This window comes from Flavobacterium branchiophilum FL-15 (assembly GCF_000253275.1).
GTDB classification, from domain to species: domain Bacteria; phylum Bacteroidota; class Bacteroidia; order Flavobacteriales; family Flavobacteriaceae; genus Flavobacterium; species Flavobacterium branchiophilum.
Window position 1 is genome coordinate 288,358 of the sequence record NC_016001.1, and the last position, 57,671, is coordinate 346,028.

Genomic DNA, 57,671 nt, shown 5'->3' on the forward strand with positions numbered 1-57,671 from the left:
GTGGATTTGATTGTATCGTTAAATGATTTGAAAAAATTAGAAAAAGATACCGTTTTACAAAAATTTAAGTTGGTCTCTTTAATCGATCAAAATCAAACAGGCAATGCAACATATTTACAAAAAATAAAATATGAACTGTTCCATCAACTGCCTTTTTACGAAGGTTTGCTATACAACAAAAAAACATCGAGCATCCGATCTGCAGTTTATTTAGACAAGAAAATTGTCAATACGGCAGCCCGAAAAACCTTCATTATGGAACAATTAGTTCCAAGAATCACTCGTTTTGAACAAACCACAGGTGTCGATTTGAAAGTGTCGGGAATGCCTTATATCCGAACCATCAATGCCGAAAATATGAAAGGCGAAATTGGCCTTTTTATTGGAGCGGCCCTTTTGATTACGGCTGCAATTTTTTTCTTTTTCTTTAGATCTTTTCGGGCTACATTACTTTCTACTTGCATTTTGCTCATTGGTGTTGTGTGGTCTTTTGGTACATTGGGGCTTTTTCATTACCGCATTACCATACTTACGGCCATCATCCCACCACTGATTATTGTAATCGGTATTACAAATTGCATTTTCCTTATCAACAAATACCAACAAGAAATAAAAAGTCATGGCATCAAACAAAAAGCTTTGATTCGTGTAATTGCCACCATTGGTGTTTCTACTTTAATGACCAACTTGACAACTGCCATAGGTTTTGCTACCTTTATGATTACCGGCAACGATTTGTTATTTGAGTTTGGATTGGTAACCGCCATCAACGTCATGACTGTGTATTTGCTTACGTTTTTTGTCGTGCCAATTGTTTATAGCCTCATGCCTTTGCCAAAAGAAAAACACCTCTTGCATTTAGATAAAAATTATTTGAATGCGTTGCTACAATGGGTAGAACACCTCGTTCGATACAAACGAAAAAATATCTATATAGCCTATATCGTTTTATTACTCTTTAGTGTTATTGGCATTTTTCAAATGAAAGTTTCGGGTAGCCTTATTGGCGAAATGCCAAAAAGTGCCTCCTTTTTTAAAGATATTTTATTCTACGAAAAAGAGTTTAGCGGTGTAATGCCCCTTGAAATTATGATAGATACCAAAAAGAAAAAAGGGGTAATGAAACTTGGAGTTATCAAAAAAATGGAACAACTCCAACAAACTATCGACAGTATGCCCGAACTTTCAAAGCCTGTTTCTGTTGTCAATTTAGTAAAATATGCCAAGCAAGCATATTACAACGGCAATCCCGCCTTTTATGATTTGCCCACTTCGCAGGAGCAAACTTTCATATTGGCTTATGCCAAAAGTGCTACCAAAAATTCCAAACAAAATTTAATGAAATCTTACGTGGACAGCACAGGCCGATACACTCATATTACAACATTTATGAAGGATATTGGTACAGACGAAATGGCCCTTATTGAAAAAAAATTACGTCAAAAAACCGATTTGCTTTTTCCAAAAGACCGTTTCGAGGTTACCTTTACCGGCAAAGCGTTGGTTTTTCAAAAAGGAACTTCCTATTTGATAGACAATTTGATAGAATCCTTGTTGTTTGCTATTATTGTTATCGCCATTTTAATGGCATATTTGTTCCGCTCTTTCAAAATGGTTATGGCATCCATTATTACAAATGTGTTGCCGCTATGCATCACCTCTGGCCTAATGGGCTATTTTGGCATACCCCTCAAGCCTTCAACCATTTTGGTTTTTAGCATCGCTTTTGGTATTTCTGTGGACAATGCCATACAGTTTATGGCAAAATACCGCCACGATTTGATTCAAAACAATGGCAAAATCAAAAAATCCGTTTTCAGTGCCTTGCAAGAAACAGGCGTCAGCACTTTTTACACCTCGGTAGTGCTTATATTTGGTTTTGCTATTTTTACTTTATCCAGTTTTAGCGGCACCATTGCACTTGGTGGTTTAATATCAGGTACTTTGCTATTTGCCATGTTTGCCAATCTGTTTGTATTACCTGCTTTAGTTCTTTCTTTTGAAAAAAAACGAATCAAAACCGAAATTTCTACAATCGATTAGTCCATTGGCCAATTCGCATAATCAAAAAAAGGCTGTTCAAATTTGTTGAACAGCCTTTTTAATACCAAATCTATTTGATGTAATGATGTCTATGTAGCTCATCCAGCTTTCCGTTTCAAGTCCTCGGTTCAAAAGGGTTTTTTGTACACCACAAAAGGAGCTTCCGCTGGTCGCTCTTTTGTGGCTACAAAAAATCCCTTTTGAACCTCCGGGCTCATATCTTTGCATCTGATAATAATTTACAAAAAAATTGTATTTTTGAAAATTAAAAATTGATAATAGATAACAAAACAAAGTTGCATAATTGTTTGCGGGCTAAATACATTTAATGATATTCATGTGAAAGGAAAATCCACTTTGTTTTTATTACAAAATAACCACAATTAGTACTTAAGCACTATACTATTTAGTTTAGATGTTGTATAAAAAATGAGCAAAGGTAAATGTAATATTTTGTTATCCTAAAAAGAAATAATTATGAGCATTAAGTATTCAGTAGGATTGGATGTTGCAAGTAAAAAAATTGATATTTGCATGTCTGTAATTGATTGTAATCAAAAGGTAACTGTAGTAGCAAGTACTTCATTTCCAAATACTTTGAAAGGATTTCAGAGCATGGACGAATGGATTGTCAAAAAGAAAAAGTTGCAAGAAATTCCCTTGGTTATGTGCATGGAGGCTACAGGTGTTTATCACGAAAATTGTGCCCTTTATTTTTCAGAAAAAAAATATGCCGTTTCTATTATTTTGCCAAATAAGGCAAAGCATTACTTAATTTCTTTGGGATTAAAATCAAAAAACGACAGCATTGATGCCAAAGGATTGTCAAAAATGGGAGCAGAACAATGTTTGGAACTTTGGCAACCCATGGGTAAGTTGTATTATGAATTGCGACAATACACAAGACAGTATCAAAATTTACAAGATCAAAAAACAGTCATTAACAATCAACTCCATGCTTTAGAAAACAGCATGTATATGAGTGAAATGATGATAAACCAACAAAAGGCAATCATTGAATTGATCGAAGAACAGCTTAAGGAGCTTGAAAAATTAATGAAAAATTTGATTAATTCAGACCAGGTTCTAAAACAAAAAGTGGACAACATTTGCAAAATAAAAGGGATTGCATTGCTTAGTGTATCAACCATTATAGCTGAGACAAATGGCTTTGAATTGTTCAAAAATTACAAGCAATTAGTGTCGTATGCTGGATTTGATGTTGTAGAAAGGGAGTCTGGAACAAGTGTTGGTAAGACAAAAATTTCTAAAAAAGGAAATAGTCGTATTCGTAGGGCTTTGTTTATGCCAGCATTTCTAGCTATAAAATATAAAGAGAAACCATTGGTGGATTTATATGAAAGGACATTTGCAAAACATGGCATAAAGATGAAAAGCTATGTAGCAGTTCAAAAAAAACTATTGGTTTTAATATATCATATTTGGAAGAAAAACGAACTTTATAATCCTGATTATAAAAAAGATAGCCCCGAAATGAATTCCGAGGCTATACAAGATAACAGCTTAAAAAGCGGTTTCTCTGAGTTGCAAAATTATGAAAAAAAAGAAGATAATGAAACAAAAGATAAAAAAAAAGAAAAAATACATAGCCATTGTGAAGTTGCGTAACAACGCTGATGGAACAGCAAAATGTCTAAAATACAGGTTCGATGATTTAATAAAATTCACACTATTTTTAGACACAAATTGGTCAGAGTGGAAGTGGTTTAATTTATATTCAAATAAAGAAGAAAACAAAGGAATGCAGATTGGCAATTATACAAAAAATAACAAACCGACAACAAGAAATGTCTAATTCTTTTTTAAACTTTTATAAAAAAAAACTGCCCAATTAATAAATTAAAGGGGCAGTAAAATGAATTTCATTTTTGCATGGCAAAAGTACAAAAAAATAGAAAGTATGACCTGAAATGATTCAATTAATGACATTCATTTTTGCACCATCCATCAAAAAAACAATATTAAAAACGAATTAAATGAAAATAAAAAAAAGTCAATTTTTTATGAAAATTATGGAAAAAAAATTTGGATTTTAAGATAGTACCTTTCCACTTCAATCTGGGCTAAAAGACTTCGGTTTCAATTATACCAAATATATTTTATATGTATATTTGGTAATACCTTTTTTTTACAATATGATTCTTTTTCCATTGGAAGAAACCTATTGCTGTTTTTTAAACCAGCTTTAAATTTTTATAAAATTAACTCAAAACTGCCCCTTGATTTCTAAAAACCAATTGGCTGTCAAACGCATCCAACAAAATGATACTGTCCGTTTTGATTTGTCCTGCCAATATTTCTTTAGATAATTGGTTCAGTACTTCCCTTTGAATCACTCTTTTTACAGGTCTTGCTCCAAATTGTGGATCATATCCTTTTTGAGACAAATACTGAATGGCTTCGGGTGTAGCGTCCATAGTGATGCCTTGTTGTGCTAGCATTTTAGTAACCGATTTCAATTGTAAACCTACGATTTGTGCAATATTAGCATTTGTTAATGGGGTAAACATCACAATTTCGTCAATTCGATTGATGAATTCAGGTCGCACCGTTTGTTTCAATAAACCTAAAACCTCCACTTTGGCAGCTTCTGTAGCCGCTTCAACACTGCCTTTCAAGTTTTCAAAAGTATCTTGAATAATTTGGCTACCCATATTCGAGGTCATGATGATAATCGTGTTTTTGAAGTCGGCCAAGCGGCCTTTGTTATCCGTCAAACGGCCTTCGTCTAGCACCTGCAACAAGATATTAAAGGTATCTGGATGGGCTTTTTCAATTTCGTCCAACAAAATCACAGAGTAGGGTTTTCTTCGCACCGCCTCGGTCAATTGCCCACCTTCGTCATAGCCCACATAGCCTGGAGGAGCACCCACCAAACGACTCACCGAATGACGTTCTTGGTATTCGCTCATGTCAATTCGGGTCATGGCATTTTCATCGTCAAACAAATATTCAGCTAGGGCTTTCGCCAATTCGGTTTTACCCACTCCAGTTGTTCCTAAGAAAAGGAAGGTACCCACAGGTTTTTTCATGTCTTGCAAACCCGCACGACTTCTACGAACGGCATCACTTACGGCTTCAATGGCTTCTTCTTGTCCCACCACACGTTTGTGTAATTCGTCTTCCAATTTCAAGAGTTTTTCTCTTTCTCCTTGGAGCATTTTGGTTACTGGAATTCCAGTCCATTTAGCCACAACTTCGGCAATATCTTCTCGGGTAACAACTTCTTTAATCAAAGATGTTCCTGCTTGATTTTCTTGTATTTGTTTCACCAAAACATCCAAACGTTCTTGAGCTTCTTTGATTTTTCCATACCGAATTTCAGCTACTTTTCCGTAATCTCCATCCCGTTCTGCACGCTCGGCTTCGTATTTGAAATCTTCAATTTCGGTTTTCACGGCTTGAATGTTGTCCACCACATCTTTTTCCGATTTCCATTTGGCATAAATCTCGTTGCGGTCTTCTTTCAAGTTCGCCAATTCCATGCCCAAAACTTTCAACTTGCTTTCGTCTTTCTCCCGTTTGATAGCTTCAATTTCAATTTCCAATTGCATGATTTTTCGATCCAAAACGTCTAATTCTTCGGGTTTTGAATTGATTTCCATTCGCAATTTTGAAGCCGCTTCGTCCATTAAATCGATGGCTTTATCAGGTAAAAAACGATTGGTAATATAACGCTGCGACAATTCAACCGCTGCAATAATGGCCTCGTCTTTGATTTGTACCTTGTGGTGCGTTTCGTATTTTTCTTTAATGCCACGCAAGATAGAAATAGCACTTTCGGTATCGGGTTCTTCGACTAGTACTTTTTGGAAACGTCTTTCAAGGGCTTTGTCTTTTTCAAAATATTTTTGGTATTCGTCCAAAGTGGTTGCTCCAATGGCACGCAACTCGCCACGTGCCAAAGCAGGTTTCAAAATATTAGCCGCATCCATCGCCCCTTCGCCACCGCCAGCACCCACTAAAGTGTGGATTTCGTCAATGAAAAGGACAATGTCGCCTTCGGCAGCAGTTACTTCTTTCACTACCGATTTCAAACGTTCTTCAAATTCGCCTTTGTATTTGGCACCCGCAATCAAAGCGCCCATATCAAGGGAGAAGATAATTTTGTCTTTTAGGTTTTCGGGTACATCACCATCTACAATTCGGTGTGCTAAACCTTCGGCAATGGCGGTTTTACCCACACCAGGTTCACCCACCAACATGGGGTTGTTTTTGGTTCTACGGGTTAGAATTTGCAACACACGACGAATTTCCTCGTCACGACCAATAACAGGGTCTAATTTGCCGCTTCGGGCTAAATCGTTGAGGTTTTTGGCGTATTTGTTTAAGGCGTTATAAGTTTCTTCGGCAGAGGCAGAGGTTACTCTTTCGCCTTTTCTCATTTCCTCAATTGTCGATTTTAGACTTTTTTCGGTAACGCCTTGGTCTTTTAAAATTTGGGCTACTTTAGTTTTCGACCCAAAAATAGCGAGTACCAAATGTTCTACCGAAACAAATTCGTCGTTCATTTTTCCAGCCAAAATTTCGGCCTCGTTCAGAGTCGAATTAGCGGTTCTGGATAGCATGATTTCGCCACCGGAAACTTTTGGAAAACTTTGAATGGTACTTTCCAAGATTTGTTTGAAAAGCGGCACATTCACATTCAATTTTTTTAATAAAAAAGGCGTTACATTTTCATCCACTTCTAAAAGTGCTTTGAAAATATGCTCATTTTCTATTTGTTGTTGCCCCACACTTTGCACAATTTGTTGCGAAAGTTGGATGGCTTCCTGCGATTTGGTTGTAAATTTATTAATGTTCATTTTGTTTAATGTTTTATAATTGGGGTTCAATTAATCGTAACAAAATATACTCCAAAACTCATTTAATGACAAAATGGCATAATTTGTTAGCTAATTTATATTAAATTAAGACAAAAAGACGGTTAACTTCAATTAGTAAATGCAACTTTTTGGAATTGAAAATATATAAATATTATGAATTCGGTTAAAAAAGCAAAAGAAGCCCATTTTTTTCGATACACCAGTACTCCGAAGAGATTCATCTGTAAAACTTTGTAACGGACTCCCGACCTCGCAGTAATAAAAAAACCAAAAAGCCATCACTCTAAAAAAGTTATGGTTTTAAGAAAATATATTTTTCAAACTGTGTCAGCATTCAAACGCTAAGAGGGTTATACCCAATATATTTATAAAATAGTCCAAAGATGCGTAGTTGATTTTTAAAAAAAAAATTTCAAAAAAAATCGTTGTATAGCTGGGCTACGGAACTGTTTTTTTGAATAATTTTAGCAAAAAAGAACCAGTAGATTGGACAATTTTATATGTATATTTGGTATAAAATGCCAGGTATCGACAAAATGGCTTTGGAAGTTACAAAATTTGGTAATCAAACTTATCTAACAGGAACGATGGTATATACTAAGAAAAATTTCAATTTCGACATGATGAATGCCATGATGATGAGAAGCATGAACGCCAAATTATTAAACGGCATTTTAGCTGGCCACAAATTGTATATGGAAAAAGGCACAATTGTAAATAAAAAACACCGTTGGATACATAAAAATCATGATTATTGAATAATCGAAAATCAAAATGATGTCAAACAAAACATTTTTAATTGTAAATGCAGTGCCTAATACTGTACAAGTCAAGTTTTCAGGTCTATTTATCACAAATAATCGAGTTTTTTAAACAATTTGGAGCGAGCAAAATGCAGCGTTTCAAAAAAATAGACCAAGGCCACATAACCGCAATAGTATCTTTGAATTTCCAGATTTGGAATCCATACATAGGATGACTGCTAGTGAGGCTTTTAACCACTTAATGGATTAAGAAAAAAAGTCTGTTTTCAAGAAGTAGATTTGATGATTTGCGAAACTTGAAAATAGCGGTTAATAGTAAAATTTTTATTTAAAATATTGATTTTAATATTGCTTCAAGCTCTTTATTAATAAGTTCATAAAAAAAGTAAATTGGAATGTTGTTTGTTTATTTATACCTTTGCACTTTAATTTTATAAATGGTATGTTATTCAATCGACAATAAATTATTTTATAACATAAAATTTAATTTTAAACTTCAAGAAAAAGTTAAAAATGAAAAAACAAAGTTTACTATTATCTATTTTCCTATTTTTGGCAGCGGGTGCATTTGCACAAGTAGGAGTTGGAACAACCAATCCGCAAGGTGTTTTTAATGTTGATGGGGCCAAAGACAACGCAACAACTGGAAATCCAACAACAGCACAGCAGCAAAATGATTTTATCATTACCTCTGCCGGTTCAGTCGGTATTGGTACTTTATCTCCGTTGAACAAATTAGTCGTAATGGGGGTAGATGCACAACCCTCCGCATTAAGTGTTAATCAAACCAATGCCATTTTTAGAATTGATGGAGGTACCAATCATTCGCTAGACATGGGTACAATGTCAGTTACACCTTATGGGGCTTATATCCAAAACCAAAACAAAACTGCCACAACTACTTTACCATTATCACTAAATCCAAAAGGAGGAAATGTAGGGATTGGCACTTTAACACCCGCAAAATTATTGCATGTTCAAGATACTGGGACATCGTTAATTGCCTCATCGGGCAATAATGGTATTTTAATATCAGGAGCTACTACTGGCGGGGCTAGAATTATATTGGAGGATTTGAATGCAGGATCAGATTTAAAATCATCAGCTATTATCAATTTGAATGGCAAAACCATTTTTGGAGCATCTTTAATTGATGATGGTTCAACATTTGTAAATGCAGTAGGAATAACAATTTTACATAATAATGGCAATGTAGGCATAGGTGTTGGTACTCCTTTAGAAAAACTAGAAGTTAATGGTAATTTAAGATTTAACGGGACGCTCATTGCTAATGGTACCTCTGGAACTGATGGACAAATGTTGGTATCTAAAGGTTCGAGCACAGCACCACAATGGACTACTATGACAACAGCCAATTCACAAAACATTTACACTGGAAATGGTAGCATAACTAATAATAGAGATATTACTGTAAATGATAAAAACATCAGCTTTATTGCAACCACGGGTAATTTTATTTTTAATCCAAGCTCAACAGGTAAAATGGGCATCAAAACAGCATCGCCTGTTGGGCTACTTTCAAATACAGCAACAAATATACTATCATCGGGTACCTTAGCACAGGCACCAAACCAAGCACTAGCTTGGGCTACTTCATCAGGAGCTAGTTCAGCTTGGGCAGCGGCTGTGTATAATGCAGCTACCTCAAATGGTGGTGGATTGTTAGTCAAGTCGGCTACCATTACAGACAGCCCTGTTTTTGAGGTGGCTACTGGAAATGCATCAGACAAAGACAACGCTGGAGTGTCTGGAGCTACTAGATTATTTTCGGTTTCTGGAACAGGCAACGCTAGAGTAACTAATAATTTGGAAGTAGATACCAATACCTTTTTTGTTGATGCCGCTAACAATTATGTAGGTATTGGAACAGCTAGCCCCGCTAAAACACTTGATGTAAAAACAGCCCTTGAGTGGGGAGGCATACAAGTTACCAATACTGGAGCAGTAACCACAGGAGCAGCACAATTAGTACTAAAAGGCAGCAGATCATGGGCTTGGCAAAGTAATAGTGCTGGAAATGGTAATGGAAATGGTTTCTTGCAATTGGTAGATAATGATGCTTCAAATGCTGTTCGATTGAGTATTACCGATACAGGAAATTTTGGAGTAGGAATCATAACACCAACTAATAAAATGACGGTAAAAGGGACTAACAACCAACCGTCGGCACAAAATGTGGATGCTACCAATGCTACTTTTCGAATCGATGGCAATTCAAACCATGCTTTAGATTTTGGAACCTTTAGTTCCTCTCCATTTGGTTCCTATATTCAATCACAAAATAAATCTGGAACAACAGGTTTGCCTCTAGCATTGAACCCAACAGACGGAAATGTAGGTGTTGGAACAGCCAATCCAATATCGAAACTAGATGTCCAATCAGCTGTAAAAGAAGTTGCAAGATTTACAAGTAGTCAAACATTAACAAATTTTGGAAGTATAGCAATAGGTAACAGCTCAGGAGCTTGGACAAAGTTAGCTGCAGGTTCTGGAGCATTTGCCATTAGAAATTACAGCACAGATGCCACTGTGTTGTATGCAGATTTAATTTCAGGAAATATGGGTATTGGAACAACTAGTCCGTCGGCTAAATTACATGTAAATGGCGATATGAATATTTCTAATGTTCCAGATGTTTTAGGAACAGATGTGTCAAATAAATTGGTGATAACAAGTAGTGGCGAAGTTAAAAAAGAACCTAATAAGAATGTAACCGTTACAGCAACTTTTTCAGCAGGATCTACATCAAGTTTGATTACAATTCCAACACAATTTAATGCAAGCTATGAAGTTATTATTACTACGGGTAATGGATGTGGTTACAGTATTGTGTCTAAATTTTTATTAACAGGCTCAACACCAAATAATACTTGGGCATTGAGGCATAATGTAAGCGTTGTAGGTAATAATGTTCCTGCTGACTATACTGTAACTCAAAATTCTAAGGCTAATATTGCTATGACAGTAGCTACTGCGGGCTGTCAGGACGGCGGTGATACAACGCAATTTAATTATACCATAGACGTTAATAATAATGGTGAACTGTCCGTAACAAATAATGGTAACGTGGACAGACAATATGGAATAAAAATAAATCAACTATAATGATATAGTTAATTAAAAGAAAAATAATTTCAAGCAAAACCTAATATTAATGATGTTGATATTAGGTTTTTTTGTTTTAATAAATCTAAAAACAATTAAATTTTCTATTCAATTTCAATAGATCAACAGCATCCCTCAATACAAATATGATCATATCATAATAGATTTGGTATTACTCTCAAAAAATAGCATTTTCAAAAAATGAACCCAATTTTGGTTTTTGATATTTATAAAAAATATTGTATTTTTACACAAAAAACAAATTCTTTTTTTGAAATGACTTTTACCTATCCAAAATCTGAGCGATTGAAAAGCAAAAATACGATTGATTTATTGTTTTCAAACGGAAAATCTGTTTCAAAATACCCTTTGAGGTTGGTTTTTGTACCTACACAAAATCAAGACAACCAACCAATTATAATGGGAGTTTCGGTATCCAAAAGGTATTTTAAAAAAGCGGTCGATCGCAATTATTTCAAACGAATGCTTCGAGAAACCTATCGAAAAAACAAATCCATTTTGACGGCAAGCTGTTCCAAACATTACAGCATGATGTTGTTTTATCAAACCAAAGACCGCTATACCTATTCGGAAATAGAAATAAAAACCCAGCAACTTTTTGAAAAATTTATTCAAAATTTAAACGAACATACGGACATAGCACATACCATTTAATTAAAAGAAAACAAAAATGACTATTCAAAAAAAATACATATTGCCAATTATAGCATCGGGCTTGTTTTTTATTGGTACTGCTTTTAAGGATAATTTTTTTGAAATTGCCAAGCAAATAGAAATATTTACGGAGTTGTATAAAACCCTTCATTTGAATTATGTAGATGACGTAAATCCTGCCGAATTGATGGATAAGTCTATCAAAAATATGCTTTCGGATTTGGATCCATATACTAATTTTTATAATGAACAAGATGTGATAAAGGCTAGAATTTCGCAGGCAGGAGCTTATACGTCCATTGGTGCAATTACTGAAAGAAGTGATGGGAAACTACTTGTAAAAGAAGTTTTTAAAAACTATCCTTCGGATAAAGCGGGTATAAAACCTGGCGATGTCATTGTCCAAATTGGTGATGTTAATGTATCGGAATTTAAAAACGATGTTTCGCAATTATTGCAAGGTTCTAAAAATACCAAATTGCAAATCAAATACTTACGGCAAGGCATTATCCAAAGTACCAGCATTACGTTGGACGAAATACCTATCAAGGCGGTACCTTATTATACGACAATGAATCAAAAAATTGGATACATTGTTTTGTCGGCTTTTAACGAAAAAACGACGCTCGAAACCAAGCATGCTCTTGAGGAATTGAAAAAAAAGGGTGTCGAAAAAATTATTTTAGACCTTCGAGGCAATCCTGGCGGGTTGTTGAACGAAGCTGTAAATATTTGCAATTTATTTGTTCCAAAAAACGAAATTATTGTTACTACAAAATCCAAAATAGAACAGTATAATACCGTTTACAAAACTGATAAAGAGCCAATAGACACCGAAATTCCATTGGCAATATTGGTAGATGGCAAAAGTGCTTCGGCCTCCGAAATTGTATCGGGAGCATTGCAAGATTTGGATAGAGCTGTAGTAATAGGCTGCCGAAGTTTTGGCAAAGGATTGGTTCAGCGCTATTTTGAAACGCCTTATGGCACCCAATGCAAAATTACAATTTCCAGATATTATACCCCTTCCGGACGGTGTATTCAGGCATTGGATTATTTGCACAAGGACGAAAATGGAAAAGCCATTAGAACAGAGGCCAAAAATTATACAGCTTTCAAAACCAAAAAAGGGAGAGCCGTTTATGACGGTGGAGGCATTTTGCCCGATATTGAGTTGTCTGAATCAAAAAGAAGTACCATTGGCGAATTATTATTAAAAAACAATGGTGTTTTTGATTTTGCAACCCAATATTATTATCAACATCAAAATATTGGAAATGCCATGCCCGAAATTACATCAAAAGATTTTGACGATTTTAAACAATTTTTAAAAAAATCGAATTTTAATTTTGATACAGAAAGCGAAAAGGCATTGAAAAAAACCCTTGAAGCGGCTCAAAAAGAGCACATTGAAACAGCCATCAAGCCCGCATACCAACAGCTGTATCAAGCGATTCAAAAAAGTCAGGAACAATTATTAGAAGACAACAAAGAGGAAATAAAAAAGTTATTGCAGGACGAAATTATAAAACGCTATTATTATAGCGAAGGGCTTTATGAATATTACAGTCAAAACAATGTTGAAATTAAAAAGGCCATGGACATTTTGACAAATTTGGAAGCATACAACCGCATTTTGAAAAAATAAAAAAACAACAAGCATGAAAATCAAAATAGCCCTCCTTTTTTTTTGGCAAATATTCCTTTTGCAAGCTCAAGAAGAAGCCGTACAATCTGTTTATTTTCAATTTGATAAATTCAATTTGGACGACAAACAAGCGGCTGATGTGGTTAATTTTATAATAAAATCTGACACTAGCAGAATAGCCTCTGTACAAATATTTGGTTATTGCGATGATAGAGGACAAGACGCATATAATTTTAAATTGAGTAATAACCGAGCCAACACCATCAAAAACAAGTTGATAGACAACGGCATCAAAAACAAAATCATTGTTACAATTGAAGGCAAAGGACGGGTGTTGATAGACGATGACATTGTAGAAAATTTACCCGAAATTAGATCCAAAAACAGGCGTGTGGATGTGGTGTTGAACTTGAAACCACTACCCAAACTTAACATTCCAGGGTTATACAATACCATCAAAAAAACTCACACTGTAGGCGATAGGATTTATTTAGAGAAAGTTTATTTTGAGAAAGGCAGTAGCCAATTAACATCAGAATCTGTAAAAGAGTTGTATCAAATAGCAAGACAATTACACAAATTTAAAAATTTTGATTTTGAAATTCAAGGACACGTTTGTTGTACGCCACCCTATCAAAAAGAAGCCATAGACAAAGATACCAAAAAAAGAGGATTGTCTAAAAATAGAGCCGAAGCTGTATATAATTATTTCATTTCCAAAAATATCAATAAAGACAGAATGACCTTTAAGGGCTATGGAAATACCAGACCTTTAAACAAAGGATCGGAATATGATAGGCGGGTAGAATTGGTGATTACTAAAACTTATTAATTAACATAAAATCAATGATTTGCATTATTTTACAATAATTTAACGATAAAAACACGTTTTTTTATTAAAAATTCGCATCTTTGTCTTGAAAAAAATATCAAATTTACTTTCGTCATGAAAAATTACAGAAACACTATATTTTACTTGATCATAACAGGCGGTTTTTCTGCACTCATGTATTGGATTCTAACAAAAGGGAAGTCGTTAGAAATAGGTAAATTTAGTGCTTCAACAAATACAACAAATGATTATTGGAATGATTTTATGGCCTCTATGCAACACAATTTGCACCATCCATTGGCTATTTTATTAGTACAAATCATTACCATCATATTAGTATCTCGTTTTTTTGGTTGGATTTTTAGAAAAATTGGACAGCCCTCTGTAATTGGCGAAATTATTGCGGGTATTTTTTTAGGACCCTCGCTCGTTGGTATGTATTTTCCAGAATATTCTGCAGCATTGTTTCCTACAGAATCTTTAGGTAATTTACAATTTTTAAGTCAGATTGGGCTTATACTTTTTATGTTTGTCATTGGTATGGAGCTTGATTTGAAAATTCTAAAAAATAAAGCAAACGATGCCATAGTAATTAGTCATGCTAGTATTGTCATTCCGTTTACACTTGGTATTGCTTTGGCTTATTTTGTATATTACCAGTTTGCTCCAAAGGGAGTAGCCTTTTTATCATTTGCGTTGTTTATGGGAATATCAATGAGTATAACAGCCTTTCCTGTTTTGGCCAGAATTGTACAAGAAAGGGGTATTCATAAAACCAAGTTAGGTGCCATTGTAATTACTTGTGCAGCCGCAGACGATATTACAGCATGGTGCTTGCTTGCGGCCGTAATTGCCATTGTAAAAGCAGGATCGGTATTGAGCTCTATTTATGTAATGGGGTTGGCTTTTGGTTATGTTTTGGCCATGTTGTTTTTGGTAAAACCTTTTCTTAAAAAAATTGGCGAATTGTATGGCGACAAAGAAAAATTAACCAAGCCTGTTGTGGCTATTTTTTTTCTGACTTTAATAATTTCTGCTTATGCTACGGAAGTCATTGGTATTCATGCCTTATTTGGTGCTTTTATGACAGGAGTTATCATGCCCGATATAGCTAAATTTAGAAATATTTTTATCGAAAAAGTTGAAGATGTCTCTTTGATTTTACTCCTTCCATTGTTTTTTGTTTTTACGGGTTTACGAACTCAAATTGGACTTATAAACGATGTGTACCTCTGGAAAGTAACAGGGTTTATCATATTGGTTGCCGTTGTGGGAAAGTTTTTAGGAAGTGCTTTGGCTGCAAAATTTGTAGGGCAATCCTGGCGAGATAGTTTAACTATTGGTGCCTTGATGAACACCCGTGGATTGATGGAACTCGTTGTACTTAATATTGGATTAGATCTCAAAGTACTAACACCAGAGGTATTTACTATGATGGTAATCATGGCATTGCTAACTACATTCATGACTGGCCCGGCATTAAACCTTATCAATTACATTTTCAATACGAAAGACGTAGATGAAGATGAAGAAATTATCAATACATCGGATTTTAGAATATTATTGTCTTTTGGCAACAATGAAAAAGGCAAATCCTTGTTAAAATTAGCCAATTGTTTGATAAAAAAACAACCCGAGACCTCCAAAATTACAGCCATGCACTTAACGCCTAGCGACGAAATGCACGCTTTTAATTTAGAGGAGGTTGAAAAAGAAAAATTTGGTCCTTTGTTAGAACAATCTAAAGTATTAAAACAAAAATTGACCACCATTTTTAAAGCAACAACCGATATTGAAACCAATATTGCCGAGGTAGCCAATAACGGCGAATATGACTTGCTGTTGATTGGACTTGGAAAATCCATTTTTGAAGGCACTTTTCTGGGCAAAGTTCTTGGTTTTACGACCCGATTAATCAATCCTGACAGACTTTTGGATAAATTTAAAGGCAAAGAAGGCTTGTTTGAAAACTCGCCCTTTGATGAAAGAACCCGCCAAATTATTTCAAAAACCAAAACTCCTATTGGTATTTTGATTGATAATGATTTGCAGGATGTTCAAAAAGTTTTTTTACCTATACTAAGTCAGGAAGATACTTTTTTGATAGACTATGCTCAAAAATTGATTTTCAACAACCAATCACACATCACTATTTCGGATAGTCATAAAATTGTGAAAACCAATTTTGTATTACAAAGTGCCATTAGCTCTTTAGAAGAAAAATATCCAGACCATTTGGACATTAATAACAACAAAGAAATTCCAAAAGAACTGCTAGCCCATCACGACATCGTATTGATAAGTTTAGAAAGTTGGAAAAATTTAATTGACGCTCAAAGCAATTGGTTGAGCAATATTCCTTCGGTATTGATAATCAAACCTTAAGATTGAATTACTTGAAGTACTTCGTTAATGTTTTTTTGACTATTGCCAATGTATATTTTTCCGTTGATAATAAACACAGGACGACTCAAAAAAGTATAATGTTCGAGTAAATATTTTTTAAAATCGGCTTCGGTTAGCGTTTTGTTCTTCAAATCATACGTCTTGTATAAAACAGCTTTTTTGCTAAAAAGGGCTTCGTAGCTTCCTGCCAATTGATACATTTGTTCCAACTCTATTTCAGAAATTGGGTTTTGTTTGATGTCATGAAAAGTTAAAGAAATGTCTTTTGGCAACATTTTGATGATTTTTCTACAAGTATCGCAACTTGCCAAATAATAAATTTTGTTCATTGTTTTTTTTATGCAAAGAAAATAGTTTCTATTCAATAAAAATTAGTAATTTTATAAAAAAATAAAAATATGCAAGAATCATTTAAAATTACACAAACCAGCAGAAAAATTCTGGCTTCGATTTTGGAACAATATACGGTGGAACAACTCCATAAAATTCCAGACGGTTTTAGCAACAACTTGATTTGGAACATCGGACACGTTATTGTAACCGAGCAATTATTAGTTTACAAACTTTCTGGACTCCCCATGATGGTAACCGACGAAATGATCGAAAAATATCGAAAAGGAACAAAACCCAGTGAAGAAATTACTGAAAACGAAGTGAAATTATTGCAAGAATTGCTGTTTGCTACCATAAATCAAACCCAAAAGGATTTTGAAAATGACGTTTTTAAAAACTATCAAGAATACCCAACCTCCACGGGATTTGTTTTACAAAATGTAAAAGATGCCATTGCATTTAACAACCTGCACGAAGGAATTCATTTGGGAATTATTCTTGGATTACGCAAGTTTATATAAATAACTCCAAGTTACTGCTTCAAATTCTAACTAAGTTTTTGAAGCAGTAAAAATTTCAAAAAAAGACTCCCAACAAACTGCATTTGCTGGAAAAAATTCAGGAAATTCAAACGCCCGATCAAGATCTGAAAGCTCAAATTGGGATTGTTTGACACTATAAAAAAGGTGTTGCTTTTTTAAATAGGTAGCCAAATACTCTTGTTCAAACTGCCCGGGAGTAGGTAGAAGCACCGCTTTTTTTTGCAATTGATACAAGTCCATAACTGTAGAATATCCCGACCTGCAAACCAGCAATTGGCTACTCAAAATGGCCCATTCTAATTCCGTACTAGTCATAAAATTATAATATTCGATGCAACCTATTTTTTCATAAGTTTGCTTAGCTTCAACAATACCTCTTATAAAAATAACAGATCCGTCAAAAAAAGAAAATTTTTTTTCCAATTCCAATTCCAAGATAGTCCGTTGAGGCTCTGGCCCCGATAGCAACACCATGACATCATATTTTTTTGTACAAATATGTTTTTCAAACCTCGATTGAGGTCCTAAATACTTGACAGGGAAATTAAAATTTTGTTGATGTCCTAGAGCTCCCGATAAATTTAGATGGTTTTCAAAATCAAAAATCCAACATTCATGAAACTGTTTGATGATTTTTTGATGAAAAAAACGGGTCAAAAAAGTTGTAAACCCCGAAAGAACTTGCAATTGATGCGTAAGATAAACCGAAGGAATTGTAGTGGAATATACACCAAATCGGCTATCCGCTATTATTCCTTGCAAATCATAAGTAACTATCCATTCTTGTACCAATTGGTTTTCGAGTTGTACGGCTCTTGCAATTTGGGGTGCTTGTAGCAAAAGAGACCAACGCAAAAAAGCACCCTTTTTAGGATATGTAATGTGATAGGAAGGCAATTCGAGAGTCAGAAGTTGAGGAAACTCCTTTTTTAAAAGCAACAGCGCCTTACCATCAGAAGCTAAAATAGGCGAAAAACCATGATCAATTAATGCTTTGATAATGGGTACACACCGTGTGGCATGCCCCAAACCCCAATAAAGAGGTGCTACTAAAATATTTTTTGGTTTTGGCATGGCAAAAGTGTTGGTTATCATTTGCAAAAATAATTTATTTTTATTTTCAAAAAATTGCTTAATTTTACAAAAAAATTATCGAATCATTGTGGGAAGTAAAAATAAGTTAAAAAGATTTAAAGAAAACGAAACATTTGAAAATGTTTTTCAACCAACAAGAGAAGAAGTTGTAAACAATTGTTTTGCTTTAAAAGGCAAATGGAATACTGATTTTTTCAAAAACAACAACCCCTTGATAGTAGAATTGGGCTGTGGCAAAGGCGAATATGCAGTGGGTTTAGCACAAGAATATCCAGACAAAAATTTTGTAGGAATCGACATCAAAGGGGCCCGATTTTGGCGTGGGGCAAAAACAGCCGTAGAAACAGGATTGCATAACGTAGCTTTTGTTAGAACACAAATTGAATTGATTCATCACATTTTTGAAAACCAAGAAGTAGATGAAATTTGGATTACATTTCCTGATCCACAAATAAAATACAAACGAACCAAACACAGAATGACCAATGCGGAGTTTTTAAAATTATATAAAAAAATTCTTAAACCCGATGGAATTGTAAATTTAAAAACAGATTCCGAATTTATGCATGGCTATACCCTTGGATTGTTGCATGGCGAAGGTCATGAGGTGTTGTATGCCAATCATAACGTATATGAAAATCATGGAGCTCCAAAAGAAGTTACTAGCATCCAAACTTTTTATGAAAAACAATATTTGGAAATCAAAAAAGCCATTACTTACATTCGATTTAAAATCAAATAAATGAAAGAAATAATTCCGTTTTTATCTGGATTTATTTCAGCTTGTATAGGTATTGCCTTGCCAGGATTAATCAATATGACCGCAGCAAAAGTAAGTCTTAAAGACGGTAAAGACAGAGCCATATCGTTTGTGAGTGGTGCTTTGATTGTTATAGTGATGCAAACATTGTTGGCGGTATTATTTGCTCATTATATATACAATAGACCACATGTTATCTATGTTTTAAGAACCATTGGAATGGTTATTTTTTCCCTATTAACCATTTATTTTTTAGGCATTGCCAAAAAACCAATGGCCAAAAAAGAAAATATCAAAATCAAAAGCAAAAAAAGCCGTTTTTTTCTTGGCATGTTGTTGTCTGCTCTCAACTTTTTCCCAATTCCATATTATGTTTTAATAGCCACTACGCTGTCTAGCTACCACTATTTTACATTTAATGATGTATCAATATTACTATTTTTATTGGGCGTTGCATTAGGTTCCTTTTTGGTTTTTTATATATACATTCTGTTCTTTAAAAAAATAGAATCTAAAACGGATTTTTTCTTCAAAAATATGAATACAATTATTGGCTCCGTTACAGGAATTGTTACTCTGATAACCATTTATAAAATGTTTTAAAACAAACAGCAATGGAAGCTAATTTTTTTGAAAAAGTATATATTGTTGTAAGACAAATTCCAGAAGGTAAGGTAACTACTTATGGTGCTATAGCCAAGGTTCTTGGGGCGGCCAAATCGGCTCGAATGGTAGGTTGGGCCATGAATGCCTCACATCAATTAGCAGATGTACCCGCACACCGAGTAGTAAACAGAAAAGGTTTGCTAACAGGCAAACACCATTTTGACGGTACACTTTTGATGCAACAACTTTTGGAAAACGAAGGCATTCAGGTAGTTAACAATCAAATAGTCGATTTTGAAAACGTTTTTTGGGAACCACAAATAGACAAATAAAAAATATTTTTGTATCATAAAAAATATTATATTTGCAACCTTAATTAATCGAGGTCGAGTACCTCAAAATTTAATCCATAAAGATTATGTCAGTAAAAATCAGATTACAAAGACACGGAAAAAAAGGAAAACCTTTTTACTGGGTTGTTGCAGCAGATGCACGTTCAAAAAGAGATGGTAAATACCTAGAAAAAATTGGTACTTACAATCCAAATACTAACCCAGCTACAATTGATTTAGATTTAGATGCAGCAGTAAAATGGTTGTTCAACGGAGCACAACCAACAGATACTGCCAGAGCCATCTTGTCTTACAAAGGAGCCTTGTTGAAACACCATTTAGAAGGTGGAGTTCGCAAAGGAGCTATTACTGCAGAGCAAGCTGAAGCTAAATTAGCCGCATGGTTAGAAGCAAAAGCCAGCAAAGTAGATGCTAAAAAAGACGGATTGTCTAAAGAACAAGCCGCTGTAAAAGCAGCCGCTTTGAAAGCAGAACAAGAAGTAAATGCAAAACGTATTGCAGCAGCTCAAGAAGCAGCAGCAGCAGCAACAGCCGCTCAAGAAGCAGCCGCAGCTACTGAAGAAGCAGCTACTGAAGCAACTGACGAAACGACTGAAGCATAAATTTAAAAAAAAGCGACTTATGCGTAAAGAAGATTGTTTCTATTTAGGTAAAATCGCTAAAAAATTTAGTTTCAAAGGCGAAATTCTGATGTATTTAGATACAGACGAGCCAGAGCTATACGAAAATTTGGAATCAGTGTTTGTTGAATTAAACAAACACTTGGTTCCTTTTTTTATTGAAAACGCATCCTTATACAAAAACGATTTTTTAAGAGTACGGTTTGAAGACGTACAATCGGAAGCCGATGCCGATGCTATAATGAATTGTGGTGTTTATTTGCCATTACAAATGTTGCCCAAATTATCGGGCAATCAATTTTACTTTCACGAAGTAATTGGTTTTGAAATCGAAGACCAACGACTTGGAGTTTTTGGCGTTATCCAATCGGTAAACGACAGTACTGCACAAGCACTTTTTGAAGTTTTAAATGGCGAAATCGAAATTCTAGTACCCATAATCGACCATTTTTTAGTACAAGTCGATCGAGAAAACAAAAAAATTATCATGAACTTGCCCGAAGGCTTAGTCGAAATGTATTTGTAATACCAAATATATTTTAAATGTATATTTGGTATAATCAACACCCCCCGTTCAATACCATTTCAACACGCTTTTATATTTGCATCACATTATAACTTACTGCCATAAGCCAAATCTCCCGCATCGCCCAATCCAGGAATAATGTACTTTTTGTCGTTCAACTTATCGTCGATAGAAGCAATCCACAAATGAACATGACTTGGCAACACCGATTCCAGATAGGCTATCCCTTCAGGTGCAGCAATCACCACTGCAATATGAATCTCGTCAGGTGTGCCCATTAGCTTTAACTGATTTAAAACCGCAACAATAGACTGCCCTGTGGCCAACATCGGATCCAATAAAAGTAGTGTTTTGTGTGCCAAATCTGGAATAGCTTCATAACCAACTTCTATCTCAAAACCATCTCCAACATGTTTTCTAAAAGCAGCAACAAAACCATTCTCCGCTTCATCAAAATAATTCAAAAAACCCAAATGCAAAGGCAAACCCGCTCTCAAAATAGAGCAAAGCACTACTTCATTGGATATCAAATAACTACTTTTGATGCCCAAAGGCGTTGTTACCTCACAATGATCAAAATCGAGTGTTTTGCTTATTTCATAAGCCATTATTTCGCCAATTCGTTCCAAATTTCGCCGAAACCGCATACGGTCTTTTTGTGCGTCAACACTCCTAATTTGATTCAAAAAATGATTCAAAATACTATTTGATGTAGATACATGATGGATTTGCATAATTTGTTATTGATATTAAAAAAAATAAACTAAAATATTGAGATTTCAAAAGTATAAAACTATATTTGTATTTCAAATCAAAAATTATGTTTTCTAAATTAGCTTATAGCATCTTCGAACAAAGCATCGCAGATTATCATCAATTTGACAATGTCGATCAACCCATTCAAAACCCTTATTCCAAAAATGATTTTGAACATTTATTATACCACAAAAATTGGATAGACACCGTACAGTGGCATTTTGAAGACATCATTAGAGACCCCAATATCGATCCAGTAGCAGCACTAACCCTCAAACGCAGGATAGATGCTTCAAATCAGGAACGAACAGATATGGTGGAATATATAGACAGTTATTTCTTGAAAAAATACCAACATGTTGCGGTAAAAAACAATGCCAAAATCAATTCCGAAAGTCCCGCATGGGCTTTTGACAGATTGTCCATTTTGGCCCTAAAAATCTACCACATGAAAGAAGAAGTAAACCGTCCAAACGCCACTTCAGATCACAAAGACAAATGTCAGGCCAAACTCAATATTCTGCTAGAACAACGCACAGATTTATCGTTGGCCATAGACGATTTGTTGCAAGATATAGAACATGGCGACAAGTTTATGAAGGTATATAAACAAATGAAAATGTACAACGACGAAGAGTTGAATCCTATTTTATATCAAAATAAATAATCAATAGCTTGTTGGTTTCAGGTTTTATTTTAGAACCAATTTCTAAAAAAAAAAACAACAAGCCAAAAACAACTATTTTTTTGGGCGTTCCCCAAGGGTCGGGCTATTCGTTCCAAACAACGTTCATTGAACTCCAAATGAAATATAATATTGTGAAATAATCTTTTTTTGGGCGGGTGCGGGCTTTTTCTGCCCGTGCCCGCCCAAAAAAAGGATTTCCACTGCTATCCCTAACGCAAAATGCGGTAATAATAACATTCAGCCTATTTTATACCGCTATTGGGTATTAATTCAGTATCTAACTTTTTGTATGAATTTTTATACAAACGTACCCTTAAACAATCAAATCGAGTCGGGGAGTGGCTCATTGGGAACTATTTTGTAATCCCATTTATACTTTTTATGATTGTTGCCAATAGCGGGTATTAACACTCCAATGCCTGCTAATACAATGCCTGGCGGTACTAATAACAGCCCATAACCACCAACTGCAATACCCGTAACAAAGACAACCGTGCCAACAACTAGGTAAATTCCAGAGAGTAGGGCCGAAGTTAAGGACATACTTCTGATTTTTGAAATCGACTCTATAGGAATGTTTATACCATCAATAGCAATGGTACTGTCGTCTATAATTACCAGACGACCTTTATATGTTTTGCCGTCTGCAGTGGTAATTTTTACTCTTTTATTGGCTCTAAAAAAATCAGTTTCGTCGTCTGTTTTGCTCGACAAAAGCACCCCTTTTTGTTGCGAAAAAACAACATGGGTTGTTAAGAGTAGTGCTAAAATAATTTTTAAAAAAATGTTCATCATGGTTTTAATTTTTAAAATTGCGAAAAAATTTTTGTACTAATTTATAGTGTGAATTTAATGTTTAAAATGGTATTTGATGCCCATTGAAGTAAAATGCCAACCATCAAAACGATAATATAATTTGTTGTTGTTCAAATTTAATTGTTCATTTTGGTCTATGATACTTCCGCTGTCAATAACCTATTTATTGTTGATTTTTTCCCATTTGCCACTATAAACCCCATTTGCCACACAATGATTTGAAAGGGTATCCAATTTAAAATAGGCTTCATAATAATAACCGTTGCTACGGAACTCGAAACTTTTGGACAAAGCACATTCGCTTAACACTATTGCAATAACAAAAAACAGATTTTTATTGTTTTTTACCAAAAACAACACGTTTTATTCCGAAATTGATTAATATATTTTGGGTATAATAGTTTCTTTTAAAAATAAAAGTTTCGCTACTCCCTTTGTATCCCCCCAAAAAGTATCCTTCAACATCGGTATAAACGATATATTTTTTATCAATCATATAATTTAAACCTATTCCTAAGTTTATGTTCAAATATGATTTTGCATAATCATTGGTGTATGTATAATTGCTTTCTGTTTCATGATTCCATGCTAAACCAAGTTTTGCACTTGGATAAAATTTAGAATCAATATTAGAATTTAAGTTAAAATGAGCATTTATAGGAATACAAATTACGCTTCCGTCAAAATGACCATATTCTGGTTTGTATCCATTTGTAAACGAAACACCTGTTTTAATATACTTAAATCGTGCAGTAATACTGAATTTATCATTCAAAAAATATTCAGAAATGATTCCCGATTGAAACGAATTTTTAGGTTCATTTAATTTGTAACCTAAAATGGTATTACTACCCATTTCTATACCAAAATACCATTGCCCCTTTGGATTGATAACTGTTTTTTTGTTTTGTGCCGTGGATAAAGTTCCAGTGATGCATAGCGATAACAAGAGTGTTTTTTTTATAAGCATTTTGACTGATTTAAAAAAAGCCGTTTTTATACAAACGGCTCGTTATTTTAGTTTATTGTTTTGTGAAATTGATGTCTTGATAAAAATTATCATAAGTAATTTTAGCGATATAATATCCTGACGGCAGGTTTGAAATATCATGAATGCTTGGATTACCACTAATAGTCTTAGTCCCAAAAAGCATTCCAGATTGATTGTAAATCCGTGCAATTATAGGACTTGTTGTTGAAGGATATAAACTAGCATTTTTTAAAGAAAACACCAATGTACTTGAAACAGGAATTGGTGTAATTTGATAAAAATTGACCATCACAGGACCTGCGGGTGGCAGCGTGGTACCGTCCGTCCAACTAAAATTTTTCCATGCACTCCAACAGTTGTTTGATTTTACTCTACATCTGAATTTCAAAGGATTGTTTGTTGGGTTTGCTCCCGTTACATAAAGGTTTGCTTGCGAGCCAGTAGCAGCTGTTGCAGTGTAACCGTTTGATCCATTAAAGAAAAAATTGCCCGATATTTTTTCCCACTGCCAGTCGGAATTGATTGGTGTATAATTACCCAAATTGGCACTCAAATTATAACTCAAATAATTATTATTTGCACCACCACTCAAAGCACAAGTAGCATCTATACTACCAGAATCATAACAACCATTTATAGTAGGTTGCAACGTTCCTAGTATGATTGACCTCACGTTAGTAAGACCATTGCTAAATGTTGCTGTGATGCTACTAGACGGATTTGTAAATAATGCTTTGACAGTAATACTGTAATTATCAGAACTGATAATTTGTAAATCGGGTGTTACAGCCCAATTTGAAACAGCACTTGGTATTTTGCAAATGTCATACGTAAAAGTAGCTGTTGTGTTTATACACATTGCCGAAGGTCCAGACAAAGCATTTGCGGGAATTGGAAAATAAGGTGCTTGTTGGTTTCCTTGAATTTCAGTCAACAACCAATCAACGCTTTCTTTTGTTAGCGCAACGTGTTCTTCGTTTTTTGATGGTGAAAAATAACTATCAAAAACGATTTCTTTGTTGGCTGGGTTACACACTAAATTTCTGTTTAAAGGTGTTGACCAATCGAAATTTGGGTTTTTGAAAGCTAATGAACTAACGGTTGGGATAAAGGCGTGGTTTGGAATATACATTCTGTTTTCCACTCTGTTTTCTTGAATGTCTGGGTTCTCGTCTATTGACTTTTTAATAATGCCAACTGTATTAAAAGTACCACCAGGCACTACATCCATACAGCCTCGTGGATTGATGTTTACATCGTTTCGCCAAGCATCAATAATGACCAATCCACATAAATATGTCATGTTTGTAAATGGAATGCCACATAGTATTTTTTTTGTATATCTACCTTCAAAAGTCGTTACTGAATTGCCTGGTGTTGCTTGGTTTCTATCAACATTATAAAATCCCTTAAGATTGGCACTACCAAAAACCGCTACATCATAAACAAGTTGTCCTTCAGCATTTGTTTTTAAACCATTTGTAGTTCCGTTTATCAAAGAAATTTTTCTCATACTTGTTGGAAAACCATTAGAGTTTGAGATACTATTTGAAATTTGATTTTGTAAAAACTGTTGTCTAAAAGGATGGTTGTTGTTTTTGCTGTTGTTGCTCCACATGCTTGTTGGGCTTGGATAATTGTCAACTTGCTCTATCAACATTTGTCTTGCGGCTGGCGATTGTAGGTTTGATTTGTATTTTTCTAATGCCTCTGCTGATTCTCCAATTGTGCCCAAAAACAATAACTGGGCTTGAGTAGCAATAGGAATATTTGCTCCAAGATGCGGGCTATCAAAAGACACCCAGAGTTTTACATTGTGAGGTATATTGTTTTTCTCCATATATGCCAGTGCATAGCGGGAAATTAAACCACCCATGCTTGGTCCGATTAGGGTTATTTGTTCGGTACTGCCGTTTGCCACTAACTTTGCATTTTCTCTTTTTAGTAATGCAACAAGTGCCATTGCGTTTCGTTCTATAAAATCGGCACCGCCGTCGATGATGTATTTATAGTTTGTAACGGTTGTCCAATGACCCATAAACCAAAAAGGTCCTGTTTGCACCCATACTTGCGAAGTAGGATTTACTGGGTCTATCATTTTATTCTGTGGAAAATTGACGAGGGTAACATCGAAGCCTTGGGGAACAAGTATATCATCAACAAAATTTTTAGTTGGTGTGGCAATATTATTATCATGATCAAATGCCATTAATTCGTATAAACTAGATTTATCTCTATTATATCCATTACTACCATCATGAATTTTTCTTCCATCTCCTGGATCAAAACCATCCAAGATAATTACGGGTTTGTTTATTTTTTTTGTGTTGCAGGTATTTGTAACTTTATTAAAATAGGTTCGGTATTCTAAAACCCCTTTTATTGGTGTGCTTTCGTTGTAGCCCTGAAAATTGTCAGTATTTTCGAATGAATTGTGATCAATACCCGATGCACCTATAAAATCTTCCACATAGCAGGGGTCTGAACTGGTTGTTTGTGGCAAACTGACCATAATAGTGGCACTTGTTTGTATTTTGGTTTCGTTTTTAAACTCAATTTTAAACAAAATTTCTTTTTCGTTGCCTACAAATGTATAGCCCGTTGCTTCTTTTGAGTTTTCGAAATTGGAAACCAATTTTATTTCTGCTCCGTTGATAATGGCAGTCAAATTTTTGATAGGATTGCTATCATCTTGATAGAGCATATCTTGGTTTAACACAATTTTCACCTCTTGAAAATTAATGTTTTCGGCAATAACACCAACCACTGTAACCTGTTTTTGTTTGAAAGGATTGCGGTCTTCAACATTATAAAAATAGCCATCTTTAAAAATGAGGTTTGGCTGTTCTTTTGTGCCGTAATCAATATAATCTACAGAAGTGTTAATGTAGGAAATGTTTATAACATTGTCGTTTTTGTGTCTTAAATACTCAACTATTTCATATTGCATTTTATTTTTTGGGTCAAGACTGGAACGATGAACTTCTGATAATGCTTGGATATAATGCCAGTAAGAAGATGATTGTTTTCTTTCTTTATTATTGAACTCTAATAAATTGGCATTGGCAACTACTCTATCGTAGAGCAATCCTGTTTTGATTTGGTCTTTTTTTACAAATTTTAAAAGACTGTCCATAGCAACCGTGTAATCTTTTGGAGCAATTGGCTCTTTTTCTTGTGCAAATAGTATTGTGCTAATGAAGCACAAAATACTGATAAATAAATTTTTCATACTTTTGTAAAGATTAAATTAATAATTTTTTTGTCAATTTTTATTGTTTAATTGTAATTGAGAGGCGACGGCAATCGCCTCTTTATTTTAATGATTTAGTGTGGCTAGATTTATATCAAATCTACCATCCGTAACTTGTATTGTTTCTGATGGATTGTCTTTGTTATACAAAGTGCAGTTAAATGTGCCAGAATAATTACCATTTGGATAATCAAATCGAGAAATTACTATTGTTCCAGCATTGGCTGCGGACCAGTAAGTTTTATTTATCCCATTTTCTGATATACCTGCAATAATTTGATTATTATTTGGACCATACGAATATAATTCGCCATTTGATTGTCCAACAATATAACCACCATTGCCAGTCGACATGTTTTTTATCCATAAAATAATACCGGCACCATTAATATCTTTTTTATTGGCAATTTCTAATTGCCAATAATCGCCTCCAATAGTCGGTGGGTGAAAATTTCCGCCCGCATTTAATTTTAAACCATAAAGTGGCGACCCTCCAATAGCTTGACTTCCATTTTTAGGAATTAAAAGTTTACCATTGATATAACACCCAGCAGTATTTGCTCCTGTTGTTGTGGCAGGAGGTAGGGTGTCGGCTGGGGTTTCGGGTGCGGAGTCTTTTGAGCAACTGAATAGCAACAATGTTGCTACAAGAGTTAAAATTTGTTTTTTCATTTTTTTTAGAATTAAAATTAATTTGAATTGAAATAAATAATTTTGGTAATCATCATTTTTTTAGGAAGAATCCATTTTTTTACTTTTTATAATTCCTGTGGTTGTTTGGGTTGTCATTTTTGTTTGAGTTTAATTTTTTAAAATATGGCTTTGTTGTTATGAGTCATTTTCAAAATAGTTTTGATGCACTGATTCTTGGCAACAAAAGTAGCGTTCGCTTAAAATAAAGTGTCCCAAATTCTGCATTTTTACGGAATTTGGGACACATTTACAGAATTTGGGACAAAGTTTAACAGTTTTTGTTCCAAAAATCGAAAATAGTTTGTTACCAATTGCGTGGTCTGCATGAGAGAGGTTGTAATTTCCTCTATTAAAATCATACAAATTAGAAAACATTGCGGTTTTGTTATACAAAAAACCAGCTGTAATTTCTGATTGGTTGAGGTTAGAAAGCATCACGGGCCAATTGGGATGCTCTTCGATTGCGGTAATTGTTGAACCGTTTTGGGCTGTGATTTTGCCTACTGCAAAAAACAGCAATACTGTAATGAAAATTTTTTTCATAGTTTTGTAAAGATTAAATTAGTGAATTTTTTAGTGAATTTTTATTGTTTAATTATTGGGTACTATTTGGCGTAGTACCCTTTTTTATTTAAGGAAATGTTGCATTTGGGAGTGTGTTCAAGTTTAAGTCAAACCTTCCGTCGGTAATTGTTATAAAATCATTAGGATTGTCATAGCGAACAAACTTACCTTTGAAATTTCCAGATAAAATCCAATTTCCAGTTAAACTACCATTAAATCGGGTTATCTTAATTTCTCCTTGATTTACAATTGAACCGTAATAAGCATAGTTTGATATATTAGCATCCCATATCTTAAAATAAATATGATCAATTAAAGCACTATCAATGCCGTCATGAAAATTGCTATTAAATAAAGGGTAAATACCAATTGCATTTACTAAAAGTTCTTTGAAATGAATTGTCATTTGAAATCCGACAGCACTTTTGCCATCTTTAACAACAATTTCACTCCATGGTAGTGTGCTACTTCCAGTATAAACTAAACCATGCCCAGAAGGGCCAGTAAGCGTACCAGTTGGATCTCTTGGGATGTACACCTTGCCGTTTATGGTAACACCAAAGGTGTTGGCTCCCATCTGGGTTTCGGGTGGTAGTTTTGATGCTTCAGTTTGAACATCGTCTTTGGAGCAGCCTACAAGTAACAATGTTGCTAAAAGAGCTAAAAATAGTTTTTTCATTTTTTTAGAATTAAAATTAATTTGAATTGAAATAAATCATTTTGGTGTTTATCATTTTTTAAGAGGAATCCATTTTTTTACTTTTTATAATTCCTGTGGTTGTTTGGGTTGTCATTTTTGTTTGAGTTTTATTTTTTTTAAAATACTGCTTTGTTGTTATGAGTCATTTTCAAAATAGTTATGATGCACTGTTTCTTGGCAACAAAAGTAGCGTTCGCTTAAAATAAAGTGTCCCAAATTCTGCATTTTTACGGAATTTGGGACACATTTACAGAATTTGGGACAAAGTTTAACAGTTTTTGTTCCAAAAATCGAAAATAGTTTGTTCCCAATTGCGTGGTCTGCATGAGAGAGGTTGTAATTGCCTCTATTAAAATCATACAAATTAGAAAACATTGCGGTTTTGTTATACAAAAAACCAGCTGTAATTTGAGATTGGTTGAGGTTAGAAAGCATCACGGGCCAATTGGGATGCTCTTCGATTGCGGTAATTGTTGAGCCGTTTTGGGCTGTGGTTTTGCCTATTGCAAAAAACAGCAATACTGTAATGAAAATTTTTTTCATAGTTTTGTAAAGATTAAATTAATAATTTTTTTGTCAATTTTTATTGTTTAATTGTAATTGAGAGGCGACGGCAATCGCCTCTTTTTTTTAATGATTTAGTGTTAATGAATTAAAGTCAAATCTTCCATCAGTAATTTGTATTATTTCTGTTGGATTATCTTTATTGTAAAGTGTGCAATTAAATGTTCCAGAATAAATTGAAATTCCAACTCCTAAATCAGAACGGGTAATTTTTATAATACCTGCATTTTGACCAGACCAATATGTTTTATTTACACCATTTTCAGTTATCCCTGCAAATATTTGATTGTTGTTTGGACCTAAAGAGTATAATTCTCCATTGGATTGCCCAACTAAATAATCACCATTGCCAGTTGACATATTTTTTATCCATAAAACTACTCCAAAATTATTATTTGAGTCTTTGTTATTAGAAATTTGTAACTGCCAATAATCATTTTTGTTCGGCCAGAAATTACCACCATAATAATATTTTAAACCGTATGGTGTTCCTGAAAAACTTGGCGAACCATTTTTAGGAATTAAAAGTTTACCATTGATATAACACCCAGCAGTATTTGCTCCTGTTGTTGTGGCAGGAGGTAGGGTGTCGGCTGGGGTTTCGGGTGCGGAGTCTTTGGAGCAACTGAATAGCAACAATGTTGCTACAAGAGTTAAAATTTGTTTTTTCATTTTTTTTAGAATTAAAATTAATTTGAATAGTGATAAATCATTTTGGTAATTATCACTTTTTTAGGAAGAATCCATTTTTTTACTTTTTATAATTCCTGTGGTTGTTTGTGCTGTTATTTTTGTTTGAGTTTTATTTTTTTTAAAATACGGCTTTGTTGTTATGAGTCATTTTCAAAATAGTTGTGATGCACTGATTCTTGGCAACAAAAGTAGCGTTCGCTTAAAATAAAGTGTCCCAAATTCTGCATTTTTACGGAATTTGGGACACATTTACAGAATTTGGGACAAAGTTTAACAGTTTTTGTTCCGATAGTCGGTGGGAGTACTTTGAGTATGTTTAAGAAAAGCCCTATAAAAACTAGATTTGGAATTGAATCCACATTCTAGTCCAATAGCCGCTATGGTATAATCTTCGTATTGTTTGTCTTTCAATATCTCGATGGCTTTTTGTACCCTCAATTCATTGATGTAATCTGTAAAATTATTTTTTAAATTATTCTTTAAAATTTTAGATATTTTTCTGTCGCTCATATTCATTGATTCGGACAATTGTACCAGCGTAAATTTGGGACTCAAATAGCCGTGATGTGCTTTGATATGCTGTTCGATTTCAGCAAATTGGAGGTCCAATGCCGGTTTTGGAGGCACACTACTTGGAATTTTGATTTGAATTATTTTTCGTAATTCTATCCGTTCGGTTAGCAAATTGTATTTGAAAAAACCGTGATAAGCCACCCAAAAAATAATCCATACAGACGACAACCGCAATGGGTAATATATTGGTATATTGGGACTTATCACATTTCGGAGATTGAAAATGATGGCCACAATCCAAAAAACCAAAATCACCAAGCCAAACCCAAAAAATTTTTTGAGCCACTGCATGTTGTCATAACTGGCAATGTTTTCGGGTATTTTGGATTGTGGCAAAAAAATATAAATCAGTTTGATATATAGAAAAAGGGTGTACCCAACGTTGATAATTTCCTCTATTTGTGCATATTGAGCTACAATAAAATTGTTGTTTTCATGATGATAAAAAGGATACAATACCAATCGTAGGGCAATTTCTGCGGCAAACAACATTAACGAGATACCCACAAAAGATTGAATTTGCTTTTCGATTTTGATGTAATGTACTACAAATGTGTAAAAAGAAGGAATAATCAATACATAAAAAGGCAATAGCATTTTTCGTTCAAAAAAATTAAGCGAAATATAATGGTAATCTGCCAGCGTAATTTGTAGGTTGTTGATCGTAAAAAAAAGCACAAAAAAGTTCAGATAAATAATAGATTTATCTTTTCGATGTGGCGAAAAATTGGTGTAAATGATAAAGCACACCCCAATAAATACCCCAATAAATAGGGCTATTTTAAATATTTCTGCTATCATTATCCTAATTCAAAAAAAAATGCAAATGCTATTTAGACCCTTGTACACCATACAAACGGGCCACATATTTACCTATCACGTCAAACTCTAAATTGATGGTTGTGCCAATTGTAAAATGTTTGAAATTGGTGTGTTCATACGTATAGGGGATGATGGCCACACTAAAACCATTTGGTTTTGAACCTACCACCGTCAAACTTACACCGTTTACAGTAATAGACCCTTTTTCGATGGTTATGTTGTGCAAGGCCTGGTCATATTCAAACGAAAAATACCAACTTCCGTTACTCGACGTAATGCTCACACACTTGCCCGTTTGATCGACATGCCCCTGAACCAAATGCCCGTCTAATCGATCACCCAATTTCATGGCTCGTTCAAGGTTTATTTCGTCGCCAATACACCATTCAGACAATGAAGTTTTAAGTAAAGTTTCTTTTATAGCAGTAACTTTGTAGGTATTGTTTATAATTTCAACTACCGTCAAACATACGCCGTTATGGGCCACACTTTGATCAATTTTCAATTCTGAGGTTATTGTTGATTGCATCCAAAAATGACAATTATCACCTTCCGTTACAATATCTGCAATTTTACCAATGGTTTCTATAATTCCTGTAAACATAATTGTTTTATTTTTCTTAAATTTGCCCCCAAAAGTAGCAATTAAAATTTGAAGTCCACATCAAAAGTACAATAAACAAATGGTTTTTGAAATCAGAATCAAACAAAAGCCCCAAAAAGTAGCTTATTGAGCCTCAAAAAAAGTTGCCATAACATAACAATCATTCAAATCTATAAAAAAATAAGTTCATGAAAAATGCAGAAAATATTATTGTTGGAATTTCTATCGGAGATTTAAACGGTATTGGAAGCGAAGTGGTTTTAAAAACATTTGAAGACAATCGCATGTTAGAAATGTGTACTCCCGTTATTTTTGCAAATGTCAAAATAATTTCATTTGTCAAAAAAATAATTGGTAGCAACAGTATGATTCAAGGCATCGATCATTTGGATCAAATTGTTTTAGGAAAAATAAATGTGCTCAATGTTTGGAAAGAAGGTGTCAATTTGAACTTTGGAACAAATGACGAAACGGTTGGCAAATATGCCATAAAGTCGTTTGTAGCCGCAACACAAGCCTTGCAAAATGGGGCCATAGATGTGCTAGTAACAGCACCAATCAACAAATACAACATCCAATCGGAAGATTTTCAGTTTCCAGGCCACACCGATTATTTGAACCAAGAGTTAGAAGGCAATGCCCTGATGCTTATGGTTCAGGACCAGCTACGGGTAGGTTTGCTAACAGACCATATTCCTGTAAGCGAGGTGTCAAAACATTTGACACCAGAATTGATTATCGAAAAAATTAAAACCATCAACCAATGTTTGATTCAAGATTTTAGTATAATAAAACCTAAAATAGCAGTGTTAGGAATCAATCCTCATGCAGGCGATGGCGGTGTTATAGGAACAGAAGACGACAACATTATCAGACCCACTTTAAAAAAATTATTTGACCAAGGGATTATGGCTTTTGGCCCTTATGCAGCCGATGGTTTTTTTGGTTCTAATCAATACGAAAAATATGATGCCGTTGTGGCTGTTTATCACGATCAAGGATTGATACCTTTCAAAACATTAGCGTTTGGCAAAGGAGTCAATTTTACGGCTGGGCTTCATAAAATTCGTACCTCGCCAGACCACGGCACGGCCTATGAAATTGCGGGCAAAGGCATTGCCGATTTTAACTCTTTCAGAGAAGCCGTGTATTTGGCATTAGATGTGTTTCAGGCCAGAAATCTGTACCACGAAATCAGCCAAAACCCTATGAAAATCAAAGAAAAACCAGAAGAACGAAATAATAGATAAAAAAAAAGGGCTTAGAGTTTTGATTATCTAAAATTTTTATATCTTTGCACTCCCAAAGTATTAGGGCAAAATGATGTATCATGAAACAATTAAAAGAATTTTTAATCCCTTTCATAGGATTGAAGTTAGGAAAACATCAGTTTGAATATCAAATAAATAAAGCGTTCTTTGATAACTTTGATTTTGACGAATATGAAAATGCCAACATCAAAGTAGCAGTAGTTTTAGAAAAAAAAAGTACGATGCTCGAATTGCATTTCAAACACAAAGGCACGGTAACAGTTCCTTGCGATATCACAAGCGAGTCGTTTGAATTGCCAATAAAAGGTAAAATTAGATTGGTAGTACAGTTTGGTGAAGCGTTTAATAACGACAATGAAGAATTGTTGGTATTGCCTTATGCAGAACATCAAATAGACATTGCTCAATATATTTATGAAATGATTGTATTGTCGGTACCCCTAAAACGCATACATCCAGGCGTCATTGATGGCTCACTAGAATCTGAAGCCTTAAACAAATGGAAAACACTGCAAGTTGAAGAATTGAAACAAGAGATTGAAGAACAAGATAATATTGACCCACGATGGGACAAATTAAAACAACTATTAACGGATAAATAATATAGTAAAATGGCACATCCAAAGAGAAAGATTTCCAAAACAAGAAGAGACAAAAGAAGAACTCATTATAAAGCAACTGTTGCTCAAATTGCTACTTGCCCAGTAACTGGCGAAGCACATTTGTATCACAGAGCCTACTGGCACGAAGGCAAAATGTATTACAGAGGTCAAGTAGTTATTGATAAATCTTCTGTTGCGCTTGCGTAATAATTTATAGTATAAGTTAATCAAACTCTCACGATGTGAGAGTTTTTTTTATGGACTTAAAGTTTGCCGACAAAAATAATTTTTATTTCGGTTGGGTGTCAATTATTTTTTGTAATTTACACCGCTTTTCTAAATATTAGGAAATTATAAAGGAGTAGTTACATTTAGCATTGTTTAGAGATTGAGGCATGTTTTTTATTTATAAACGAAACAGAATTATTTTTTTTCTTTTTTAAATATCAAATGGACATGAAGTGTAATGTTTTGTTATTAAAAAATAACGTAATGCATCAAAACTATTTAAAAATAATTTCAATATACAAACGGTTTAAAAAGAAGGCTTTTTGTTTAACCAAAATGCCTAGTAACATTCAAACCGAAAGTATAAGCTTATTAAGATAAATATAATTTTACAAATATGAATAAAATTACTGCCGCCATTACTGCCGTTGGAGGATATGTTCCTGATTATGTGTTATCTAATGCCGTATTAGAAACACTAGTAGATACCAACGACGAATGGATTACCAGCCGAACAGGTATCAAAGAAAGACGATTGCTAAAAGAAGAAGGACAAGGAACCTCCTATTTGGCCATCAAAGCAGCCCAAGATTTACTAACCAAAGGGCAAATAGACCCCCTAGAAATTGATGTAGTAATAGTGGCTACTGCCACTCCCGATTTGCCAGTTGCTGCTACTGCAGTGTATGTAGCCAGTCAAATTGGAGCAACAAATGCTTTTGCGTTTGATATGCAAGCCGCTTGTTCTGGATTTTTATTTGGAATGTCCACGGCTTCTGCATATATCCAATCTGGCAAATACAAAAAAGTATTGCTTATTGGTGCCGACAAAATGTCGTCTATTATCGATTATACTGATCGTGCTACATGTATAATTTTTGGAGACGGTGCTGGTGCTGTTTTGTTTGAACCCAATACTGATGGACTTGGACTTCAAGACGAAATTTTGAAAAGCGACGGTATAGGTAGAGAATTTCTAAAAATAGAGGCTGGTGGATCAATTCTCCCTCCAAGTGAGGAAACGGTTGCCAATAAACAACATTACGTTTTTCAGGACGGAAAAACAGTGTACAAATATGCCGTTTCGGGCATGGCAGACGTTAGTGAAAAAATCATGCAACGCAATCAACTAACAAATGAAGACATCAATTGGTTAGTAGCCCATCAAGCCAACAAACGAATCATAGATGCTACCTCAAGCAGAATCAACCTAGAAGACGACAAGGTTTTGATGAACATCCAACGCTATGGCAACACAACTTCGGCCACTTTGCCACTACTATTAAACGATTTTGAACATTTATTAAAAAAAGGAGATAATATTATTTTTGCTGCCTTTGGTGGCGGATTTACATGGGGTTCTATTTATTTGAAATGGGCCTACACGAAACAATAAACTATAAACTTAAACCAATTTGATTATGGATATTAAAGAAATTCAAAACCTGATAAAATTTGTAGCAAACTCGGGCGTTGCAGAAGTAAAATTAGAAACAGGCGATGTGAAAATTACCATCAGAACCACGTTAGAAAACAACAGTTCAGATGTAACTTATGTGCAACAAATGCCTGCCCAAAATGTGATTCAGGCTACCGTTCCTCAACAAATTGCGGCACCAGCAGTAGCTCCAGAAAGTGTTGCTCCAGTAGCTCCAGAAAGCAACAAATATGTAACTGTAAAATCGCCAATGATTGGAACTTTTTACCGCAAACCAGCTCCAGACAAACCTGTATTTACAGAAGTTGGGGCAACTATTGCCAAAGGGGACGTGCTTTGTGTAATTGAAGCCATGAAGCTTTTTAACGAAATTGAATCTGAAATTTCTGGTAAAATAGTAAAAATATTGGTGGACGATATGTCGCCTGTAGAATTTGATCAACCATTGTTTTTAGTAGATCCATCATAAGTAATTATGAATAATAAATTATGAATTGTTTCAAACCATTTATAACTTATATCTTAATTGCTCATAACTCATAATTTAAAAACTATGTTTAAAAAAATACTGATAGCCAATAGAGGCGAAATTGCTTTGCGAGTAATTAGAACTTGTAGAGAAATGGGTATCAAAACCGTTGCAGTATATTCTACTGCCGATGCTGAAAGTTTGCACGTAAAATTTGCAGACGAGGCAGTTTGCATTGGGCCTCCGCCCAGCAATTTGTCTTATTTAAAAATGTCAAATATCATTGCAGCTGCCGAAATAACTAATGCCGATGCCATCCATCCTGGATATGGTTTTCTTTCTGAAAATGCCAAGTTCTCAAAAATTTGTCAGGAACATGGTATCAAATTTATTGGTGCATCTCCAGAAATGATAGACAGAATGGGCGATAAAGCCTCTGCAAAAGCCACCATGATAGAAGCGGGTGTGCCTTGTGTACCAGGTTCTGTTGGGATTTTAGAATCGTATGAACAAGCCGAACAATTGGCCTCCGAGTTTGGCTACCCGGTCATGCTAAAAGCTACTGCAGGTGGTGGTGGTAAAGGAATGAGAGCCGTTTGGAAACAAGAAGATTTACTCAAAGCCTGGGAAGGAGCCCGACAAGAATCGGCTGCAGCCTTTGGCAACGATGGCATGTATCTTGAAAAATTGATTGAAGAACCTCGACATATCGAAATACAAATTGTGGGTGATGCTTATGGAAAGGCCTGTCATTTGTCTGAAAGAGATTGTTCTGTGCAACGCCGCCATCAAAAACTTACCGAGGAAACTCCTTCGCCTTTTATGACAGACGAACTCCGAAACAAAATGGGAGAAGCTGCTGTAAAAGCTGCAGAATATATCAAATATGAAGGTGCTGGAACAGTTGAATTTTTAGTAGATAAACACCGAAATTTCTATTTTATGGAAATGAACACTCGTATTCAGGTTGAACATCCAATTACTGAACAAGTTATTGACTATGACCTGATTAGAGAACAAATTATGGTGGCTGCTGGTATTCCTATTTCAGGAAAAAATTATTTTCCAATACTACATTCTATCGAATGTCGTATCAATGCCGAAGATCCTTATAACGATTTCAGACCTTCGCCGGGCAAAATTACAGTTTTGCACTCGCCAGGCGGTCATGGTGTGCGTTTGGATACTCATGTATATGCGGGCTATTCTATTCCGCCTAACTACGATTCCATGATTGCAAAGCTTATTACTACAGCTCAAACTCGCGAAGAGGCTATTGCAAAAATGAAACGAGCATTGGACGAATTTGTAATTGAAGGCGTAAAAACAACGATACCCTTTCACCGTCAGTTGATGGAAAACGAACAATATGTTGCGGGTAATTATACCACGGCATTTATGGAATCATTTAAAATGAATGATCCTGAATAATTTTAATAGACATCAATACAAACAAAAAAGCGGCAAAATGAAAATGGAGCCGCTATTTTTTTATCCTTCAACATGAGTGGTATTTACTTGCATATTCCTTTTTGTAAACAGGCTTGTCATTATTGTGATTTTCATTTTTCGACAGTTCTCAAGCATCAATCCAATTGGGTAACTGCTTTAGGTAGAGAACTCGAATTACGAAAAAATGAATTTCAAAATACAGCTGTATCAACAATTTATTTTGGAGGTGGTACCCCAAGTTTGCTTACCATTAAGGAATTGGAATATATTTTAGATCAAATCAAAAAACAGTATGAAGTGGTGCCTCAACCAGAAATTACACTTGAGGCCAACCCCGACGATTTGACAGCCGAAAAATTAAAACAATATTTGCATTTGGGCATCAACCGTTTGAGTATTGGGGTGCAATCTTTTTTTGACGATGATTTGACCATGATGAATAGGGCACATTCTGCCTCCGAGGCCCTAAAGGGTTTGCAATTGGCTACGCAGTATTTTGATAACATTTCTATCGACTTGATTTATGGGATTCCAAACATGTCGGCTCAAAAATGGTTGCACAACATTCAAACGGCAATACATTTAGGTATTCCACATATTTCAAGTTATGCGCTTACCGTAGAACCCAAAACAATGCTTCATCATTTGATACAAAAAGCAGTTTTACCACCTCTGAACGACGAGTTGGCTTCTGATCATTTTCAAATTTTGGTTGAACAGCTGACTCAAAACGGATTTATTCATTATGAGCTATCTAATTTTGGTAAACCTAATTATTTTTCTCAAAACAATTCGGCATATTGGTTAGGTAAAAAATATTTAGGATTTGGCCCTTCAGCTCACAGTTTCGACGGCACTTCTAGGTCATGGAATGTATCAAACAACAATTTGTATATCAAATCTTTAGAGCAAAACAAATTGCCTTCCGAAATAGAAGCATTAAGTATAACCGACCTATACAACGAATATATAATGACGGGATTGCGAACCATTTGGGGCGTTGATTTTATAGAAGTTGAACGCAAATTTGGTAAGCAAATGCTTGCCTATTTACAAAAACGAGCTTTAAAATTTATTCAAAATCAGCTGCTTGTAATTGAAAATAATGTATTGAAAACCACTACCAAAGGTAAGTTTTTGTGCGATGGTATTGCTAGTGATTTGTTTAAAATCAATTAATGACAATTGCAATCATCTCCACAATTTTTATTGTTTTTTTTATTTTTAGGAAAAAACTTATGAAACAAAGCATAAAGTGCTAGCCCCAAAGTAGCGAACGATAATATATCCTGAATCATTTTATTTTAAAATTTGAAATGTTAATAAAGCTAAAAAATAAGCCAAACTAGTCATAAATGTTAACTGAATCAAGGTCCATTTCCAGGAATTGGTTTCTTTTTTGGTAATAGCTATGGTGCTGGCACACTGCATGGCAAAGGCATAAAACAATAATAAAGACATGCCCGATGCCAAATTAAAAGTTTGTTTCCCCGTCATTGGATTGATTTCTTGTTTCATTTTATTTTTTATGGTGTCGTTATTGTCTGTTTCGCCAACACTATAAATAGTTGCTAATGTACCAACAAAAACCTCTCTTGCTGCAAACGAACTGATAATGGCAACCCCAATTTTCCAATCGTAGCCAAGTGGAGAAATCACTGGTTCGAGGGCTTTGCCCATAATGCCTATATAAGAATTTTCAAGCTTAAATGAGGTGATTTTATTGTTGAGTTGATTAGGTGTAAGGTGTTTGTTTTCAGGATTTTGAAGAATTATTTTTTCGGCATTATCAAAGGATTCTGTTGGGCTATAGGAAGCCAAAAACCATAATATTACGGAAATAGATAAAATAATTTTTCCTGCTCCAGATACAAAAGCTTTGGTTTTTTCAAACACATTAAGGGTAACATTTTTAAGTAATGGCAGTTTGTAATTGGGCATTTCGACTATAAAAAATGTTTTGCATTTTAAATCCAATACCTTATTTAATATAAATGCAGAAAACAAAGCCATTCCAAATCCAATAAGGTACAAAAACATGAGTGTAAGTCCTTGTAGGTTTACAATGCCAAAAACCCTTTTGTCAGGAATAACAAGTCCAATAATAATTGCATATACGGGCAATCGGGCCGAGCAAGTAGTAAAAGGAGTTACCAAAATGGTTATCAATCGTTCTTTCCAATTTTCGATATTGCGGGTTGCCATAATGGCAGGTATGGCACATGCAGTACCCGAAATGAGCGGTACCACACTTTTACCAGAAAGCCCAAACCTACGCATGATTTTGTCCATTAAAAACACTACCCTGCTCATATAACCACTTTCTTCGAGTATAGATATAAATAAAAATAAAAAAGCTATTTGTGGTATAAATATTAAAATACCGCCTATACCTGGAATAATTCCTTGAGAAATTAAATTGCTAAAACTACCTTTTGGCAAATTTTGACTTAAATAAGTACTGAATTGTGCAAAAGTGTCGTCTATCAAATCCATCGGAATTTTTGACCATTCAAATATAGATTGAAATATGCCAAACAAAATAATGAAAAATAGGAGGTAACCAAAAATGGTATGGGTTAATATTTTGTCTAAACGGCTTCGGTAATCTTTAGCCATTTCATGATCAATCGATAGGCCTTTTTTTAGGGTTTCATTGATAAATTGGTACCTTTTGATGGTTTCTTTTTGTTGTAACCGCTTGAGTTCCGAATGGCTTTTTGTAAAAGATTTTGCTTCAAACGATTTCCGATTCAAATTCACAAAATTTACATCTTGAGTAATCAGAAGCCACAATTTGTATAACGATTGATTTGGAAACGTTTTTTGTAATTGGCCAAAATAAGCTTGATCAATACACGAAGCATTCAAACAAGGTGTGGTGGGTATATTTTTGTATTGTGTAATGGTGTTTTTTAGATCCTCAATTCCAATATTTTTTCTTGAGCTTACCAAAACAATTTTGGTTTGAAGGTATTTTTCTAAAAATGGAATGTCCAACGAAATGCCTTTTGTATCCATTCTATCAATCATATTGATTACTAAAACAGTTGGGATTTCAAGATCTTTGATTTGAGTAAAAAGTAATAAATTGCGTTTCAAATTTTCTACATCTGCCACAACAAGGATGACATCTGGAAAGAGTTTATCGTTTTTATTTAACAACAATTCGATTACAACATTTTCATCAACAGAGCTAGCATTGAGGCTATATGTACCTGGTAAGTCCAATATGTTTGCCTTGATGTTGTGTGGCAAATTGCAAAAACCTAATTTTTTTTCGACAGTAATTCCTGGGTAGTTTCCTACTTGTTGGTTTAAACCAGTAAGCAAATTAAATACAGACGTTTTTCCAACATTTGGGTTGCCTATTAGCGCTATGTTGATATTTTGTTTAGACATTTTGGGTATCCTCTAAAAGGGTTATTTCAATTTCTTTAGCCGTTTCAATCCTAATGGCCAAATACGAACCATTAATATTCAAATACAATGGGTCGCCAAATGGAGCCACCTGAAGGAGTTCTACTACATTGCCAGGCAAACACCCCATTTCGAGCAATTTTAATGGAATTGCCTCAACATCAAAATCTTTGATGATGGCTTGGCTACCTTTTTTGAGTTGTGCAAGGGTTGTTTTCAAAACTTATTTAGATTGAATTAAGATTGCAAAAATAATCATTTTTAATTTACCAAACATGATATTTATCAGGATTATTGATTGCGTTACGGGTATGGAAATCATCCCTATTTTACTTCAAACATGTTTTTAATTTTGAATTTATTTGTAATACAAAAAATAGAAATGGATTTAAAATGATAAATTAAATCAACAATAGCATCGCAATAAATTACAAAAGTCCCCTTTTTTTTGACTTACAATGTGTAATATTATAGATTTTAGACCATTGATCAAATTTAAAAAAATGTAACAAATCACCCCAAAATAGTTACAGAACAATATTTAAAGCATTATAACTTATGGATTTAGAATATTTTAGTTGCAATTCAGAAAAAAAACGTATTTTTGCTTCGTTATATTTTACGTTTCAAAGTGCAAAAAATCATTTCATATCCAATTTCATTTTTGGCCTTGTTGCTATTTCTCATAGCCTTGGTCATTTTTCAGCCTATACAATGGGTTTGTTTGCGGGTTTTTGGCTATCAAGCACACAAAAAAAGTGTTGATTATTTGAATTTTATTTTGGTTCGAATAGGGCATTTGCTAGGCACCACGTATAAAGTGAGTAATAGACATTTGATACCTCGTGGAGTGCCCATCATTTTTGTAGCAAATCATCAAAGTTTGTATGACGTTGTATGTATGATCTGGTTTTTAAGAGATTGGCATCCAAAATTTGTTAGTAAAATTGAATTAGGTAAAGGAATTCCTAGTGTTTCGTTTAATTTAAAATATGGCGGTTCGGTATTGATAGACCGAAAAGACCCAAAACAAGCGATTCCGACCATCAAAAAATTAGCTGATTATATTGAAAGCAACACCCGATCGGCTGTGATATTTCCTGAAGGAACCCGAAGCAAAACGGGAGTTCCAAAAGTTTTTTCGCAAACGGGTTTGAAAATATTATGCAAAAATGCTCCAAGTGCCTTTGTTGTTCCAGTAACAATAAATAACTCTTGGAAGTTTGTAAGGTTTGGTGCCTTTCCTTACGGATTGGGCAACAAAATTGAACTCCTTATACATGAACCTATTTCGGTAAAAGACCATCATTTTGAATCAATTATGGAAAAAACCGAAAACACAATTACTAAATACATTAAAAATTAATATTATGTCTATAAAAAACATCCGATTAGAAGTGATGCAATTTTTAGAAAGCAAAGTCGATGATTTTGTGGATCAGTTTCTAATACCAGTAGAGAAAATTTGGCAACCATCAGATTTTTTACCCAATTCTCAAAGCGACACCTTTTTTGAAGAGGTTAAAGAACTCCGAGAAATAGCCAAAGATTTGCCTTATGATTTTTGGGTTGCCATGGTGGGAGATACCATTACAGAAGAGGCTTTGCCTACTTACGAGTCGTGGTTGATGGAAGTAGAAGGTGTAAAAAACTTAGAACGCAATGGTTGGTCAAAATGGATCCGTCAGTGGTCTGGCGAAGAAAACAGACATGGCGACGTGTTAAATAAATATTTGTACCTTTCCGGTAGGGTAGATATGCGAGAAGTCGAAATGACAACCCAGCATTTGATAAACGATGGTTTTGATATAGGAACAGGAAGAGATCCTTATAAAAACTTTGTTTATACCAGTTTTCAAGAGTTGGCTACCTATATTTCTCATAATAGAGTATCCCAAATTGCTAAAAAATTTGGTGATAACAAGTTGTCTAAAATGTGCAAAATGATAGCTGGCGACGAAATGCGTCATCATCATGCTTATAGCGAGTTTATCCACCAAATTTTCAAGGTAGATCCAAGCGAAATGATGTTGGCTTTTCAATACATGATGAAACTCAAAATAACAATGCCGGCTCACTTTTTAAGAGAATCTGGCGAAAAAATCAGTACAGCATTTGAACATTTTTCTGACTCAGCCCAACGATTGGGAGTATATACAGCAACCGATTATGTAGAAATCATGCAAAAATTAATTGTTAGATGGGAAATAGATAAAATCACAGGGCTAACAGACGAAGCCGAAAAAGCACGTGATTATATCATGAAACTTCCAGCCCGTATGGCCAGAATATCTGAAAGATTGGTAGTTCCTGAAGATTCATTTATTTTCAAATGGGTACAACCTGCCCTCATTGGAGGATAAAAGCTGGTAAAACATTTTCTAAAAAAAGAAAACATACATAAAGCTACAACCCTAAAAAGTTATAGTTTTTTTATTAGAGTTATCTATTTAAATACTTATGGGTGTCTCTAAAAACTCGATTTGCAAAAAAATTAAAAACCTTATTTTGTTTATATTCAATATTTTATGTTTTTTTAAAAATCAACATATTGAGTTTTTAGAGGTTACCTTATATTTGTAATAACTAAAACAATAGGCTATGGAACAATTCTTAAGTCAAGGAATAATAGAGTATTTTGATAAATTCAAAACAGATTTAGATTGCCTAGAATATCTAGCAGATCGGAAATTGTCAAACGGTTATAAGTGTGTAAAATGTGGCAATAGTAAATATACTATTAGAAAAGCAAATTTTGCAAGAGACTGTAATAACTGTCATCACATCGAAAGTCCATCGGCTAATACTATATTCCATAAAGTTAAATTTGGTATGAGAAAAGCTTTTACAATCGTTTTTGAAATGAGTGCAACCACAAAAGGTATTTCTTCAAATCAGATGGCAAAGCGATTAAATATAAGGCAATCTACGGCTTGGTTGTTTATGAGTAAGGTTAGAAAAGCAATGAAAAGTAGCAAGTGTTATACCATTAAAGGTACTGCAATCGTTGATGGTGGTAAAGAAACACTAAAGCAATGAAGAAATACAGATAGTAAGAAAAAGAAAATTGTGGCTGCAGTTGAAATAGATAAAAACGGTGGTGTAAAAAGAGCCTATTTTAAGCTAATAAATGATTATTCTTCGGTATCACTAGAAAAAATATTTGATGCACACATTTCCACTGAGGCAAAAATAATAACTGATGAATGGACAGGATACAAACCATTAAAAGAGATGTATGATATAACTCAAATTAAGAGTAATAGGTCTGATTTTTTTGAAATAAATACAATTATATATCAAGTTAAGGCTTAGTTAAGAAGCACTTTCTAATGGATGCATGAAAAACATATTGAAAAATATTTGGACGAGTACAGCTACAGATTAAATAGATCAAATAGCAAACAAACTATATTTGATAACTTAATTAAAAGGATGGTAATTTCTAAACCCCTTAAATATAGTGAGATTATAGTAAGCACCTAAACGGATAACTCTAAAAAAAAATAAACAAAATTTTGCCTTAAGTACACAAAGCAATAAGTAACAAAAAAGGTTATTATTGGATATCCATCATAGAATATATGCTGAATTTCTTCAGAATTATCTAAATGAATTTTGTAATAGTAGACATTTTAATAATCTTATGGAAAGACTACTAATTGCTGGGGTTAATCATAGATGTAATGAACCTTAGGAATACAAAAGGGTAAGTATAATAAAGAATAAGTATACTTTGTTAAGTAAAATTAAACGCAAGTTTTTTTAGATCTTACCTTTTAACTTCTTTCACTTTGAAATCAAAAATAGGACTTAATTATTTAGTTTTCAGTATTAATTATTTTTTTTAGCTTACTTTATCCTGTTTTATATATTATCAAGACCTAAAATAGTAACACTTTTTGGTTGAATCTTGCAATAATTATCTTTTAGAGAATAACTTAATTAGTTTTTAGGTTAACTCTAAGTGGTATTTCCTGACTTTGTTATCTAATAATTGTCTATTTTATGTAGTTTTGATAATTTTAGGAATGTTAATAATAATTCAAAACATAAAAACAGTAATTTCTTACTGTTTTTATGTTTAATAGATTCTAAATTTTTAATTACCACTTACTTGGTGCATTAGTAATTTCTTCTGCTACAATATTTTCATTTGATGGTCTGTCATATACTTTTATTTCAAGAAAATTAATGCCATTACCTTTTTCCCAATCATGAATTGTAATACCCCTAGATGTTCTAGTGTAACTTAAAGCATTGTCCCATCGTATAAAATCATGCCAATCTTGATGTCTCATAAATCCATCATAAATCCATGGAGCACCTGAACCCCATAATTTATCATATGAATCAACACCTTGATTAGTACTGCTAATAAAACTATCCATATCATACCTTGTTATTCTATGACTTCTATACCAAAAAGGATTATAACGGTTGCGTACTTGATATCTTAACCAGAAATCTGCGGGTTTATTGCTATTAAAATTTATAGGTGATCCTTTTGGCAAGAAACGAAAAGCTAAATCAACTTGATCTCCAGATCTAGAAGATACTGTAATATAACAATCATAACTTCTATTTTCGTTCTTACTTACCCACTCTCCATTATTCCATAATTGGAAATAACCAGTAACAATATAAGTTATTTTTCCACCTATACCTTTACCATTATTGTTAGTGTTTAGGTTTAAAAAATCACCAGTATATGGCTTTGGAGATCCAAAATCTAAAGTACTAGCAGAATATGCTAGTTTACCATCTTTGTCTAACAACTCGCGATTGGATGCGCTTGTTTTAGAATCTGCTACTGTTTCATCTTTTTCACATGAGAACAGTAAAACTGCAACTGTAAAAGCTAAAATAATTTTTTTCATATATACATATTTATTTAGTTAAATAATTGATGCAAATATATAAAAAAAATATTCAAAAAAAAAAATCCCATTTTTTGTTAATAATTTATACTTTGAGTAATACGTTTGATAAATTTGTCAGATAATGCAACTGATAGGTCTGCAAACAATGGTATTTTTATAAAAGATAATGGCAATATTGGTATCGGAATAACTTCTCCAGATGCTTATTCAAAATTAGATATTAGTTCTACAAATCAAGGTATATTAGTTCCAAGAGTTACACTAACTTCTGGAACTATGGATTTAAATTCTGATAACGACAACAACATAAGCAATCAACCAGTAGGCTTAATGGTTTTTAATAGTTCGGGCACTTTATCACAAGGATTCTATTTTTGGAACGGTTCAGAGTGGCGAACATTGAATAATTCATTAGCAGCAATACCTTCAATTAGCGCTTTGGATTGTAGCAGTGTAAACATTGAGCCGTCAACGTTTACAAGTGGTGTGGCTTATTCAGGTACATTATCTGTTCCATATACTGGCGGAAATGGAGGAACATATCAAGCCGGTACAGCTTTTACTCAAAATGGATTAACGTTCAAATTACAACCAGGTACTTTGGCTATTGGTGTTGGCAATTTAGTATATTCTGTTTCTGGAACACCAAATTTTAGCTCTCCTACATCAATTTCTGTTCCTATTTCGTTTGATAGTAAAAATTGTAGTGCTTCCATTGGTGCTAAAAGTACAGTACAATCCATTCAGTTTGCTACCAAAACAGTTTCACCTTTAAATGCGAGTACACCAGCAAACTCTCAATTAAATTTTGGTAATATATCTGTTCGTTTGTCTCATACAAGTTCAAGCGGTGCTGCTATACAATTTACAACTCCATTTGCTACACATTAACACAGCAAGAACAAACCTTTATGGAGCTGGAGCTGGAGGCGACGGAGGAGGTACCATTGTTGGATCAATTACTTCACCAGGTACTTGGACAAACTTTAGTGGTACACTTTCGCCTGCAAACAAAGATATTGCCATTATCAATTTGGTTCTTCAAACTACTAAAGAAGTTTATCGAATAACTGTAAATACAAGTGGCGATTTAACAAGCCCTACATCTTCATCTCAAGGAACATTATTTGTTGAAAAACTAAATTAGCATAAATGAAATATGGATAATTAACATTTTTTAGGTATAATAGCTTCATATTTAAGGTATAATGAAAAAAAACTACAACCCTCAAAAGTTGTAGTTTTTTTTATGACAAAAAAAGCCTTTGTTCGTTGTGAAATTAGTAATTTTGCAGACTTTAAAAAAAAGTATAATGATTGTTTTTGAAACTAAAGCACATCTTGTTCAAATTGTAGAGCAAAGTATTGCAAACCACAAAACTATTGGATTTGTACCTACAATGGGTGCTTTGCATGCAGGACATTTGTCCTTATTGACAAATTCATTGCTCGAAAATCACATTACTGTAATTAGTATTTTTGTAAATCCAACCCAGTTTAATAATCCAGATGATTTACAAAAATACCCTCGAACATTGGCTGCCGATATTCAAAAAATTGAAAGTGTTTCTAGTGAAATTATCGTTTTTGCTCCTAGCGTAAATGAAATTTATGAAGGACATACTCAAGCGGTGTCGTTTGATTTTGATGGCCTCGAAAAAGTAATGGAAGGTGCTTTTAGACCCGGTCATTTTGACGGAGTTGGTACCATTGTAAAAAAATTATTCGAAATTGTAAAACCTACAAACGCTTATTTTGGCGAAAAAGATTTCCAACAATTGCAAATCATCAAAAAAATGGTTCAAAAAAATCATTTGCCTGTAAACATTGTCCAATGTCCCATTTTTAGAGAACAAAATGGACTGGCTATGAGTTCTAGAAACGAACGTTTGACGACAACAGAAAGAGAACAGGCAAGTGTTATTTATCAAACATTATTGAATGCTAAAAAACAATTTCAAACAAAAACGCCTCAAGAAGTGGTGCAAATGGTTGAAAAATCATTTGAACAAACACCGCTTTTCAAATTGGAATATTTTCAAATTGCCGATGAAAATACCCTTTTGCCCTGTATTACAAAACAGGAACTACACAAGTACAGAGCTTTTATTGCGGTATTTGTAAATAATATTCGATTGATAGATACTATTTTATTAAATTAATATAACTTTGTACCATGCAAATACAAGTAGTAAAATCCAAAATTCATAGAGTAAAAGTAACAGGTGCCGATTTGAATTACATTGGCAGTATTACCATAGACGAAGCTTTAATGGAAGCCTCAAACATAATTGAGGGCGAAAAAGTTGCCATTGTAAACATCAATAATGGCGAACGATTGGAAACGTATGCCATAAAAGGGCAACGCAATTCGGGAGTGATAACGCTCAATGGTCCTGCTGCTCGAAAAGTTCAAAAAGGCGACATCATTATTATAATTGCTTATGGTATATTAGATTTTGAAGAAGCCAAATCGTTTAAACCATCGTTGGTATTTCCAAATGAAAACGACAACTCTTTAACCTAGTTTTGTAGTGAAAGCAAAACTAACCAAAATATTTTCGATTGTCTTTCCATTGGCATTGGGGGCTTTTTTGACTATTTATTCCTATAATCAATTTACCGAAGATCAAATACTTGAAATAAAAAGCTACTTCAAAAACGCCAATTATTTTTTTGTGGCATTGGCATTATTTTTGGCATTTTTGGGCAATGCTGCCCGAGCTTATAGATGGAAGTATGCCCTAGAACACATGGGCTACGAGTCGTCTTTTGCCAATAATTTTATGGCCGTAAATGTAGGATACCTGCTAAACCTAACCGTTCCAAAATCGGGCGAAATATCTAGAGCTGTGATTGTAAAAAAATACAATAACATACCTTTTGACAAAGGTTTTGGAAGTATTGTTGCCGAGCGAATTGTAGATATGTTTTTTTTGTTGGGTTTCGTTATTTTAGCATTTGTATTGCAATTTAACATAGTAAAAACGTTTATTTTAGACAAAATGCCAATCACAAAAATAATTATTTTACTATCAATTGGTTTGGCTTTTGGATTGGTATTATTAGGATTGTATTGTTACTCTAAACACCGATGGATATTATTTATTAAAGAGAAAATTGCTGGTTTGATAGAAGGGGTTTTGAGTATTTTTAGAATGAAAAAAAGGGGCAAATATTTGCTTTTCACCCTATTTATTTGGGGTTCATACATTGTAACTTTTTATATATCTACTTTTGTTTTTGCCGAAACGTCTCATCTAGGATTTGGTGCTATCATTTCAGCTTTTGTTGTTGGTAGTATTGCTATAGCCTTTACCAACAGCGGATTTGGCTCTTATCCGTTTTTAATTTCAAAAATTTTAGCCTTTTATACCATTGCAGAAACCACTGGAAATGCCTATGGATGGATCATTTGGACTTCGCAAATGTTTTTGGTATTGGTTCTTGGATTGGTTTCGTTTGTATTACTATCTGTTCGAAACAAGCATTAAAAAAAATCATTTGGCATCAATCAATTTTTAAAACTTGACTGTTAAATTTTTAAAAGAAAACAACCTTTGTGTTCTAAAATGTAACTGGTTTTGTCCTTCAAAATAATGGAACTTTTATTATATTTGCAAAAAAAATTAGTTCAAAATATTATGTCTGCATTTTATAAATTATTAATCAAAAAAATGGAACGAGAAACCAAAGATGCTGTTTCCATTTTGTTTCAAGTTCCAGAGGCACTAAAATCTCAATACCAATTTATTGCTGGCCAATATGTTACCTTAAAATTGACATTGGATGGCAAAGAAATTAGAAGGGCTTATTCTATTTGTTCAGCTCCTTATCAAAACGAATTAAAGGTTACTGTAAAAGCCATTTCAAACGGACTTTTTTCTGTTTTTGCAAACGAAAAATTAAAAGAAGGCGATTTGCTCGAAGTGGGTACTCCAGAGGGCAAATTTGTATATGAACCCAAGCCCGATGTTCAACGCAATTATATGGGATTTGTTGCCGGAAGTGGCATTACACCCGTGATGTCTATCGTAAAAAGCCTATTGAAAAACGAGCCCAATAGTACTTTTGTTTTAGTATATGGCAATAAAACAATTGAAGATATTATTTTCAAACAAGAATTACACGACTTGCAATCTCGTTTTGTTGGAAGGTTGTTTGTAGAGTATGTGTTGAGTCAAGCTCCAAATGCCTCCACCTTAACAGGTCGGATAGACCATGCAAATACTCAATTGATACTTAATTTATACAAAGAAATCGAATTTTCAAAATACTTCCTTTGTGGGCCAGAGGGTATGATAAATGCCGTAACAGAGGTATTGAAAGAGCAACATGTGGCCGAAAAAAATATTAAATACGAATTGTTTTCAACAAGTGCTTCAAACGAAACAGCTTCGGATTCTTTATCTGGACACACTTCCATTTCAATATTGTTAGACGACGAAGAAATTACTTTTGAAATGTCGCAAAAAGAAACCTTATTGGATGCGGCACTCAAGCAAGGTATCGATGCACCGTACTCTTGTCAGGGCGGTATTTGTAGCTCTTGTTTGGCCAAAATTACTAAAGGAAGTGCCATAATGAAAAAAAATGCCATACTAACCGACGAAGAAGTAGCACAAGGATTGGTACTAACCTGCCAAGCTCATCCAACATCAAATGAAATTTATGTGGATTTTGATGATGTATAATTCATTTGTATTAAAAAAAACCACAATTATCTAAAATTGTGGTTTTTTTTAATCAGGTTATTTAATAATGAAACGTTGTTTTGTTAAGTATTAATACCAAATATACATATAAAATAGTTCAATCTACTTGTTCTTTTTTGCTAAAAAGAGTCAAAAAAAATAGTTCCGTAGCCCAGTTATGCAACGATTTTTTTTGAAAAATTTTTCTAAAAAATAACTACGCATCTTTAGACTATTTTATAAATATATTTGGTATAATTTGAATCAATCATTTTTGTAAAAGTTATAAACTTTGACAAAGTTGAAGTGCCGTTGTAACTATATTAGGGTAACTAAACGACATTGATTGATGATGGTTTCTATCAAAATGTTACCCATGTAATGCCTCTTTGGCATAATTATTTTTTAAAAATCAATAACTTTTCAGATACTCTATTGCTAGCAATAAGTGATGCTAAAAAGCCAAGTACAAATATGGTAGCCAATACCAATAAGACATTTTGAAATTCAAAAATAACAGGGTAGGGTAGGGTTGAGGTAATCATTACCAATTGAAAATATTCTTGTAAAAGTACAATCATAACGCCTAAAAAGAGGCCCAAAACACCACCAATAAATGTAATGATAATTCCTTGTAATAAAAATATTTTTCGAATATCATCCACTTGTAAACCCAAGTTGTAAAGGGTTTTTAGATGGGCTTTTTTGTCAATAATCATCATAATGATAGCTCCTGCTAGGGTAAATAAAGTCATGACAATGACAAGTGTAAAAATAAGATACAAAACGGTATTTTCTGTTTGCAACATCTTGTACAAACTGTCGTTTAGCTGCATTCTGTTTTTTACTATAATTTGATTGTTAAAAACAGATTTTAATTGCGTAATGACATCATTTTCAGATACATCTGGTTTTAACTGTATTTCTATATGCGAAATTTGATGGCTTTGATATTGCATCAATTCTTGAACCAAACCCAAGTCGGCAAAAACATATTTATTATCAATATCTTCATTTACAGCGTATATTCCAATTGGAGTCAAAGGTATTGAGCTAAAGGCCTCTTGCGGATTTTCGATGGCTCCATGTCCTGGTTTTGGCACAAAAACTTTTAATTGATGGTTATAATCAAACAAGCCTAAGGACAATTTTTCGGTTATCGCATGGCCCACAACCACTTGATTGGTAATTGGTTTGAGCCATTGTCCGTTGAAAAGGGTTTCTTCTACAAGATTGACATTGGCATATTGTTCATCAACCCCCTTTATAGTTGCAACGGCTTCTTTGCCTTCAAATACAAATAGAACCCTTTCCTCTAAAACAAAACTTTTGAAGGCAATACCTTCTATACGCATCAGTTGTTGCTTTTGATGGTTTGATACTTCTATCATTTTCCCTTTAGTAGGAAATACTTTCAAGTCTGGGTCAAATTTATTGCTAAAAGACAAACTAAAATCTTTTAATCCGCTAAAAACAGATAGAAAAACAAACAAAGCTCCAGCCCCAACCACAATACCAATGGTAGCAATTCGGGTAATGATATTGATGGCGTTGTTTTTGCTTTTGCTAAAAACATACCTTTTTGCTATATAAAGGCAAATATTCAAGGCTAAAAGTGTTTGCGTTTTTCTAGTAAACTTCTATCCAAAATGGGGTTTTCTTGCCCAGTTAATGCCTTGTCAATTTTTTCGATATAATCTAAACTGTCATCAATAAAAAACAGCAAGTTGGGCACTTTTCGAAGTTGCAATCGAACCCTTTGAGACAAATCGTGCTTGATTAACTTGGTATTCGATTGAATGGCAAGCAACGTATCTTTTGCTTTTTCTTGAGGAAAAATGCTCAAATGTACCGATGCTATCGACAAATCAGAGGTTACACTTACTTTTGATACAGAAATGATTAAGTTGGCAATACCGTTTTTTCGTATCTCGCCTTGAAGAATATCCACTAAATCTTTTTGGATAACACCACTAATTTTTTTTTGTCTATTTGTTTCCATTGTGCAAAAATACGATACTTTTTTGTAATAAAAAAATACTAAAACAGAAATGCTTTTTTTATGATAAAAGCCAAAAAAGCGGGTTGTTTTATTAAATAATAAAATAAGTATTTACTGTATTTTTATGATTAAAAATAAAACCTAACAAAAGGCAGTAATGGATCTGAATAAATACTTTTGTTTTTGTCATAAAGAATGTTGTATTTGAGTCCAATAACCATATTATCAGAGCGGTAACCAGCTCCTACAAACAAGCTTGTATTCCAAAAATGAGCAGAGGGCAACTGGTATGTAGCGTTATAAGTAGTATTTACCTTGAGCTGTTCTATATCGACAGACAACTGAATGTTGTCCAAAGGGTTTGCCAAACCAATAAGACTGATGCCATAAATCAAAGAAGTATAATTGTTTTTGACATTTACATAGCTACCCTGAAGCCCAACTCCTGCCGATACATATCGATTAAAATCATATACTGCACTTGGTGCAAGCATGATATTGGTAGCACCCGATGCAAATTGAAGTCCTATACCTCCTCCAAAACGGACTTTTTCTAAAAACGGACTTGATTTTTTGGCCAGATTTTGAGCTACTAAATCGATTGAGAAAAACACAGAACAGCTTAATAATAAGCATTTTACCCTCAAAACTACAACACGATGATTCATGGTTTATAAAGATTTTAAATTTAATTGATAAAAGTAATGAAAAAAATTAATAAATCTATTGTATTTTTGTATTTTTGCCGAAGTATATTTAACAAATCAGGTTATTCACTAATAATTATGGATAGGTTTTCCTTTTTAAACGCAGCACATACAGAGTTTTTTGCTCAATTATATGATCAATATTTAGAAAGTCCCGACAGCGTAGAGCCTAGTTGGAGAGCATTTTTTCAAGGTTTCGATTTTGGAATGACGACTTATAACGAAGAGCAAATTGAGGCTCAAACCGAGCAAATTGTCAATTATGTAACCACAACGGTTGATAACGGACAAGCATCAGAAAAACTTCAAAAAGAATTTAAAGTTCTGAAATTGATTGACGGATATAGAACCCGAGGTCATTTATTTACTCAAACAAATCCTGTAAGAGCCAGAAGGGTTCATACACCCAACTTAGATTTGGAAAATTTTGGATTGACGCAAGCCGATTTAAACACTGTTTTTGATGCTGCAAAAGTATTAGGACAGCAACCTTGCTCGCTTCAAGATATTTTAACCCATCTAAAAAATGTTTATTGCCAACATATTGGTATCGAATATATGTATATGCGAACACCAGAAGTGATGGAATGGATTCAAAACAAATTGAATGTTAATGATAATTTGCCTAAATTTGATGCCAATCAAAAGAAACATATTTTAGAAAAATTAAACGAAGCTGTTTCCTTTGAAAACTTTTTACATACTAAATATGTAGGTCAAAAGCGATTTTCTTTAGAAGGAGGCGAAAGCATTATTCCAGGTTTAGATGCTTTAATTGAAGCCGCAGCCGATAAAGGCGTTGAGCATTTTGTAATGGGAATGGCCCACCGTGGACGGTTGAACGTGTTGGCAAATATTTTTGGAAAAAACACACAAGATATTTTCTCGGAATTTGATGGAAAAGATTATGACAAAGAATATTTTGATGGCGATGTAAAATACCATTTAGGACTTACATCGGAAAGACAAACCCAATCGGGCAAAAAAATCAACATCAATTTAGCCCCAAATCCCTCACATTTAGAAACCGTGGGCGCTGTTATTGAAGGAATTGCACGTGCCAAACAAGATCGTTATTATGCAGACGATTTTTCAAAAGTGCTTCCTATTGCTGTTCATGGCGATGCCGCCGTTTCTGGGCAAGGTATTGTATATGAAATTGTTCAAATGGCCCAATTGGATGGCTACAAAACAGGAGGTACAATACATATTGTAATCAATAATCAGGTTGGATTTACTACAAATTATCAAGATTCTCGTTCTTCTACTTATTGTACAGATATTGCAAAAGTAACCCTATCGCCCGTATTGCACGTCAATGCAGACGATGCCGAAGCTGTAGTTCATGCCATGCTTTTTGCCTTGGATTTCCGTATGCAATTTGGAAGAGATGTATTTATCGATTTGTTAGGTTATAGAAAATACGGACACAACGAAGGCGATGAACCAAGATTTACGCAGCCAATTTTATATAAAATTATAGCCCGTCATAAAAACCCTAGAGATATTTATGCCGAGAAATTAATTGTAGAAGGGATTGTAGATCAGGCTTATTTGACCAAAATTGAAAATGAATACAAAGAGCGTTTAGACGAAAACTTGCAAGCCTCTCGACAAAAAGATTTGACCATTATCAAACCATTTATGCAAGACGAATGGGAAGGTTTTGAACAAGTTTCAGACGATGTAATGCTTCAAAAAGTAGATACCAAATTTGATAAAAACGAATTGGACGACATCATCGAAACGATTTCGACTTTGCCATCAGATAAAAAATTTATTAGCAAAATAACCAAAATTGTCAGTGATAGAAAAACAATGTACAACAACAATTTGATAGATTGGGGTACTGCCGAAGCGTTGGCTTTTGGGTCGTTATTAACAGAGGGTTATGATGTAAGAGTGTCTGGTCAAGACGTAGAAAGAGGTACTTTTTCGCACCGTCATGCCGTTGTAAAGGTAGAAGACAGCGAAGAGGAAGTCATTTTATTGAACGCCTTGAAAAATAAGAAAGGTAATTTCCATATTTTCAATTCTTTGTTGTCTGAATATGGGGTGTTAGGATTTGATTATGGATATGCTTTAGCATCGCCAAAAACTTTGACAATATGGGAAGCTCAATTTGGAGATTTTTCTAATGGCTGTCAAATTATGTTGGACCAATACATTTCATGTGGCGAAGACAAATGGAACAACCAAAATGGTATTGTAATGTTGTTGCCACACGGATACGAAGGACAAGGTGCAGAGCATTCATCTGCTCGAATGGAGCGTTATTTGCAGCTATGTGCCAGACATAATATGTATGTTGCCGACTGCTCTACTCCAGCCAACTTTTTCCATTTGTTGAGAAGACAAATGAAAACCAACTTTAGAAAACCATTAGTTGTATTTTCGCCAAAAAGTTTATTACGTCATCCACAATGTGTTTCTACTCAAGAAGAAATTTACAATGGTGAATTTCAAGAAACCATAGACGACGCTACTGTTGATAAAGCAAAAATAAAAACTTTAGTATTTTGTACAGGTAAATTTTATTATGAAATTGCAGCCGAAAGAGACAAACTAGAACGACATGATGTTGCTATTGTAAGGATAGAACAATTGTTTCCACTACCTGTAGAGCAATTAAAAGAAATTATTGCCCGTTATCCAAATGCCGACGATTATGTTTGGGCTCAAGAAGAACCAAGAAATATGGGTGCTTATAGTTATATGTTAATGAATTTTGATTTGGTAACATGGCGATTGGCATCATTAAAAAATTATGCTGCACCAGCATCTGGAAGCCATACCAGAGACCGTCGCCGTCATGCAGATGCCATTAGAATGGTGTTTGACAAAAATTTATTTAGATAATTAAAACCAAAAAATTCATAATTAAAATATAATAGAGATGATTTTAGAAATGAAAGTCCCTTCACCTGGGGAATCCATCAAAGAAGTAGAAATCGCAACTTGGTTAGTAAAAGATGGCGATTATGTAGAAAAAGATCAAGCGATTGCCGAAGTAGATTCTGATAAAGCTACTTTGGAATTGCCTGCCGAAGCCAGCGGTATTATTACTTTGAAAGCAGAAGAGGGAGATGCTGTTGCTGTAGGAGCTGTTGTTTGTTTGATAGATACTAGTGCTGCAAAACCTTCTGGTAATGCTCCTGCTCCAGTAGCCGAAGCCGTAAAACCTGCTGCCGAAGCTCCAAAAGTAGAAGCTCCAAAACCAGTTGCTCCAGCCGAAACGTATGCTACTCAAGCACCATCGCCTGCGGCTAGAAAAATTTTGGACGAAAAAAATATTGCTCCAGCCTCTATAACGGGAACAGGAAAAGGTGGAAGAATTACAAAAGACGATGCCGTTAATGCGGTTCCTTCTATGGGTACTCCAACAGGTGGCAACAGAGGGTCTAACAAAACCAAATTGTCTATGCTTCGCAGAAAAGTAGCAGAAAGATTGGTAGCCGCCAAAAATGAAACGGCTATGCTTACTACTTTCAACGAAGTAAACATGACGCCAATAAACATCATCAGAAATCAATATAAAGATGCTTTCAAAGCCAAACATGGTGGGTTAGGGCTTGGTTATATGTCTTTCTTTACAAAAGCAGTTACAAGAGC

53 protein-coding genes and 1 pseudogene (2 of these 54 only partly in view) are annotated in these 57,671 nt (G+C 34.2%); 33 read left to right on the forward strand and 21 right to left on the reverse strand.

All coding sequences use genetic code 11. From position 1 onward, the window contains the following. Positions 1-2,043: the 3' portion of an efflux RND transporter permease subunit gene (locus FBFL15_RS01285; protein WP_014082869.1), read on the forward strand. It extends 318 nt beyond the left edge of the window; only the last 2,043 of its 2,361 coding nucleotides appear in the window; its start codon lies off the left edge, out of view; it ends in the stop codon at positions 2,041-2,043. Positions 2,044-2,079: 36 nt separating this feature from the next. On the opposite strand, the gene FBFL15_RS01290 is transcribed toward FBFL15_RS01285, so the two are convergent. Then, complete coding sequence (locus tag FBFL15_RS01290) at positions 2,080-2,271, reverse strand: hypothetical protein (RefSeq protein ID WP_044032013.1); 192 nt, start codon at positions 2,269-2,271, stop codon at positions 2,080-2,082. Between the two features lie 249 nt (positions 2,272-2,520). Here FBFL15_RS01290 and FBFL15_RS01295 point away from each other — a divergent pair, with 249 nt between their 5' ends. Next, positions 2,521-3,672, forward strand: coding sequence for an IS110 family RNA-guided transposase (locus FBFL15_RS01295; RefSeq protein ID WP_014082870.1), 1,152 nt, complete (start codon positions 2,521-2,523; stop codon positions 3,670-3,672). Between the two features lie 593 nt (positions 3,673-4,265). Here the strand turns inward: FBFL15_RS01295 and clpB are convergent. Next, complete coding sequence (gene clpB, locus FBFL15_RS01305) at positions 4,266-6,869, reverse strand: ATP-dependent chaperone ClpB (RefSeq protein ID WP_014082871.1); 2,604 nt, start codon at positions 6,867-6,869, stop codon at positions 4,266-4,268. 539 nt (positions 6,870-7,408) lie between these two features. Between clpB and FBFL15_RS01310 the strand changes: the two genes are divergently transcribed. From FBFL15_RS01310 to FBFL15_RS01335, 6 genes are all read left to right on the forward strand, one after another. Beyond that, positions 7,409-7,648, forward strand: coding sequence for a hypothetical protein (locus tag FBFL15_RS01310; RefSeq protein WP_014082872.1), 240 nt, complete (start codon positions 7,409-7,411; stop codon positions 7,646-7,648). Positions 7,649-8,167: 519 nt separating this feature from the next. Then, positions 8,168-10,780, forward strand: a complete 2,613-nt coding sequence (locus tag FBFL15_RS01315; RefSeq protein WP_014082873.1) for a beta strand repeat-containing protein — start codon at positions 8,168-8,170, stop codon at positions 10,778-10,780. Positions 10,781-11,056: 276 nt separating this feature from the next. After that, complete coding sequence (gene rnpA, locus FBFL15_RS01320; protein ID WP_014082874.1) at positions 11,057-11,455, forward strand: ribonuclease P protein component; 399 nt, start codon at positions 11,057-11,059, stop codon at positions 11,453-11,455. 16 nt (positions 11,456-11,471) lie between these two features. Beyond that, positions 11,472-13,103: a S41 family peptidase gene (locus FBFL15_RS01325; RefSeq protein ID WP_014082875.1), complete on the forward strand. Its 1,632-nt coding sequence runs from the start codon at positions 11,472-11,474 to the stop codon at positions 13,101-13,103. Positions 13,104-13,116: 13 nt separating this feature from the next. Next, positions 13,117-13,935 carry an OmpA family protein gene (locus tag FBFL15_RS01330; RefSeq protein ID WP_014082876.1) on the forward strand — a complete coding sequence of 273 codons (819 nt, stop codon included), beginning with the start codon at positions 13,117-13,119 and terminating at the stop codon, positions 13,933-13,935. 114 nt (positions 13,936-14,049) lie between these two features. Beyond that, entirely contained in the window at positions 14,050-16,320 is a 2,271-nt protein-coding gene (locus tag FBFL15_RS01335; protein WP_014082877.1) for a cation:proton antiporter, read from the forward strand. Here FBFL15_RS01335 and FBFL15_RS01340 read toward each other — a convergent pair. Continuing rightward, positions 16,317-16,670: an arsenate reductase family protein gene (locus tag FBFL15_RS01340; protein ID WP_014082878.1), complete on the reverse strand. Its 354-nt coding sequence runs from the start codon at positions 16,668-16,670 to the stop codon at positions 16,317-16,319. The genes FBFL15_RS01335 and FBFL15_RS01340 overlap by 4 nt on opposite strands. A gap of 69 nt (positions 16,671-16,739) precedes the next feature. On the opposite strand from FBFL15_RS01340, the gene FBFL15_RS01345 reads away from it, so the two are divergent. After that, complete coding sequence (locus tag FBFL15_RS01345) at positions 16,740-17,195, forward strand: DinB family protein (RefSeq protein WP_014082879.1); 456 nt, start codon at positions 16,740-16,742, stop codon at positions 17,193-17,195. Between the two features lie 30 nt (positions 17,196-17,225). Here the strand turns inward: FBFL15_RS01345 and FBFL15_RS01350 are convergent, their stop codons facing one another. Next, complete coding sequence (locus tag FBFL15_RS01350) at positions 17,226-18,311, reverse strand: glycosyltransferase (RefSeq protein ID WP_148267881.1); 1,086 nt, start codon at positions 18,309-18,311, stop codon at positions 17,226-17,228. 67 nt (positions 18,312-18,378) lie between these two features. Between FBFL15_RS01350 and trmB the strand changes: the two genes are divergently transcribed. From trmB to rimM, 5 genes are all read left to right on the forward strand, one after another. Further along, entirely contained in the window at positions 18,379-19,053 is a 675-nt protein-coding gene (gene trmB, locus FBFL15_RS01355; protein WP_014082881.1) for a tRNA (guanosine(46)-N7)-methyltransferase TrmB, read from the forward strand. Continuing rightward, a complete protein-coding gene (locus FBFL15_RS01360; RefSeq protein ID WP_014082882.1) occupies positions 19,054-19,674 on the forward strand; it encodes a LysE family transporter in 621 nt (206 codons plus the stop codon). It begins immediately after the preceding gene. Positions 19,675-19,685: 11 nt separating this feature from the next. Next, complete coding sequence (locus FBFL15_RS01365) at positions 19,686-20,009, forward strand: MGMT family protein (protein WP_014082883.1); 324 nt, start codon at positions 19,686-19,688, stop codon at positions 20,007-20,009. Between the two features lie 86 nt (positions 20,010-20,095). Further along, entirely contained in the window at positions 20,096-20,632 is a 537-nt protein-coding gene (locus FBFL15_RS01370; RefSeq protein ID WP_014082884.1) for a 30S ribosomal protein S16, read from the forward strand. A 19-nt stretch (positions 20,633-20,651) separates the two neighbouring features. Then, complete coding sequence (gene rimM, locus FBFL15_RS01375; RefSeq protein ID WP_014082885.1) at positions 20,652-21,176, forward strand: ribosome maturation factor RimM; 525 nt, start codon at positions 20,652-20,654, stop codon at positions 21,174-21,176. A gap of 86 nt (positions 21,177-21,262) precedes the next feature. Here rimM and upp read toward each other — a convergent pair whose 3' ends face one another. Next, positions 21,263-21,910 (reverse strand): uracil phosphoribosyltransferase, encoded by a 648-nt coding sequence (gene upp / locus FBFL15_RS01380; protein WP_014082886.1) that lies wholly within the window; start codon positions 21,908-21,910, stop codon positions 21,263-21,265. Between the two features lie 86 nt (positions 21,911-21,996). Here upp and FBFL15_RS01385 point away from each other — a divergent pair, with 86 nt between their 5' ends. Next, positions 21,997-22,599, forward strand: a complete 603-nt coding sequence (locus FBFL15_RS01385) for a DUF4254 domain-containing protein (RefSeq protein ID WP_014082887.1) — start codon at positions 21,997-21,999, stop codon at positions 22,597-22,599. A gap of 342 nt (positions 22,600-22,941) precedes the next feature. Here FBFL15_RS01385 and FBFL15_RS01390 read toward each other — a convergent pair whose 3' ends face one another. From FBFL15_RS01390 to FBFL15_RS01440, 10 genes are all read right to left on the reverse strand, one after another. Next, complete coding sequence (locus FBFL15_RS01390; RefSeq protein ID WP_014082888.1) at positions 22,942-23,415, reverse strand: hypothetical protein; 474 nt, start codon at positions 23,413-23,415, stop codon at positions 22,942-22,944. Between the two features lie 355 nt (positions 23,416-23,770). Continuing rightward, on the reverse strand, positions 23,771-24,406 hold the full coding sequence (locus FBFL15_RS01400) for an outer membrane beta-barrel protein (protein WP_014082889.1): 636 nt from the start codon (positions 24,404-24,406) through the stop codon (positions 23,771-23,773). 52 nt (positions 24,407-24,458) lie between these two features. After that, complete coding sequence (locus tag FBFL15_RS01405; RefSeq protein WP_014082890.1) at positions 24,459-27,659, reverse strand: alpha/beta hydrolase; 3,201 nt, start codon at positions 27,657-27,659, stop codon at positions 24,459-24,461. Positions 27,660-27,746: 87 nt separating this feature from the next. Beyond that, positions 27,747-28,352: a Riean_0653 family protein gene (locus FBFL15_RS01410; protein ID WP_014082891.1), complete on the reverse strand. Its 606-nt coding sequence runs from the start codon at positions 28,350-28,352 to the stop codon at positions 27,747-27,749. A gap of 156 nt (positions 28,353-28,508) precedes the next feature. After that, positions 28,509-28,916, reverse strand: a complete 408-nt coding sequence (locus tag FBFL15_RS01415; RefSeq protein WP_014082892.1) for a hypothetical protein — start codon at positions 28,914-28,916, stop codon at positions 28,509-28,511. 88 nt (positions 28,917-29,004) lie between these two features. Continuing rightward, the gene (locus FBFL15_RS01420) at positions 29,005-29,616 is read right to left on the reverse strand and encodes a Riean_0653 family protein (RefSeq protein ID WP_014082893.1); all 612 of its coding nucleotides are present in this window, start codon (positions 29,614-29,616) and stop codon (positions 29,005-29,007) included. Between the two features lie 156 nt (positions 29,617-29,772). Next, positions 29,773-30,180 carry a hypothetical protein gene (locus FBFL15_RS01425; RefSeq protein ID WP_014082894.1) on the reverse strand — a complete coding sequence of 136 codons (408 nt, stop codon included), beginning with the start codon at positions 30,178-30,180 and terminating at the stop codon, positions 29,773-29,775. A gap of 87 nt (positions 30,181-30,267) precedes the next feature. Further along, on the reverse strand, positions 30,268-30,873 hold the full coding sequence (locus FBFL15_RS01430; protein ID WP_014082895.1) for a Riean_0653 family protein: 606 nt from the start codon (positions 30,871-30,873) through the stop codon (positions 30,268-30,270). A 291-nt stretch (positions 30,874-31,164) separates the two neighbouring features. Continuing rightward, a complete protein-coding gene (locus FBFL15_RS01435) occupies positions 31,165-32,268 on the reverse strand; it encodes a helix-turn-helix domain-containing protein (RefSeq protein WP_014082896.1) in 1,104 nt (367 codons plus the stop codon). A gap of 28 nt (positions 32,269-32,296) precedes the next feature. After that, on the reverse strand, positions 32,297-32,893 hold the full coding sequence (locus FBFL15_RS01440) for a riboflavin synthase (RefSeq protein WP_014082897.1): 597 nt from the start codon (positions 32,891-32,893) through the stop codon (positions 32,297-32,299). A 188-nt stretch (positions 32,894-33,081) separates the two neighbouring features. Between FBFL15_RS01440 and pdxA the strand changes: the two genes are divergently transcribed. The 7 genes from pdxA to hemW all read left to right on the forward strand — a co-directional run bounded on the left by pdxA (position 33,082) and on the right by hemW (position 39,532). Continuing rightward, positions 33,082-34,143 carry a 4-hydroxythreonine-4-phosphate dehydrogenase PdxA gene (gene pdxA, locus FBFL15_RS01445; protein WP_014082898.1) on the forward strand — a complete coding sequence of 354 codons (1,062 nt, stop codon included), beginning with the start codon at positions 33,082-33,084 and terminating at the stop codon, positions 34,141-34,143. A gap of 80 nt (positions 34,144-34,223) precedes the next feature. Then, positions 34,224-34,766, forward strand: a complete 543-nt coding sequence (locus FBFL15_RS01450) for a YceD family protein (RefSeq protein ID WP_014082899.1) — start codon at positions 34,224-34,226, stop codon at positions 34,764-34,766. Positions 34,767-34,775: 9 nt separating this feature from the next. Then, positions 34,776-34,973 (forward strand): 50S ribosomal protein L32, encoded by a 198-nt coding sequence (rpmF, locus tag FBFL15_RS01455; RefSeq protein WP_014082900.1) that lies wholly within the window; start codon positions 34,776-34,778, stop codon positions 34,971-34,973. Between the two features lie 418 nt (positions 34,974-35,391). Continuing rightward, positions 35,392-36,390 carry a beta-ketoacyl-ACP synthase III gene (locus tag FBFL15_RS01460; RefSeq protein ID WP_014082901.1) on the forward strand — a complete coding sequence of 333 codons (999 nt, stop codon included), beginning with the start codon at positions 35,392-35,394 and terminating at the stop codon, positions 36,388-36,390. A 25-nt stretch (positions 36,391-36,415) separates the two neighbouring features. After that, positions 36,416-36,901 carry an acetyl-CoA carboxylase biotin carboxyl carrier protein gene (gene accB, locus FBFL15_RS01465; protein ID WP_014082902.1) on the forward strand — a complete coding sequence of 162 codons (486 nt, stop codon included), beginning with the start codon at positions 36,416-36,418 and terminating at the stop codon, positions 36,899-36,901. An 84-nt stretch (positions 36,902-36,985) separates the two neighbouring features. Continuing rightward, positions 36,986-38,332, forward strand: a complete 1,347-nt coding sequence (gene accC / locus FBFL15_RS01470; protein ID WP_014082903.1) for an acetyl-CoA carboxylase biotin carboxylase subunit — start codon at positions 36,986-36,988, stop codon at positions 38,330-38,332. Positions 38,333-38,404: 72 nt separating this feature from the next. Further along, positions 38,405-39,532 (forward strand): radical SAM family heme chaperone HemW, encoded by a 1,128-nt coding sequence (hemW, locus tag FBFL15_RS01475; RefSeq protein WP_014082904.1) that lies wholly within the window; start codon positions 38,405-38,407, stop codon positions 39,530-39,532. Positions 39,533-39,652: 120 nt separating this feature from the next. Here hemW and feoB read toward each other — a convergent pair whose 3' ends face one another. Both feoB and FBFL15_RS01485 read right to left on the reverse strand, forming a co-directional pair. Continuing rightward, a complete protein-coding gene (feoB, locus tag FBFL15_RS01480; protein WP_014082905.1) occupies positions 39,653-41,755 on the reverse strand; it encodes a ferrous iron transport protein B in 2,103 nt (700 codons plus the stop codon). Next, positions 41,748-41,993 carry a FeoA family protein gene (locus FBFL15_RS01485; RefSeq protein ID WP_014082906.1) on the reverse strand — a complete coding sequence of 82 codons (246 nt, stop codon included), beginning with the start codon at positions 41,991-41,993 and terminating at the stop codon, positions 41,748-41,750. The genes feoB and FBFL15_RS01485 overlap by 8 nt, the downstream gene beginning before the upstream one ends. 411 nt (positions 41,994-42,404) lie before the next feature. Here FBFL15_RS01485 and FBFL15_RS01490 point away from each other — a divergent pair, with 411 nt between their 5' ends. The 3 genes and pseudogenes from FBFL15_RS01490 to FBFL15_RS16080 all read left to right on the forward strand — a co-directional run bounded on the left by FBFL15_RS01490 (position 42,405) and on the right by FBFL15_RS16080 (position 45,259). Next, positions 42,405-43,139 carry a lysophospholipid acyltransferase family protein gene (locus FBFL15_RS01490; protein WP_014082907.1) on the forward strand — a complete coding sequence of 245 codons (735 nt, stop codon included), beginning with the start codon at positions 42,405-42,407 and terminating at the stop codon, positions 43,137-43,139. Positions 43,140-43,143: 4 nt separating this feature from the next. Further along, a complete protein-coding gene (locus FBFL15_RS01495; RefSeq protein ID WP_014082908.1) occupies positions 43,144-44,136 on the forward strand; it encodes an acyl-ACP desaturase in 993 nt (330 codons plus the stop codon). A 238-nt stretch (positions 44,137-44,374) separates the two neighbouring features. Next, positions 44,375-45,259, forward strand: a pseudogene (locus FBFL15_RS16080) (IS1595 family transposase). Positions 45,260-45,879: 620 nt separating this feature from the next. On the opposite strand, the gene FBFL15_RS01505 reads toward FBFL15_RS16080, so the two are convergent. Next, complete coding sequence (locus FBFL15_RS01505; protein ID WP_014082909.1) at positions 45,880-46,653, reverse strand: hypothetical protein; 774 nt, start codon at positions 46,651-46,653, stop codon at positions 45,880-45,882. A 114-nt stretch (positions 46,654-46,767) separates the two neighbouring features. Between FBFL15_RS01505 and FBFL15_RS01510 the strand changes: the two genes are divergently transcribed. From FBFL15_RS01510 to FBFL15_RS01535, 6 genes are all read left to right on the forward strand, one after another. Beyond that, positions 46,768-47,547, forward strand: a complete 780-nt coding sequence (locus tag FBFL15_RS01510) for a hypothetical protein (RefSeq protein ID WP_014082910.1) — start codon at positions 46,768-46,770, stop codon at positions 47,545-47,547. Then, positions 47,534-47,803, forward strand: a complete 270-nt coding sequence (locus FBFL15_RS01515) for a hypothetical protein (RefSeq protein ID WP_014082911.1) — start codon at positions 47,534-47,536, stop codon at positions 47,801-47,803. The genes FBFL15_RS01510 and FBFL15_RS01515 overlap by 14 nt, the downstream gene beginning before the upstream one ends. 166 nt (positions 47,804-47,969) lie before the next feature. Beyond that, a complete protein-coding gene (gene panC, locus FBFL15_RS01520; RefSeq protein ID WP_014082912.1) occupies positions 47,970-48,818 on the forward strand; it encodes a pantoate--beta-alanine ligase in 849 nt (282 codons plus the stop codon). A gap of 14 nt (positions 48,819-48,832) precedes the next feature. Then, positions 48,833-49,183, forward strand: coding sequence for an aspartate 1-decarboxylase (panD, locus tag FBFL15_RS01525; protein WP_014082913.1), 351 nt, complete (start codon positions 48,833-48,835; stop codon positions 49,181-49,183). 7 nt (positions 49,184-49,190) lie between these two features. After that, entirely contained in the window at positions 49,191-50,150 is a 960-nt protein-coding gene (locus FBFL15_RS01530) for a lysylphosphatidylglycerol synthase transmembrane domain-containing protein (protein ID WP_014082914.1), read from the forward strand. A gap of 150 nt (positions 50,151-50,300) precedes the next feature. Next, complete coding sequence (locus tag FBFL15_RS01535) at positions 50,301-51,350, forward strand: ferredoxin--NADP reductase (RefSeq protein WP_014082915.1); 1,050 nt, start codon at positions 50,301-50,303, stop codon at positions 51,348-51,350. A 398-nt stretch (positions 51,351-51,748) separates the two neighbouring features. Here FBFL15_RS01535 and FBFL15_RS01540 read toward each other — a convergent pair whose 3' ends face one another. The 3 genes from FBFL15_RS01540 to FBFL15_RS01550 form a co-directional block, all read right to left on the reverse strand. Beyond that, entirely contained in the window at positions 51,749-52,957 is a 1,209-nt protein-coding gene (locus tag FBFL15_RS01540; protein ID WP_014082916.1) for an ABC transporter permease, read from the reverse strand. 2 nt (positions 52,958-52,959) lie between these two features. Continuing rightward, complete coding sequence (gene rbfA / locus FBFL15_RS01545) at positions 52,960-53,352, reverse strand: 30S ribosome-binding factor RbfA (protein ID WP_014082917.1); 393 nt, start codon at positions 53,350-53,352, stop codon at positions 52,960-52,962. A 128-nt stretch (positions 53,353-53,480) separates the two neighbouring features. After that, positions 53,481-54,020: a hypothetical protein gene (locus tag FBFL15_RS01550; protein WP_014082918.1), complete on the reverse strand. Its 540-nt coding sequence runs from the start codon at positions 54,018-54,020 to the stop codon at positions 53,481-53,483. A gap of 117 nt (positions 54,021-54,137) precedes the next feature. Between FBFL15_RS01550 and FBFL15_RS01555 the strand changes: the two genes are divergently transcribed. Further along, entirely contained in the window at positions 54,138-56,918 is a 2,781-nt protein-coding gene (locus FBFL15_RS01555; RefSeq protein WP_014082919.1) for a 2-oxoglutarate dehydrogenase E1 component, read from the forward strand. A 37-nt stretch (positions 56,919-56,955) separates the two neighbouring features. Next, positions 56,956-57,671, forward strand: partial view of a 2-oxoglutarate dehydrogenase complex dihydrolipoyllysine-residue succinyltransferase gene (gene odhB / locus FBFL15_RS01560; protein ID WP_014082920.1) — the 5' portion only. It continues 508 nt past the right edge of the window; 716 of the gene's 1,224 nt are visible here — the first part of the coding sequence; the start codon lies at positions 56,956-56,958; its stop codon lies off the right edge, out of view.

What these genes read in the sequence shown, in the direction of transcription:
- FBFL15_RS01290 (WP_044032013.1), bottom strand. Translation starts at nt 2,271, where the DNA reads ATGCAAAGATATGAGCCCGGAGGTTCAAAAGGGATTTTTTGTAGCCAC.
- FBFL15_RS01295 (WP_014082870.1), top strand. Translation starts at nt 2,521, where the DNA reads ATGAGCATTAAGTATTCAGTAGGATTGGATGTTGCAAGTAAAAAAATT.
- clpB (WP_014082871.1), bottom strand. Translation starts at nt 6,869, where the DNA reads ATGAACATTAATAAATTTACAACCAAATCGCAGGAAGCCATCCAACTT.
- FBFL15_RS01310 (WP_014082872.1), top strand. Translation starts at nt 7,409, where the DNA reads ATGCCAGGTATCGACAAAATGGCTTTGGAAGTTACAAAATTTGGTAAT.
- FBFL15_RS01315 (WP_014082873.1), top strand. Translation starts at nt 8,168, where the DNA reads ATGAAAAAACAAAGTTTACTATTATCTATTTTCCTATTTTTGGCAGCG.
- rnpA (WP_014082874.1), top strand. Translation starts at nt 11,057, where the DNA reads ATGACTTTTACCTATCCAAAATCTGAGCGATTGAAAAGCAAAAATACG.
- FBFL15_RS01325 (WP_014082875.1), top strand. Translation starts at nt 11,472, where the DNA reads ATGACTATTCAAAAAAAATACATATTGCCAATTATAGCATCGGGCTTG.
- FBFL15_RS01330 (WP_014082876.1), top strand. Translation starts at nt 13,117, where the DNA reads ATGAAAATCAAAATAGCCCTCCTTTTTTTTTGGCAAATATTCCTTTTG.
- FBFL15_RS01335 (WP_014082877.1), top strand. Translation starts at nt 14,050, where the DNA reads ATGAAAAATTACAGAAACACTATATTTTACTTGATCATAACAGGCGGT.
- FBFL15_RS01340 (WP_014082878.1), bottom strand. Translation starts at nt 16,670, where the DNA reads ATGAACAAAATTTATTATTTGGCAAGTTGCGATACTTGTAGAAAAATC.
- FBFL15_RS01345 (WP_014082879.1), top strand. Translation starts at nt 16,740, where the DNA reads ATGCAAGAATCATTTAAAATTACACAAACCAGCAGAAAAATTCTGGCT.
- FBFL15_RS01350 (WP_148267881.1), bottom strand. Translation starts at nt 18,311, where the DNA reads ATGATAACCAACACTTTTGCCATGCCAAAACCAAAAAATATTTTAGTA.
- FBFL15_RS01360 (WP_014082882.1), top strand. Translation starts at nt 19,054, where the DNA reads ATGAAAGAAATAATTCCGTTTTTATCTGGATTTATTTCAGCTTGTATA.
- FBFL15_RS01365 (WP_014082883.1), top strand. Translation starts at nt 19,686, where the DNA reads ATGGAAGCTAATTTTTTTGAAAAAGTATATATTGTTGTAAGACAAATT.
- FBFL15_RS01370 (WP_014082884.1), top strand. Translation starts at nt 20,096, where the DNA reads ATGTCAGTAAAAATCAGATTACAAAGACACGGAAAAAAAGGAAAACCT.
- rimM (WP_014082885.1), top strand. Translation starts at nt 20,652, where the DNA reads ATGCGTAAAGAAGATTGTTTCTATTTAGGTAAAATCGCTAAAAAATTT.
- upp (WP_014082886.1), bottom strand. Translation starts at nt 21,910, where the DNA reads ATGCAAATCCATCATGTATCTACATCAAATAGTATTTTGAATCATTTT.
- FBFL15_RS01385 (WP_014082887.1), top strand. Translation starts at nt 21,997, where the DNA reads ATGTTTTCTAAATTAGCTTATAGCATCTTCGAACAAAGCATCGCAGAT.
- FBFL15_RS01390 (WP_014082888.1), bottom strand. Translation starts at nt 23,415, where the DNA reads ATGATGAACATTTTTTTAAAAATTATTTTAGCACTACTCTTAACAACC.
- FBFL15_RS01400 (WP_014082889.1), bottom strand. Translation starts at nt 24,406, where the DNA reads ATGCTTATAAAAAAAACACTCTTGTTATCGCTATGCATCACTGGAACT.
- FBFL15_RS01405 (WP_014082890.1), bottom strand. Translation starts at nt 27,659, where the DNA reads ATGAAAAATTTATTTATCAGTATTTTGTGCTTCATTAGCACAATACTA.
- FBFL15_RS01410 (WP_014082891.1), bottom strand. Translation starts at nt 28,352, where the DNA reads ATGAAAAAACAAATTTTAACTCTTGTAGCAACATTGTTGCTATTCAGT.
- FBFL15_RS01415 (WP_014082892.1), bottom strand. Translation starts at nt 28,916, where the DNA reads ATGAAAAAAATTTTCATTACAGTATTGCTGTTTTTTGCAGTAGGCAAA.
- FBFL15_RS01420 (WP_014082893.1), bottom strand. Translation starts at nt 29,616, where the DNA reads ATGAAAAAACTATTTTTAGCTCTTTTAGCAACATTGTTACTTGTAGGC.
- FBFL15_RS01425 (WP_014082894.1), bottom strand. Translation starts at nt 30,180, where the DNA reads ATGAAAAAAATTTTCATTACAGTATTGCTGTTTTTTGCAATAGGCAAA.
- FBFL15_RS01430 (WP_014082895.1), bottom strand. Translation starts at nt 30,873, where the DNA reads ATGAAAAAACAAATTTTAACTCTTGTAGCAACATTGTTGCTATTCAGT.
- FBFL15_RS01435 (WP_014082896.1), bottom strand. Translation starts at nt 32,268, where the DNA reads ATGATAGCAGAAATATTTAAAATAGCCCTATTTATTGGGGTATTTATT.
- FBFL15_RS01440 (WP_014082897.1), bottom strand. Translation starts at nt 32,893, where the DNA reads ATGTTTACAGGAATTATAGAAACCATTGGTAAAATTGCAGATATTGTA.
- pdxA (WP_014082898.1), top strand. Translation starts at nt 33,082, where the DNA reads ATGAAAAATGCAGAAAATATTATTGTTGGAATTTCTATCGGAGATTTA.
- FBFL15_RS01450 (WP_014082899.1), top strand. Translation starts at nt 34,224, where the DNA reads ATGAAACAATTAAAAGAATTTTTAATCCCTTTCATAGGATTGAAGTTA.
- rpmF (WP_014082900.1), top strand. Translation starts at nt 34,776, where the DNA reads ATGGCACATCCAAAGAGAAAGATTTCCAAAACAAGAAGAGACAAAAGA.
- FBFL15_RS01460 (WP_014082901.1), top strand. Translation starts at nt 35,392, where the DNA reads ATGAATAAAATTACTGCCGCCATTACTGCCGTTGGAGGATATGTTCCT.
- accB (WP_014082902.1), top strand. Translation starts at nt 36,416, where the DNA reads ATGGATATTAAAGAAATTCAAAACCTGATAAAATTTGTAGCAAACTCG.
- accC (WP_014082903.1), top strand. Translation starts at nt 36,986, where the DNA reads ATGTTTAAAAAAATACTGATAGCCAATAGAGGCGAAATTGCTTTGCGA.
- hemW (WP_014082904.1), top strand. Translation starts at nt 38,405, where the DNA reads ATGAGTGGTATTTACTTGCATATTCCTTTTTGTAAACAGGCTTGTCAT.
- feoB (WP_014082905.1), bottom strand. Translation starts at nt 41,755, where the DNA reads ATGTCTAAACAAAATATCAACATAGCGCTAATAGGCAACCCAAATGTT.
- FBFL15_RS01495 (WP_014082908.1), top strand. Translation starts at nt 43,144, where the DNA reads ATGTCTATAAAAAACATCCGATTAGAAGTGATGCAATTTTTAGAAAGC.
- FBFL15_RS01505 (WP_014082909.1), bottom strand. Translation starts at nt 46,653, where the DNA reads ATGAAAAAAATTATTTTAGCTTTTACAGTTGCAGTTTTACTGTTCTCA.
- panC (WP_014082912.1), top strand. Translation starts at nt 47,970, where the DNA reads ATGATTGTTTTTGAAACTAAAGCACATCTTGTTCAAATTGTAGAGCAA.
- panD (WP_014082913.1), top strand. Translation starts at nt 48,833, where the DNA reads ATGCAAATACAAGTAGTAAAATCCAAAATTCATAGAGTAAAAGTAACA.
- FBFL15_RS01535 (WP_014082915.1), top strand. Translation starts at nt 50,301, where the DNA reads ATGTCTGCATTTTATAAATTATTAATCAAAAAAATGGAACGAGAAACC.
- rbfA (WP_014082917.1), bottom strand. Translation starts at nt 53,352, where the DNA reads ATGGAAACAAATAGACAAAAAAAAATTAGTGGTGTTATCCAAAAAGAT.
- FBFL15_RS01550 (WP_014082918.1), bottom strand. Translation starts at nt 54,020, where the DNA reads ATGAATCATCGTGTTGTAGTTTTGAGGGTAAAATGCTTATTATTAAGC.
- FBFL15_RS01555 (WP_014082919.1), top strand. Translation starts at nt 54,138, where the DNA reads ATGGATAGGTTTTCCTTTTTAAACGCAGCACATACAGAGTTTTTTGCT.